Origin of the sequence: Roseateles subflavus (genome assembly GCF_030285365.1) — a bacterium.
GTDB classification, from domain to species: Bacteria; Pseudomonadota; Gammaproteobacteria; order Burkholderiales; family Burkholderiaceae_C; genus Roseateles_B; species Roseateles_B subflavus.
In genome coordinates, this window is record NZ_JASVDS010000011.1 from 1 (window position 1) to 57,495 (window position 57,495).

A 57,495-nucleotide genomic window follows, 5' to 3' on the forward strand; every position below is an offset into this window, starting at 1 on the left:
GCGCGGGGCCATCGGCGAGATCTGCATCGGCGGGCAGGGCCTGGCGCTGGACTATCTGAACCAGCCCGAGCTGACGGCGCAGGCCTTCATCGCGCATCCGTTCAAGCCCGGCCAGCGGCTGTACCGCAGCGGCGACCTGGGTCGCTGGCGCGAGGACGGCACGCTGGAGTTCATGGGCCGGCGCGACCAGCAGGTCAAGCTGCGGGGCTTCCGCGTGGAGCCCGGCGAGGTGCAGAGCCGGCTGCAAGAGCACCCGGCGGTGGCGCAGGCCGCCGTCGTGGTGGACCAGGCCGACAAAGGGAACAAGCGCCTGGTGGCGTACTACGTCACGGCGGAGGGCGCGACGCCGGTGTCGGTGCAGGAACTGCGCGACCACTTGGCCGCAGAACTGCCCGATTACATGGTGCCCAGCGCTTTCGTATGGCTGCCACAACTGCCGATCACACTCAACGGCAAGCTGGACCGCAAGGCCTTGCCGCCGCCAGATGACGACGCCTTCCATGCCGAACGCTATGCCGCCCCGGAGGGAGCCATTGAGGCCGAGCTTGCGGCCATCTGGTCAGAGCTCCTGGGACGGCCGCTGGTGGGGCGGCATGACAACTTCTTCGAACTGGGCGGGCATTCGCTCCTGACGCTTCGCATGCTTGAGCGCATGCGCCAGGCCTCGTTGAGCGCCGACGCCTCGACCTTGTTCCAGTCACCGACGCTGGCGCGCTTTGCGGCCGGCACCAAACGAATCAGGGAAATTGTTCTATGACCACTGCCGAGCTTCTGCGCAGCTTGAATGCCCGGGGCGTTGCCCTGTCTTTGAAGGGCGATGAACTGTCGGTCAAGGCGGAAGAGGGAGTCCTCGATGATCAGGCGCTGCTGACGCTGCTGCGCCAGAACAAGGCTGCGCTGATCGCCGCGCTGAAGGGCGGTGCGATCAGCATGCAGGGAGACGGCCAGGTGATGGCACCGCCGGCGGCCATCCCCGAAGGCGCCACGACGATCAGGCCAGAGATGCTGCCCTTGGTGCAGTTGACGCAGGCGCAGATCGATGGATTGATCGGGCAGATTCCTGGCGGCGCCGCCAACATTCAGGACATCTACCCGCTGGCCCCGCTCCAAGAGGGCATGCTCTTCCACCACCTGATGGAGGATCAGGGGGATGTCTACCTGCTGCGCAGTGTGATGCGTTTCAAGCGCCGCGATCAGCTGGATGCGTACTTGTCGGCGTTGCAGCGGGTCATTGATCGCCATGACGTTCTGCGCAGCTCGGTGCATTGGGAGTCATTGCCGGAGCCCATCCAGCTTGTGCAGCGCTCCGCGGCGCTTCCGGTCCTGGAGCTGCCGGCCATGAGCAGCGCGGAGATGGTGAGCCAATCCGACCCGCGTCGACTTCGCCTGGATGTGCGCCAGGCACCCATGCTGCAGGCGCGCATTGCCCGGGAAACCGGCGCCACCACCGACGGGGAACCCTGGCTGCTGGCCTTGCTGGTGCAGCACCTGGCCATCGACCACACCGCCCTGGACACGGTGCAGCAGGAGATCGAGGCCATCATGATGGGCCGCGAAGACCTGCTGGCAACCCCACAGCCTTACCGCAACTACGTGGCCCAGACCAGGCACGCGATGCCCCGCGAGGCGCACGAAGGCTTCTTCCGGCAGATGCTGGCGGGCATTGATGAGCCCACGACGCCCTACGGTCTTGATGACGTGATGGGCAGCGGCCTGGGCATCGAGCAGGCGCAGCAGCAAGTCGACAGGTCCTTGGTCTCCAGCCTGCGGGGATTGGTCCGATCCCGTGGCCAGAGCATGGCCAGTGTGTGCCATCTGGCCTATGCGATGGTGCTGGGCGCGCTCTCAGGTCGAGAGGACGTGGTGTTCGGCACGGTGATGTTCGGGCGCATGCAGGCCGGGCCGGGTGCGGATCGTGCGCTGGGGCTCTACATCAACACCTTGCCTTTGCGGATTCGACTGACCGGAAGGGGCGCTGCCGATGCCCTGCTGCAGGCCCAGGCGGACCTCGCCCGGCTGCTGCAGCACGAGCATGCGCCCCTGTCCCTGGCCAAGCGTTGCAGCGAGCTCCCAGGCGACAAGGTGCTGTTCAGCGCACTCTTGAACTACCGACACAGCCAGGACATCGAGACACTGCCTCAACGGTGGTCACAGGAACTCGGCCTGCAGCTGGTGTACTCGGAGGAGAGCAGCAACTTCCCGTTCAATATGGACGTGGACGACAGCGGCGCCGGTCTCACACTGACCGCGCAGGTGGCCGGGCATGGTCGCGCGCAGGACGTCTGCGCGCTGATGGCCCAAGCGCTGGCAAGTCTGGAGCAGGCGCTGCGCGAAGGCGGGCAGGGCGCGCTGAGTGCGCTGCCGGTGCTGCCGCTGGCGCAGGAGGAGCGGCTGCAGGGCTTCGGCCAGCCGGCCCAGGCGCTGAGCGCCGAGCTGGCCCAGCGCTTTGACGAGCAAGGCAGCCTGCATGGGCTCATCCAGGCGCAGGCCCGGCGCAGCCCGCAGGCGCTGGCCCTGGTGGACGAGCAGGAGCAGCTGAGCTATGCCGAGCTGGACGCCCTGACGCAGCGACTGGCGGCCCACATCGCGCCGCATCTTGCGGGTGCGAAGGAAGCGAAGGACGGCCAGCCCCTGGTGCTGCTGTGCCTGCCCCGCGGGGCGGCGCTGGTGGCCGGCGTGATCGCCGTGCTCAAGGCTGGCGCGGCCTACGTGCCGGCGGACCCGGCCTACCCCAGCGAGCGTCTGGGCGCCATGCTGCGCGACAGCGGGGCCCGGGTGGTGCTCACGCATGGCGAGCTGGAGGCCTCGGCGCAGGCCCGCCTGGCGATGGCCGTGGCGGCGCAGGAACAGCCGCCGGTGGTGCTGGATGTGCATGAGCTGCGCCAACAACAGGCAACGGAGCAGTCCCTGCCGCAGGCGAGCGCATCGTCCCTGGCCTACGTGATCTACACCTCGGGCTCCACCGGGACGCCCAAGGGCGTGATGGTCGAGCACCGCCAGGCCCTGAGCCAGCTCGGCGCGGTGGTGCAGCGCACGGGGCTGAGCGCGCAGGACCGCGTGCTGCAGTTCGCCTCGGTGGCCTTTGACGTGTCGGTGGAGGAGATCTTCGCGACGCTGGGCGTGGGGGCCACGCTGGTGCTGCGCAGCGACGCCTGGCTGCAAGGGGCGCCGGCCTTCTGGCAGCGCTGCCAGGCCCACGGGATCACGGTGGCGGACCTGCCGCTGCAGTTCTGGGAGCAGCTCATCCAGCAGGACGAGCCGATCGCAGCCAGCCTGCGGCTGATCATCATCGGCGGCGAGGCGCTGAACCAGCGGGCGCTGGCGCGCTGGTGGCAGCGCGAAGGGCACCGCCCCACGCTGCTCAACGCCTACGGTCCGACCGAGACCACGGTGAACGCCACCATCCACGAGCCCGGCGCGGGCCAGGAGGAGTGGCGGGCCATCGGCCAGGCCATGGCCAACACGCGGCTGTACGTGCTGGACGCCCACCGGCGTCTGGTGCCACCGGGCGTGGTGGGAGAGCTCTACATCGGCGGCGCCGGAGTGGCGCGAGGCTATCTGGGCCGTCCGGATCTGACGCAGGAGCGATTCCTGGCCGATCCCTTCGTGCAGGGTGGATCGGGGCGGATGTACCGCACCGGCGACCTGGTGCGCTGGCGCGAGGACGGGGTGCTGGAGTATGTGGGTCGCAACGACGCACAGGTGAAGCTGCGCGGCTACCGCATCGAGCTGGGTGAGATCGAGGCGAAGCTGCTGGCGCAGCCTGGGGTGCGCGAGGCGGTGGTGCTGGCCCGCGAGGATGAGCCGGGACACAAGCGTCTGGTGGCGTATGTGGTGGCAGGCGAATCGGAGGACGTCTCGACCGAGGATTCGGAGGACGGCATGGCGGCCGAAGCACAGTGGACGCAGAGTCTGCGTCAAGCCCTCGAGCAAGCGCTGCCCGCCTACATGGTCCCCAGCGCCTTCGTGCTGCTTCCCTCGCTGCCGCTGACCCCCAATGGCAAGCTGGACCGCAAGGCCTTGCCGGCCCCGGACCTGCAGGCACTGGCGGCCCGAGGCTACGAAGCCCCGCAAGGCGAGCTGGAAGAGCAGCTGGCCGCGCTGTGGGCCGAAGTGCTGCAACTGCCGCGCGTGGGCCGGCACGACAACTTCTTCGAGCTCGGCGGTCACTCGCTGCTGGCGGTGACGCTGATCGAGCGCATGCGCCAGGCCGGTCTGGCCAGCGACGTGCGAGCGCTGTTCAGCACGCCGAGCCTGGCGCAGTTGGCCCTGGGGATGCAAGGCAGCTCCGAACAGACTCGTGAAGTCGAGGTCCCACCTAACGCCATCCCCGAAGGCGCGACAGAGCTCACGCCGCAGATGCTGCCCCTGGTGTCCTTGAGCCAGGCACAGCTGGACGCCATCGTGGCCCGCGTGCCGGGCGGCGCCGCCAATGTGCAGGACATCTACCCCCTGGCACCGCTGCAGGAAGGCATGCTCTTCCACCACCTGATGGCGGCCCAGGGCGATGTGTACCTGCAGGACGTGCTCTTCAGCTTCCAGGAGCGTGACAAGCTGGACCGCTTCGTGCAGGCCCTGGGCCAGGTCGTGCAACGCCACGACGTGCTGCGCACCGCGCTGCACTGGGAAGGCCTGGACGAGCCCGTGCAGGTCGTCTGGCGAGAAGCACCTTTGCTCGTGCAGGAAGATGCTCTCGATCCTGACAGCGTCCAGGACGCCGCGACACAACTGCGCGAACGCTGGGATCCACAGCACACCCGGATCGAGCTGACCCAGGCGCCGCTGATGCGGGCCCACGTGCTGCACGATGCCGCCCAGCAGCGCTGGCTGCTGCTGCTGTTGATGCACCACCTGGCGACCGACCACCAGGCGCTGGAGGTCATGCAGCAGGAGATCGCTCTGTTGCTGAGCGGCCGGGGTCAGGACTTGCCTCCCGCGCAGCCCTTCCGCAACTACGTGGCGCAGGCACGCCTGGGGCTCAGCCCCGCGCAGCACGAGGCCTACTTCCGCGAGCAGCTGGGCGACGTGGATGAACCGACGCTGCCTTACGGCCTGTCGGATGTGCAGGGCGACGGCAGCCAGGTCGGTGAAGCGCACTTGGCACTGCCAGATTCGCTGAGCCGCGGGCTGCGCGCCCAGGCCCGTCGCCTGGGCGTGAGCGTGGCCAGCCTGTGCCACCTGGCCTATGCCCAGTTGCTGGGCCGGGTCAGCGGGCGTGAGGACGTGGTGTTCGGCACCGTGCTGTTCGGCCGCATGCAGGCCGGGGCCGGGGCGGACCGCGCGCTGGGTCTGTACATCAACACCTTGCCCTTGCGCGTCAAGCTGCAGGGCCCGGTGCTGGGCGCGGTCAAGCAGGTCCAGCAAGACCTGGCCGGCCTGCTGCGCCACGAGCATGCCCCGCTGGCGCTGGCTCAGCGTTGCAGCGGGCTGGAGAGCGGCGTGCCGGTTTTCGCCGCCTTGTTCAATTACCGCCACAGCCCGAAGGACACCACGCCTGACGCAGACGCCACGCTGACCGACTTCACCGCCGGGATCCAGAGCGAGGTCGGCGCTGAACGGAGCAACTATCCCTACACGCTCAGTGTGGATGACGACGGTGAGGCGCTCTTCGTGACCGCCCAGGTGCATGAGAGCATCTCTGCCGAGCAGACCTGCCGCTACATGGCACGACTGCTCCAGGCGCTCTCGGAAGCCCTGGAGGCGGACACCTCGCGGTCGCTGCTGTCGCTGGACATGCTGGAAGACGCGGAGAGGGAGGCCCTGATCCATGGCCGCCACGAACCCGTGCGCTACGAGCAGCGTCTGACGGTGCATGCCCTGTTCGAGGCCCAAGTCCATCGGACGCCAAAGGCCCTCGCGATGATCGACGGCGAGCGCAGCGTCAGCTACGCCGAGCTCAATGCCAGCGCCAATCGCCTGGCCTGGCAGCTCCAGCAGGCGGGTGTGCGCCCCGGTCATCCGATCGCCTTGCTGATGAAGCGCTCCATCGAGCTCGTGACCTCGCAGCTGGCGGTCCTGAAATGCGGCGCCTTCTTCGTGCCCTTGGACGAGCAGGCGCCACCGCAGCGCTGGGCCGAGCTCGTCGAGGACAGCGGCGCCGCCCTGCTGCTGGTACTGCCCGGCCATGAAGAGCGGCCCTTGCCCGATGTGGAACGGCTGATCGTTGACCTGCGGCATCCGGACCTCACACAGGCGGGCACGCCTGCCGAAGTCCCTGCACAGCTGAAGGACCTGGCCTATCTGATGTACACGTCCGGATCGACCGGCCGCCCCAAGGGCGTGCGGATTCCGCATCGAGCCATCGGCCGCATCGCGATCCAGAACGGCTATGCCGACTTCGGGCCCACGGACCGCGTCGCGTTCATCTCCAACCCGGCCTTCGATGCCAGCACGATGGAAGTCTGGGCGGCGCTGCTCAACGGCGGCACGCTGGTGACGATGGACACCGACACGGTGCTGGACCCGCCCCGCATGGCCGAGGCTCTCGATCACCTGGGCATCACTGTCATCTTCCTGACCACCGCGGTGTTCAACCAGCTGGCGGCGTCCATTCCTCAGGCGCTGTCTCGACTGCGTCACCTGATGACCGGCGGGGAACGTTGCGATCCGCAAGCCTTTGCCCGGGTCCTGGCAAAGCAGGGGCCCGTCCGCCTGATCCACTGCTATGGTCCGACCGAGACCACCACCTTCGCGCTGACGTCCCACATCACCTCGGTGAGCGAGGGGTCCTTGACGCTGCCCCTGGGGCGCCCGATCTGCAACACCCGGGTCTATCTGCTGGACGAATGGCGCAGGCTGGTGCCTTTCGGCGCCATCGGCGAAATCTACATTGGCGGCGAAGGTGTCGCACAGGGCTATCTGAATCGGCCGGAACTGACGCACGAGCGCTTTGTGGAAGATCCGTTCGTGCCGGGCGCCACGCTGTACCGCAGCGGCGATCTGGCCTATCAACGCCCTGATGGCCAGTTCGTCTTCGTGGGACGCCGCGACTTCCAGGTCAAGATGCGGGGGTTCCGCATCGAGCTCGGGGAAATCGAGGCCCAGCTGCTGCTGCGGCCGGGCGTGCGCGAGTCGCTGGTGCTGGTTCAACACGGCCAGACGCCCCAGCAACGATTGGTCGCCTACGTGGCCGGTGACCAGGAACAGCTCAACCCGGACGCCTTGCGCGCCCAGCTGGCCTCGACGCTGCCCGGCTACATGGTGCCTGCGGCCATCGTGGTGCTGGAGCGCATGCCGCTGAATCGCAACGGCAAGATCGACCGGGCCGCACTGCCGGCGCCGGATGGCGAGGGGCACGGCTCGGCGGCGGGCCAGGAGATCAGCGGTGACCTGGAGCAGACGATTGCCAGCGTCTGGCGTGAGGTGCTCGGCTTCGAACGCATCCAGCGCAACGATGACTTTTTCCAGCTGGGCGGCCATTCCCTGCTGCTGGCGTTGACGGTGAACCGATTCGAAGCCTGCGGCATCGACATCAGCGTGGCCGAGCTCTTCGGGCATCCGGTGCTGAGCGATCTGGCCGCCTACCTGCGCGAGCGCCCGGCGCCCATCGGCGACGCGGTCACGGTCATCCGGCCCATGGGCAGCAAGCCGCCGATCTTCCTGGTGCACGAGTACCTCGGCCTGGACATCTACTTCCACCGCCTGGGCCCCAAGATCGACACCGAGGTGCCGGTGTTCGGGCTTCCGGGATGCAAGCAGGGCACGAGCAGCGCGAACACGATGGCCGGGCTGGCCCACCGGCTCGTCAAGCTGATCCGCGCCGTGCAGCCGGAGGGACCGTACCGGCTGGCCGGCTGGTCGTTCGGCGGGATCCTCGCCTATGAAGTCGCCATGCAGCTGAAGGACGCAGGCGCGGAAGTCGGCTTCATCGGCTTGCTGGACAGCTTCGCCCCCGCCGTCTTGCGCCTGCTGCGGGCGCATGTCCGCCTGCGCCACGACCTGTCACTGCAGCGCAACCTGATGCTGCTCTGCGAAGAGCGCCCCGAACCGACGCTGAACTGGCTCCAGAACATCGTCAAGATGAAGCTCAAGGGCCGGGCCATCCGCAAGCTGACCCAGCGGGCGGACCAGCTGAGCTTCGACGCCTTGCTGGCCGAGTGCCGGAAGGCGCGCATCTTGCCGGACTATCTCGACCCGTTCGACGAAGCCGCCATGCGCGACTTCATTGCGCGCCTCCAGGCGCATGAGGACGCACTGGACGGCTACACGCCGCGTTCGGCCGACCTGCCCGTGCACCTGTTCTCCGCCGAGGACAAGAGCACCGTGTTCGACGAACTGGTGCCGATTGAAGTGCTGGAGCAGAACTCGGATCCGCGCGCAGGGTGGCTGCACTACATCCCCGAGGCGCTGCTGCGCGTCGTGCCGGTGCCGGGCGACCACGGAAGCATGATGAGCGACTACGTGGCCGAGCTGGGAACCGCGATCTCCAAAGCACTCGATGAATCCCTGCAAGGAAAGGCAATATGAGCAAGCCACACACCCACGAAGGCCCCGGCCAGCGACATGCGACGCAAGGACCGGGCCACGAGCCCCTTCTATTCTGGTTCGACGGCGAGCCCGCCGACCTGGCAGCCCCTCCAGACTGGATCGAAGGGCCGGGCGACGCGGCGCCCTTGCGGTGCGTCGCCCTGGACTGGCGCGAGGCCGGCCGTCCTCGCACGACGGAAGGCGCGGCGGCCTGGCTCGCACAGAGCATCCGGTCCTGGCAGGGCGAGGGCCCCTACTGGTTGGCGACGGACTCAGGCAGCGCCGAGCTGATGCATGCCGTCGCCCTGCAGTTGCTCGGCCAGGACCAGGACATCGCCTTCCTCGGTCTGCTCGGGACCCTGCCGGCGCCGGTGGCGACGGCGCCGTCCTCCCGCTCACGGGACCTGCCTGCATGGTCCATCGATCCGGACAACGGCGTGGTGCAACGACTGGCGTTGATGGCGACGGGCGCCAAGGTGATGTCCTCGACCGTGGTTCGCGAGCCCGACGGTACCCGCGAAAGCCTGCAAGCCTTGTGGTCGGACGTGCTGGACCTGGCGGACAGCCAGGCGCCACAACGGGCGCCGGAGCTGGACTATCAACCCTTGATCAAGCTGCAGTCAGGGGCAGCGGGGCATGTCCCGCTGTTCTGTGTTCCGGGTGCCGGCGACAGTGTCATGGGCCTGCGGGACTTTGCGGCGGCCCTGGGGAGGGAATGGCCTGTCTATGGTCTTCAGCCACGCGGAACCGACGGCGTGCTGCTGCCCCACACCACGGTCGAGGCCGCAGCCCGTGCGGCGGTGCGGGCCATGGAATCCGTGACGGGCGGGGGGCCGGTGCACCTGGCCGGGCATTCCTTCGGCGGTTGGATCGCCTTCGAGATCGCGCTGCAATGGCAGGCCTTGGGGCGCGAGGTGCTGTCCTTGGCGCTGCTGGACAGCGAAGCACCGGACGCTGCGGGCGTACTGGACAAGGAACACAGCCATCTGGACATCTGCGAGCAACTGGCGGGCAGCCTGGAACTTGCCTTGGGGCGCCCCCTGGGCCTCTTCCGCCACCAGCTGGCGCCCCTGTCTCCGGCTCAGCGCCTGGCTGCGCTGCACGCAGCGATGACGCGCCACGGCCTGCTGCCGACTCGCACGCGCCCTGATGTGATGGAAGGCCCCCTGCAGGCCTTTGGCGCAGCGTTGCGTGCCAGCTACCGGCCGAACGGCCAGTGGATCCGGCCCGTCTGCCTGGTGCAGGCCGACGATCCGCGTCGCTCCGCTGAGCGCAATGCGCAAGACCAGCAGCGGGACGCTGAAGGGTGGCGACTTTGGGCGCCGCAGCTCCAGCACTGGAAGGGGCCTGGCAATCACATGAGCATGCTCAAGCCGCCGCATGTGCAGGACTGCGTCGATTGGTGGCTGGCCCAGCAACAGGGCGTCAACAGGCCGGCAACGCCGACCTCGCCTCAACAGAAAACGAAGGACATGGGAGTCAATTGATGAAAGCATTTTCCCGACTGGCCGCACTGGGCCGACCGTTCTGGATGCTGTGGACCGGCCAGACGGTCTCGATGGTGGGGACGCAGATGGTCCAGTTCGCCATGAGCGTCTGGATCTACGAGCGCACCAACTCCACGCTGAGCTTCGCCGGCGCCATCGTGGCCAGCCTGCTGCCGGCCGTACTGGTCTCGCCGATCGCCGTCAGCGTCGTGGATCGGGTGAAGCGGCGCAACGTCATGATCGCCGCGGACTCGGTAGCGGCCCTGATGACCTTGATGCTGCTGATCCTGCTCTGGACGGACCGTCTTGAAGTGGCCCATCTGTACGCGTTCACCGCGGTGGCGTCGATGGTCAGCGCCTTCCAGGGGCCTGCCTTCGAGGCGTCGGTGGCGAACATCGTCAACAAGGGCTTGCTGACGCGGGCCGCCGGCGCGTTCGGCGTGAGTGCGACCACCTTGGGCGTCATCGCCCCCTCCATGGCGGGCATGCTGATGGCGCTCATCGGCCTGCCCGGCATCGTCACCATCGACCTGATCACGTTCGTGATCGGCACCTTGTTCGTCTGGTATGCCTTCAGCATCGCCAAGTCCAACAGCGAAGCACTGAAACCGGGCACGCTCAAGGAGGCGCTGCTCGACTCGCGGAAGAACTTCGTGTCGGCCTTGGGGTTCTTCAAGCGGGACGCCATCATGCTGGCGCTGCTGCTCTATTCCATGATGCAGGCCGGCCTGATCGCCGTGTCCGTCAGCCTGGTCGTGCCTCTGATCCTGGAGCGGCACGATGAGCAGACGCTGGGCATCGTGTTGAGCTTCGAGTCCCTGGGCGCGCTGTTCGGCAGCATGGCCATGGTGTGGTTCGACATGCCGGAGCGTCGCATGCGCATCGTCCTGGCCTGCGACGCGATCGTGGCCCTGTGCGTGCTGCTGGTCGGGATGGTGGAGGGCGTCCCCGCCTTGTGCGCGACCGAGTTCCTGGCTGGTCTCAGTGCGGCCATCGCTTCGAGCTGCGTCTTCGCGCTCTGGATGACGCGTGTCCCCGATTCACAGCAAGGGGGCATCCTGGTGCTGACGAGTACCAGCACCATGCTGGCGACGGCCTCCACCGTCGTCTTTGGTGGTCTGCTGGTGGAAGAGGTCTTCAAGCCGGCCTTCAAGCATGGGCACTGGGTGGCCGAGATGATGGGCCGCGCCGTGGGAAGCGGTGAAGGCCAGGCGGTCGCCGCCATGTTCGTGCTTTGCGGGCTGCTGGGGCTGATGGCCTCCATCGGAGGCATTGCCCTGCGCCCGCTGCGCGAGCTGCGTTGAAGCCGGCGCGGCTGCACGCCCCTGTAAGCGCTTGAACGAGCAATCGAATTGACGAACGAAACTTTATTGGGAGCATCCTTGATGAACACACCTCAACTCACACGATCCATGCTGCTGCAGCCCGAGCTGGCCTTCACCTCGCTGCGCGCGCAGCCCCGCTTTGCCTTCCCGCTGCTGCTGCTGGTCGGCTTGACGCTGGCATCCATCGGCGCCTACTTCAGCCAGGTGGATCCGGCCTGGCTGCAGACGCAGCTGCTGGCACCTGTGGGCGACAAGGCCCAGGATGGCGTGCCGGTCCTCTCCCTCCAGGCACTGGCCATCACCTCCGTGGTCGGCGCCTTGATCGCCCTGGTGGGTGGAAGGCTGCTGGAGGGCGGGTACTACTTTCTCGCAGGCCGCGCGACCCGCATCGACTTCCCCTTCCATCAGTGGCTGGCACTGGCTTGCTGGGCCAGCCTGCCGCTGCTGCTGCTGCCCATGCTGTCGGTGGGCATGCTGGTGGTCTATCCGAGCGGACAGATCCTGCAGGAGCAGCTCAACGCCCTCGCGCTCAACGAGCTGTTCTTCCATGCCTCGCCGGACAGCCCTTGGTATGTGCTCCTGAACTCGCTGAGCGTCCTGCATCCCTGGAGTTGGTGGTTGAGTGCCGTGGGCGTGAAGACCTGGAGCGGGCGTGGCTGGGCATTCAGCCTGGCATTTGCGCTGATCCCGTGGTTGCTGGTGTACGGCGTGTGGGCTTTGGTGGTGGGACTCTGAGATGCGTCGTCAACTGCTATTGGGCGGCGCGCTAGCGCTGCTGGTGGTCCTGCCCTTGTCCATCAAGGCGCTGCGGGTGTCAGAACAAAAGGCCGTCGAGGTCGTGACGGTGGAGAAACGTGCGATCACGCCCTCCATCCTGGCCTCCGGCATCCTCGCCTTCGGAAGCCAGGTCACCCTGGTGTCGGAGGTCCTTGCCCGGGTGGACGAGGTGCTGGTGACCGAAGGCAGCAGCGTCAGGCGCGGCCAAGTGCTGCTCCGCCTGGAAAGCGAGTCGCTGCACGCCGAGATTGCCCAGCTCACGGCTGCCAGGCGCCAGGCGGAGCTGGCGGTCGACCGCCAGCGCATTCGCCTCGAGGCCGCCGTGAGCAAGCTCAAGCGCAATGAAGAGCTGCACAGGCACGGCATGGTGGACTCCCTGCGCTTTGATGATCTGGCCTCGGAAGTGCATCTGGCCGAGGTCGAGCTTCGCAACAGCCAGGAGGCGGTCCGGCAGTCCTCGGCCTTGCTGGCGCAGGCGCAGCTGCGCCTGACCAAGACCGAGGTGCGGGCGCCGATAGACGGGATCGTGACCGCCGTTTCCATCAAGCGCGGCGAGACGGCCGTGCCCAGCGCGATGAGCATCGCGGGCGGCAGCCTGATGGTCGTCGCCGACACCCGGCAGCTGTATGCGGAGATCCAGGTCGACGAGTCGGACATCGCACGCGTGACGGCCGACCATGCGGCGACCATCGTCCCGGTGGCCTTCCCGGACCGGCTGCTGAAGGGCAGGGTGGAGTCCATCGCCCTGACACCCCGGCAGACGCCGGGTCAAAGCCGCACCTATCCCGTGCGGATCCGGCTGGATCCGGTGCTCGATCTCAAGTTCCATCCGGGCATGAGCGCGCGCGCCGACATCGCCACCGCGGCCACCGCGCAGCGGCTGTCGGTGCCGCTGCAGGCCATCCAGTACGAGGGCCCGTCCGGCGCCAGCAAGGCCAACGTCTTCGTCGTTGAGAACAGCACCGTGCGCAAGCGCGCGATCGAGGCCGGGATCTCCGATGACAGCTACCAGGAAGTGGTCAAGGGCCTCAACGCAGACGACGTGGTGGTGGTCGGCCCCGCCAAGACACTTCGATTCCTTCGGGAAGGCGAGCGGGTCCAGACCCGGCCTGGCGCCCTGAAGACGGCGGCCCTGGGCCAACCGCCTGCCGCGGAGGCGAGCCGATGATCGAGCTGCATGACATCCACAAGTCCTACCACCTGGACGGACAGGAATGCCCGGTGCTGCATGGCATCTCGCTGCAGGTGGCGGCCGGCGAGTTCGTGGCGCTGACCGGCAGCTCCGGGTCAGGCAAGTCCACGCTGATGAACATCCTGGGCTGCCTGGACACCCCAAGCAGCGGCCAGTACCTGCTGGATGGACGCGATGTGTCCTCCCTCAGCGAAGCCGCGCTGGCCAGGGAGCGCAATCTGCGGATCGGCTTCGTCTTCCAGAGCTTCTACCTGCTGCCCCGGATGCCCGCCTGGGTGACGGTGGCTCAGCCCTTGATCTACCGCGGCTGGTCTCCGGCCATGCGCCGGGAAGCGGCCCTGCTCGCGCTCAAGCGCGTGGGGCTGGAGCACCGCGCGGAACACCGCCCCAACGAGCTCTCAGGCGGACAAAGACAGCGCGTGGCGATCGCCCGGGCCCTGGTCGGCGAGCCCAAGCTGCTTCTCGCCGACGAGCCGACCGGCAACCTGGACAGCCGCACTGCGCAGGAAATCATGACCTTGTTCCATGAACTGCATGCCCACGGGCTGACCGTGCTGCTGGTCACCCATGAACCCGGCATTGCCTCGCAGTGCCGCCGCATCGTGCGCCTGCATGATGGTCTGGTCGCCGAAGACGCCGTGACCACACCCGTACGGATGAGGGAGCCCGCCTTCTCATGAACCCGACCCTTTCTTCGACGCACGCGTCCACTCCATTGATCGAGGCACCCGGCACCGATCCGCATGGCCCAGGCCCGCACGCTCTCTGGGGCGCGCGCTTCTACCTGCTGCAGGAATGCCTGCGCTCGGCGCTGGCCAGCATACGGGCGCATGGCATGCGGAGCTTTCTGACCATGCTGGGCATCATCATCGGCGTGGCATCGGTCGTCACCGTGATCTCGCTGGTGCAGGGCCTGTCGAAATCCATCAGCCAGCAGTTCCAGGGCCTCGGCGGCAATGTGCTCACCCTGCGGGCCGACACCCCGATCGAGGATGCGCTGCGCGGCAAGGTGAATCGGCTCAAGCTGAGCGATCTGGAACAGCTTCGCCATCGGATCGACGGCATCCAGGACATCACGCCGACCGTCGTGGCGGGCGGCCGCACCGGCGCCGATATTCGCAACGGATCGCATGTGGCCTACGGCACCATGTACGGCACGACGGCGCTGTACCAGGACGTGCAGGCGCTGTATCCGCTGCACGGCAGGTTCCTGACCGAGAGCGACAACCTGACACGTCGCCGGGTGGTGGTGCTGGGCGAGAAGCTGCGCCGGGATCTGAAATTGCCGCCCAACCCGGTGGGCATGCACATCCAGATCGCGGGCGAGTGGTTCAAGGTCGTGGGGGTGATGGAGCCCCGCGGCGAGATGTTTGGCATCAGCCAGGATGCCTATCTGCTGATGCCATTTCAGACGGCATTGGCTGTGAACGGCGTGGTGGAGGAGCCCGACCTGTCCATCAGCTTCACCGTCAGCGACCCGGACCAGGCCGCGGCCATACAGGCAAGGGTCGTGGAGCTGATGCGGCTGGCGCACGGGCTGAAGCCGGGCCAAGCCAACGACTTCGCTCTGGAGTCGGCCGATTCGCTGCGCAAGTCCTTCAGCGAGATCAGCACCACCATCACCATCGTGGTGGGTGCCGTGGTCGGGATCTCGCTGATCGTCGGGGGCGTCGGCATCATGAACATCATGCTGGTGTCCGTGACGGAGCGCACCCGCGAAATCGGCATCGCCAAGGCCCTGGGCGCGCCTCGGGCCTTCATCCTGCTTCAGTTCCTGATCGAGGCCATGCTGCTGGCCGTGATCGGTGGGCTCATCGGGCTATTGATCGGCACGGGACTGGCGCATGTGATCGCCGCGCTGATTCCGAATTTCCCGCCACCGACGGTGCCCTGGTGGGCTTCGCTGGGGGCCTGCGGCTTTTCGGGGCTGATCGGCGTGGTGTTCGGCATCCTGCCCGCCAGCAATGCTGCCAATCTGACGCCCATTGACGCACTTCGCCACGAGTGACGCGCTCGTGCGGCACCGCCGCCTCTGGGCAGGGCGAGGGCAAGAGGGCGGTGTCAGGGGCCAGCCAGGGCCGGGGCTGGCGCCCCGCCTGGCGCGGGTCCATCGGAAGCCTCCCGCGCGAACCACTGCTGCAGATGGGCCAGCAGGGCAGGCGAGAGCGGCAGCGGGTCGATGTCCCTCAGGTCAAACAGCGCCGGCGGCCCTTCGCACGCCGACAGGTGGTGAATCATGTCGGGCACCACGTGATGCTCCGTCGGGACGTCCACCAGGTCGGCGAGCTTCCCTGCGCTGTCGGGCGTGCATTGGAGGTCCTTCTCACCCGACAGCAGCAGCATGGGGCAGGGGACATCGCGGTAGAGGCGGTTGACGTCCAGCTCGATCAGCTCGCGCAACCAGCGTGCACTCACGCGAGCGCTGCCGAGGCGGACCGTGCCCCCTTCCAGCGTCCGGACCCGTTCCAGCATCTTGCGCAGACTCTGGCCATACGGCCCTGTCAAGCGGTTCATCAGCCGCAGGATGAGGCCCAACAGGCCAGGCACATCGGGCAACTCACGTTCGATCTGGTCGGCCTGATGAATCAGCATGCCCTCCGCGCCCTCGACGAAGGGGCAGAGCTGGACAAGCGCTCGAGGACGGTGCGCGACTCTGGCCGCCAACTGGGCCGCCATGGCCGTTCCTTCGCTGTGTCCGATCATGTACATGCGCTGTGGATCACAGAAGGGTGCCGTCACCAGCGACTCCCAACAGGCTTGGGCGTCGTCGACCAGGTCGTGATACCCGGTCTCAAGAAATTTGCCGCCACTCGCACCGGCACCGCGCTTGTCATAGCGGTAGCTGGCCACGCCGAACTCGGCGAGAGCCCTGGCCAACTTGGCGTAGATGGAGGGGCCGCGACCGCGGACGTTGCCATCCCGGTCCACCTGGCCACTGCCTTGCAGAATCAGCGCCAGCGGAAAACGGCCCTCGGCGGGGAGGCAAAGGCTGCCTTGGATGACAAGGCCAGGGCGCTGCACATTCCAGGCTTTCTCAGTGATAGACATGAACTGCTGACTGATTGAGTAGATGGCACAGTCTAGCGACCCTTCATGACGGAGAGGCATCGAGCGCGGATAGCCCCACACTGCGCAGCCCGACTGAGCTGCCGCGTCCCAGCCGTTCCAACACAAAGGTAGTGAAGTCCGACAACTTGGAGAATGACGGACATGAAGAAGTGCGGATTCACCGAGGAGCAGATTTGCTTCCTCAGGCAGGCCCAATCTTCGACGGGTTCTGCCCAGGACGGATTGCGGCGGCCAACAGACACGCATGAATGGCCAGACCGCAGCCAGTTTTCGATAGTGTGGCCAGAGCGTAGCCACAGCGCCATTTCGAAGTTCGACTGGCCGTGATCCCGGTCACTTTCCTGGTCATTCACGCATTCGGCAGCCACTGGCCACGCTCCCGGAAGCTTTCCTGGTCATACACGCATTCGGCAGCCACCAATGTCGTTTGCGAGCTCCCTGAAGCTCGGTAGATCGCTCGGAAGGCGATTTAGCATGGCTGGCTTATCGGCCTGGCCAGGCCAAAAGCTCTCGTCGACGCCGGCGGATTGATTCGACAATGTGCATTCCCCTGGGATAAGGGTTCGAATCCACTTTGACCCGATGAACACTGAGCAAAAGCGGGGTCAGGTGTTGCCAAGGCCACTGCAAAAACTGCAGTCAGGAGGGCCCAAGATCCCCGTTCTTGGACTTTGCGAAACATGTCCAGCTGGGCCGGATTTGCCTCCTGTTCTGCCAGCCAGGTCACCAGCGGTTTAGGGTCGGTGTTTGCCACCATCGCAAGCACCAAAATTTGCGCGAGCGTGGGCTTTCTTTTGCCCGATTTCCATTCGCTAATGCGGCTGTGCGGGATACCAAGGTCCGCGAGAGCGTGTTTTTGATCTCTCGTCAAGCCCGCCAAAAGTTGGGTAAGCATCTAAGTCCTCCTTGTACCAAGACGGTACGAGAATTCGCGCCGTACCTAAATGGGACGCGGCGCGATGATAAACGGACAGATCCAGGATGCACTGACGGGGGAGGGGCCACTGACGCACAGGGCCTACACGTCCGCCGTCTGTCAGCGCTACCTGGCCGGCCAGGCTGACCCGCTCAGGGTCCAGATCCGGAAGCAGGGCGTCACCTCCTGCGGGTGCGTCGCCAAGATGCACGAGACCTTCACGAGCTCGGGAGAGTTTTACCAGGTCGAAACCGAAGTGTTCGGCCTGGTCTGGGTCGAGTCGCGCAATGTCCGTCTGTGCTCTGGCCTGGGCTGCACCTGCGAGGGCGCTCAATGACTTTGGAGCTTGTCACTCCGTCACGCCTGGCGCATTTGTTGCCGGGGAAGGGGATCGCCGGGGGAGGCGCGCAGCGCACCCCCGGGGAAACCCTGCCCCGGGGTCGGGACGGTCTAGTAACACGTCCCGAAATTCTCACCGGTGAGAAAAAACCGGCCTTCTGCTCGGTGGATGCATGGCCTTTGGACCGGGAAACACCCTTTTTCGTGGACTGGCTGACTATCAGCCAGGAGCACCCGGAAAAGGGCCTGCCTGTGGTCGACAGTGGTTGTGTCATGGCCTGCGACGACGCGGGCGAGTTGGTCTGGAAAACGGTACGGGCGGTTCAGCATCAGGGCTCGTTCGAAACCTCCATCTCCGTGAAGTGCGATGGGGTTCGGGTCACGCTGTCAGGCAACCTTTCCCGCTTCGGTCGGGCTGAGAACCTGTTCGGGTTTGGCTTCTCGGATTGCATCCGCCGTGCTAACGACGTGTTGTCTCACTACGGTTTGCCTCCCTTCACTGCTGGCCGGCGTATCGAGTACGCCGCGAAGCAGGGCAAGGACGTCCGCTACGCGTGGACGGGTGCTCGTGTCAGTCGAATTGACCTGACGGCGAATTTTGAGGCCGGTTCCGCCGATGACGCTCACGCAGTCATGCAGTACTTGGGAACCCAGCACGCAGGACGGCAGGAAGGTCGCGTTCTGGGTCAGGGCGAGACGGTTGCTTGGGGTGGTGGCCGTCGCCAGTACTGGAAGGCCTATCTAAAGCATTTGGAACTGCGGCGCCATGAATGCGCGGATGAACGCGTAGCCGCTCACTGTGAGGCTGTGGGCCTCGTTCGATTTGAAGGCACGGTCCGCTCGAATGCCCTAACGGACATGGGTGCCGCTTACCTGGGCGACTACGAAAGGGGGTTTGCCATGCAACAGCTGGTCCACCTGTTCAACGAGAAAAGCGCCGTCCTCACCAGGGCGGAGAAGGCCACCGATGACCTGGACGAACTGCCTCGGCATCTGCGCGCTACTGCCCGGGACTACCTCGCGGGAATGGACACGCGCAAGACGCTCAGCCAGGCCACCTGGTATCGGCACCGCAACGAACTTTTGAAGTACGGCCTGGACCTTGCTGTTCGCAATGTCAGGCCGTTCGCACCTCGGGTCCGCGTCGTTGAGCTGCGCCGCGCTGAAAGACCCTCTTGGTACCAGCTCGCAGCATGAAGGATTTTCAAATGGACTACAGCAAGCGCACCGTGAAGGTTGTGGGCATCAAGCTCGCCGCGTGGGAGATGGAAGGCAAGAAGGGCGTGACCTCTGAGATTTACCGAGAGGTCGCTCTGGACGATCGACGCAATAACGGCACGGATCGCATCATCAAGGGCCTGTGCACTGCGGCCATTCGTGTTCCCGAGGAAGTGCTGCGCAAGGTTGCCCATCTTCCCGTGCCCTTTACCGCAGAGCTGACCGAGGAAGAGGTCAGCAATGGCAAGACCGTGCAGAACGTGGTGGTGGATCTGCGCCCCGTGGATCTCGTAAAGCCTGCTCAGCCGGCTAAGGCTGCTCCCTAATGCTGGCCGCTAGCTCCCTCCTGGCTGCCTCGCTGGCGCTGCTGGCCGTTGGCCTGCACCTGTGCCGGAGGTGGCTGCCGTGACCGTCGATCAAGCCTGGTCGCTCGTGCTCGCCTGTCTTGGTGTTGCCGCGAGCTTCTTCGTTCTCGGCTACCTGCTCGGCTGGGTGTCTGACGCCGGCAAGGAAGCCTTTGCGAGGCGCTGGGCTGTCACTGGCATTCGCCGGGACCGAGTCGTTCGAGCGCGGCTGCGTGCGCTTCGGAGGTCGCGCCCGTGATGCTTGATCTAGACGCTATCGCGCGGGTCTTCTGGGTGCTGCTGCTGTGCTGGCTTCTGCGTCTGGTCTTCCGCTATTTCAGGGGCCTCTGATGCAGTGCGCCGTCAACACGGGGTCAGGTCTTGACCTGCAGCCGATGCAGCCTGGCGGGGCGTGCGCTGGTGTCGTTCTCGTCGAGGCCTCAGACGTCCCACCTAACCCGTTCTATCTGACCAATGAACAAGGCGTGCTCGTGTCTACCGCGGTTGGCACGGTCTGGCTCATCGGCTGGGGTATCCGTCGCGTGATCCAGGCGCTCAACGTCGACGGCTCCGATTGATTCCTGTCCTGGCTCCCGACGCCGATACGGGCCAGGCTTCATGTCTTCGGCAGGAGTGTTTGAAATGAAGAAGCAAATCTCGCGCGGCCTGGTTGCCGCTTCCGCTCTGGTCGCTGCCGGCGCTGCACGTGCTGACGGCTTCACGCCCGATACCTCGGTGATCGTCGCGGCCGGCGTGTCGGTGGCTGCTGTCGGTACCGCCGTCTTCGCCGTCATGGTCGGCATCAAGGTGATCAAGTGGGTGCGCCGCGCCCTGTGATCCCGGCTTAGGGACGCGCTTTCTAGAGGCCCTGCGGGGCCTCTATTTCCATCAGGGGGTGACTGTGGGGGTCTACGTGGTGATTGCTTTTCTGGGGGCGCTATGGCTCATCTTGCGCGATTGATTCTGTTGTTCTGGTGCGTGCTGCTCTCGCCGTCCGCCTGGTCATATGGCCAGGTGGGACCGACCGCCATTCAGGTCTACAAATGCGCCGACAAGTACACGGGCTCAAGTCCCGCCGATGCTTGCAATGCGTGGATTGCAGCGCAGCCTGCCAAGACCATGGAGGGCAGCGTTAACGTTACTTGGACTCGCAAGCTGTCCGGCTGTACCGCTAGCCTCTGCACTGTTGTCGTGGTGGGCATGTTCTGGGATAGCTACTTCCAGCGCGACTGGCAGTACTCGTACTCTGAGCCTCAGCTCACGGTGACCAGCTCGGGTGGGCAGGGTTGTCCGCCCAATTCCCGCCAGGTGCCGGGCTCGTCATCTAAGTGCGAGTGCAACAACGGCACCAGCCCCCAGGCCGGGCAGTGCGTTCCCTACGCGTGTCCAGCTGCTGGCAACTACACGGCGACGACACAGCCTGACCAGGCCGTGACCAATGCGGGGGACGGTATCTGTCAGGGTGGATGCGGCTACACGCCGTCGAGCTGGAAGGCTGGGCAGGATGGCACCATCTGGGCGGCTTGGCCGTTCAAGAGCACCGGCAAGGCCTGTGCTGGTCTGGCTGGTACTGATGGGGTCAAGACCGGCGAAGAGAACACAGGCAAGCCGGCGCCGGTACCTTGCGGGCAGAACCAGTGCCCCGGCATGGCCGGCATCAACGGTGTCATGACCCAGATGTGTGTGGCCTGCAAGGGCACCAGCGCGGCCCCGACGACTGAGGCCGCAAGCGCCCCGGCTGGAGCTGCAAGCGGCAGTACCACGGTCGGGGATCAGACCAAGACCACGCAGACCGAGTGCGACGGCACCACGTGCACGACCACGACGGTTACGCGGGACTCTGGCGGCTCCGTCACTGGCAGTACCTCTAAGCAGGAGCCGCAAGAGAACTTCTGCCAGGCCAACCCGAACTCGCCCATGTGCAAGAAGTCGTCGTTCGGTGGCTCCTGTGCCGCTACGGCTTGCGATGGCGATGCGGTGCAGTGCGCGCTGACCCAAGAGGTCATCAAGCGCAATTGCCTGTTGTTCGATGACGCCGGGGTCACGAAGCCTTTGCAGGCGGCCGGCGATGCTGCCGTTGGTGCTGGCCTGAAGCCTTCGGATCACCCCGGCGCGGAGGGCAACGTCACCAAGGTGGATGCCTCGGCCGCTGGACGGATTTCTCAGGAGGACGCGCTGCCAGGTTCATGCCCTGGTGATCAGGCCTTCTCGGTGGCCTCCTACAACCTCGTCATTCCATTTTCTCGAGTATGCGAGCCCGCTGCGATTCTGGGTAAAGCCATGGTTGCACTGTCAATGCTCGTCGCTGCTCTGATTATCTTCAAGGGGTAAACATGCCTGCTTTTGCCATCTCTGCGATTCTGGGCGGCCTGGTGCAAATTGCCGGCACCCTCGTCGGTCGAATTCTTCTCAGCCTCGGAATTGGCTACACCATGTATAGCGGGCTGGATACCTCGCTGAATTGGGTTCGCGATCAGGCCATTGCCAATTTCCAAGGTTTGCCCGCCATGGCAATTCAGGTTGCCGGCCTGGCTAAAGTCGGTACCTGTATCAGCATCATTACCAGCGCCTTGTCGGCCCGCATGGCGCTTAATGGCATGGTCAACGGCGCCATTAAGAAAATGGCGGTGAAGTAATGCCAATCACCTTAGTAACTGGCCTGCCTGGCCATGGCAAGACGCTGTACACGCTCGCCAGGTGGAAAGAGGAGGCCGAGAAGGCCCAGCCTGTGCCGCGCCGTGTCTACTACCACGGCATCAAGGGTCTCAAGGTGCCTGGCTGGCAGGAGTGGGACGTTGAGGACTGGCAGAACCTGCCAGGCGGTGCGCTGATGATCGTGGACGAAGCGCAGTTTGCATTCCCCGTGACGGGGAGGGGGCAGACGCCTGAATGGGTCCAGAAGCTGGCGACGCACCGGCACCTCGGCCTGGACTTCGTGTTGATCACGCAGGATCCGATGCTGCTTGATTCGTTCGCTCGCCGCCTGGTCGATCGACACTTTCACGTGGTTCGCAAATTCGGCACCCATTGGGCAACGATTCACGAGTTTGTGAATGGTGTTCGGGATAACGTCGCCAAGAATCGAAAGGATTCGATTCGCCATGAATGGCGGTATCCGAAGAAGGTGTTTGATTGGTATGAGTCTGCCGAGGTTCACACCGTCAAAGCCAGGTTGCCGGCAAAGCTCTGGCTTGGCCTGGCTGCTTTCGTTATTGCCATTGCTTTGATTTACGTGGTTGTCCAGCGCCTAAATCCGAAGAATGCGATTGGCACAAAAGCTGCGCAGTCTGACCAGGTCGAACCAGGTGCACCAGGCGCGCAAGGTGCCCGCGCAGCTGGTGAACGTGGGTCGGGTCGTGATCGTGAGCCTCTGACGCCTGAGCAGTACGCCGAGGCCTACCGGGCCCGGGTCGCTGGTCTGCCGCACACAGCGCCGATCTATGACGACGCCACGAAGCCGGTGAACGTTCCTTATCCGGCCGCGTGCCTGGCTTCGAAGGCCAGGTGCCAGTGCTACACGCAGCAGGCCACCAAGATCGACACGCCGGACCAGCTGTGCCGCGCCATTGCTGATGGGGGCTTCTTCATCGGGTGGAATCAGCCGGTGGCCCAGGCGGTTCCTGTGGAGCGCCAGGCGCAGCCCGCAGCCCCTCAGGGGCCGTCTTTCACGTCGCTCAACCTGCGGCCGCAGGTTGTCCCGTCTGAGCCGGTGTCGAACTCAGGGGTAGAGGCTTCGCCGCCTCGGCCAGTGGTCAAGCCAGGTCGGACGCCCGCTGTGCCTCCAGGGTTCGGCTGAAGCCTGGTCAAGCCTTCATGCCATCAAGACCGCAGAGCGGCCCGCAGCTAGGTTCGTTCGCTGGTGGGCGGCCGTAGGTCGCCCGGAGGTCCTTGCCGGCGCGCTCGTGCCGTGCGAGCTCTTTGAAGGAAGCCCACAGGATTCGATTGGTCGCAACGGCCAGTTGAGTCCTGTTTGCCATCTCGACGTCCCACATGTTGTGGCCCCAGCGCGACAGCCACCAGAGGGCTAGACGTGCTGGTCTAGGCGAATCTGAGGCCCACCAGGTCCAAATCGTGCGCTCCGAGACACCCAGCGCCCGAGCTATCGCGCGTGTGTCGGAGGTCTTGAGACCAATGTCGTTTGCGAGCTCCCTGAAGCTCGGCAGATCGCTCGGAAGGCGATTTAGCATGGCTGGCTTATCGGCCTCGCCAGGCCAAAAAAAAGACCGCCGAAGCGGTCGTTGAGCCAGGCCAAAAGCACCAGGTGCTTGCGTCGGCGATTTCGACAATGTGCATTATGTAAACCAAAGTGCATGAGGCGTTGAGCCCTCGCTGACCGACAGGAATCCCGCAGCCCCAAGTGCCTGCTGGCAGTCAACGATCGTGAGCGGGCTGAACCCATCTTTCCGCCTTGGCATCCGTGTCTCGGGGACACCGGGCGGCTCACGAAGCTCATCGCACACCATCCCCGGGCGGCTGCGCCGTCAGCTGAGCCCAGAGTCGCTCACTCACGTCGTGGGCACCGCCCAAGCCGATGCGGACCGCATTGGCCAGCAAGATGGCTTTCGCCAACTCCTCGTCCTCTGGCGGCAAGCACATCTGGTAGCGACGATTCGATGAGGTCGTCACTGTGCGCAGGCCGGGATCGACGGCAGCAACGGCCGAGGTGTTCCGCACGACACCGCCCTCCCGCAGCATCACCAGGTGAACGCTGCCAGAGCGCGTCTCCAGCGCGCGCCAGGCATAGACGTCCACACAGGGCGGTTCAGCGACCTCCGGCGCGGCGACTGGATGGGCATGCAGAAGCTTTGGGTTCATCGTTGATACCAGTCTTCAGACCCGCGCCAAGCCAGGTACCTGCACGCGAGCGCGAGACGCACAGATCACGCCACGGTCCGCCGTCTCAACAGCCCAAGGACCGTGGGGATCAGCGAGACCACAATGATCAACAGGATGGTCCGGCTCAAGTTCTGCCTCACCCAGGGGTGGTCTCCGATCACCCAGCCCAGCGACATCAGGCTGAGCACCCACAACGCACCACCAAGCACGTTGTAGGTCAGAAATCTTTGCGACGACATGGTGGCAAAGCCCGCTGCAAAGGGCGCAAAGCCGCGAAGCACAGGGACGAACCGGGCGATCACGATGGTCTTGCTGCCATGCCGGGCAAAGTGGGCATTGGCCATCGCATGCCCGCTGCAAATCCAGGGCCAGCGCCGGACCAGCCGTGTGCCGCAGTAGCGGCCCACGCTGTAGTTGAGAAGATCACCCGCAACGGCCGCAGCCACCAGCACCACGGCCGTCAGCGTGAACGGAAGATGACCTGCCGCGCAGAAGATGCCGACGACAAAGAGCATGGAATCACCCGGCAGGAACGGGAAGATGAGCGTCCCCGTTTCGGCGAAGATGATCAACGCCAGGAGCGCGATGGCCCATGTGCCATAGGCGGCACACCACCCGTGGAGATGGCTGTCGAAGTGGGACAGCAAATCGACAAAGTAGCTCACGACATCCATCGGGACCTCACCAGGCCGTGCTGAGCTCGGCAAAGGCCAGGGTGTTCCGGCGCAGATTGCCCAGGAAGGAGTCGGGCGGTCCTCGCAGCAGATCGACCCCGATGGTGATCCTCATCGCGTCCGTGTAGGCATAGTTGAGGCGAGAACGCAGGAACCAGTCGTTCCGAGGGCGCGACCAGACCAGCAGCAGATCGGCATCGGCCCTCGACTCAGCAAAGGGCGTCGCATAGCGAACGCTGAACCCATGCTGATGGCGATCCAGTTCGTTGCTCAGCAGCTCCTGGAAGGATTGCAGCATCTGAGACGCCGGCGACACAGCGCCCTGCCCTGCCCGCATACGGCGACCATAGATCTGGAATGTCACTGCTTCCCGATCCCCCAGCCCCAGCTCCGCCCCAAGCACTCCCATGGCATAGGGCCTGCGTTCCGCCGTCAGCATGGCGCCTGGCGCTGTCGAGCGGTCCGGGTAGTCCACCACCGCAAGCTCTCCTCGGAAAACCCAGGCCCCCACGCTTGTGGCGGCATCCACCCCGAGCATGCGCATCGCACTCGGACGCAGTCCGAGCACCATGCCTGCCGGTCCGGCGTTGCGCAGGCTGATCGTGGGCAGCACGTCGTGCCCCCGGATGGCCGAGACCGACCAGTCGAGCCCCTCCCCTGACACCTCGTAGCGCAGCGCCTGGGTTGCGCTCACGGACGGCCGCTCACGCTGGATCGTGACACCAGGCACATTCGGCAAGGGCACGTGGCTCGACTTGAATCGATCCAGCAGGTGCCACGCCAGCCTCCCCGGCCCCGCGACACAGCTGCCATGAAGCCCGACAACGCCATCGCGCTGATCGGTCTCCCTGGCCACGAGCCGGGTCAGATCATGGGGCGACAGCAGATCGGTCGGGGTGAAGACGTCCGTCTTGCCCCATGAAACGAAGCGCTTGCCCACACTGGGCTGACACGGCAGCTGACGCCACTGCGCATAGGCCTCCTTGAGCCCCCAGGCCGAGCCCTCCTGTCGCGCGGCGCCATTCATGGCCCATCCCTCGATGCGCAGATGTGCACCGCCCGGGACCTTGGCCTCCAGTTCCAGTCTGGCCCGTCCAATGCCGACACCGGATTGCTGATCCAGCTGTCGGTTTGAAGACCACACGGAAGCGCCGAGCTCCCCTGACCAGCTGAGCGGCTCGGCAAGGGCGCCGCCACACAACGACGTCGCGACCAGTGCCCAGGTCATCGGCCGGACGAGACCGGTGATGCGAGCGCGAGCCGACCACTGGCCAGAAGGACGTGCGAAGGAACTCCCCTTGGGCATGGTGAGGGGCCTCACTGCGCAGACAGACTGTTCGGCGAGAACTTGTCGTCGGCGACTGTCCCTCCGACGCGGAAGTCGGTGAAGGTGATGGTGGTGCTGTGTCCCGTCTGCAGATTGGCGCCCACCGCCCGCATGGGCTGCCACTTGCCGTTGGCAGCGTCGACCAGTTTGGTGTCGCTGAACGTGAACCGTTTGTAGGGCTGGCCTCCGAGATCGAAGGTCTCGACATAGCTCGTAGAAAAGTTGTCCTTGCGGATCCAGGTCACCCGCTTGCTGTACGCGCTCTCGCTCTTGATGGCGTCGGAGGCCGGCAGCGACTCCACGACATAGTGTGGAACACCGTCGCGCATCTGATCCGCCTGCAAGGAGTGCTTCCAGTCCTGCACCCGATGCCCCATCACGTCGCCATAGCTGAAGTCGGTGCCGATGAAGCTGTCACGCTTGTTGGAGGCCACCAGGCGCCGCACCTTCTTCATGGCAGGCAGGTAGACCCACATGTCATCGTCCTTGCCCGAACGCTCGATGAGCAGCGTCGAGGTGCCCTTGATGTCCGCCGGGGCGTCGAAGCGAACCAGCCGCATGGTGTCGACCTGGTTCGGCTGCAGCTTGGTCGCCATCGCCGCTTGCCGCGTCCGCCGCGCTCCCTCCTTGTTCTCCAATACAAACTCGGCCATGGCCTCCGAGGTGCTGAAGCGCGTAACGGCGGTGTTCCTTTCCATCACCTGCGTCGCGTCCACCGTGGCCGACCACGCCACACGTGAGTAGGTCAGAAAGCCTGCCGAGGCCACGACGACGAGCAGGACTGCGGCCAGGTCGCTGGAGCGACGCTTGAAGATGAAGGAAGGACGGGCCATGAGAACGACACTCGGAATGATCAGGAGGGCAGAGAAGACGCTGACGAGCATCGCCAGCACGATGAAGGACGACAGCCAGGTATGCACCTTGTAGTCGTAGGAGCACAGCAGCACGGCATAGCCCCCCGCCACCGCCGTGGCGACAAACAGGCAGGCCTTGCCGGCGGTCAGCAGCGCCTTGCGAACGCTGTCCTCCAAGGTGAGCCCCGAGGCGACGTACTCGCGCATGCGGTAGAGCAAGTAGATGGCGTAGTCAGCGCCGATGCCGACGGCCATGGCAGAGATCAGCGAATTGGGGATGTTCAGCGGAACGCCGAAGAAGCCCATGGCGCCGAACAGGAGCGACAGCACCACCAGCAGCGGCGCCAGCACAAGTGCGCCCGCGAGGACCGAACGAAACGCGATGACGGCCACCGCGAAAATGACACCCAGGATCTGGGCGATGTTGAGCAGCTTGCTGCGGACCATCACCTCGGTCACTGCAAGCGTCTGGGCGACCTCCCCGCCGAACGACACCGCCACATGGGTCGGGAACAGCTGGCGGGTTTGCTTCTGCAGGTCCTTCACGAGCGCGTCGATTTCAGCATTGCTGTTCGTGCGCAGCATGATGGAGATCTTGGCGCGTCGATAGCCGTAATCCACGTGCGCGTTGAAGTCCTCCGGATCACCGGACATCGAATAGAGGAAGAGGTACTGCGCGATGAGGTCGCGGTCGGCCGGCATCTCGGCATCGCGCTTCTCGCCATTCGCCGCCTGGTGCATGCGAATGAGGAAGTCGTCGATCGACAGCGTCTTGCCGACGATCGGCTGCCCATTGGCGAACTGCTGCAGGCGGTGAATGGCAGTCAGCACCTCAGGCTGCTTGATTCCATCGGACGCCTGGGTGTCGACCATCACGTACAGCACATTGGTGCCACCGGTCTGCGCATTCAGCAGGGTGTCATCGCGCTGGAGCGGCAGCGACTCCGCGAAGAAGCTCTTGCTGGCGTTGTCCACATGCACCCGCTGCCCCCCCACGAGTGCGATGCCGACGATGACCATCAGTGACAGCAAGGCGAGACCGCGCTGCTTGTGGTTCAGTGCCAGCGACGCGAATCGACCGGCCAAACGATCCCAGAAGCGGACCTTGGTTTCCGTATCGATCTGCGCCAGGGACGGGGGCTTCAGGCTGGCACGCACCGCCGGCGTGAAGGTGAATTCCAGGATGACGGCCGTCAGGATGCCGATGCCGGTGAACACACCGAAGGCCCGGACCGTTTCCACCTCGAAGACCACCAACGAGAAGAAGCCCAGCGCGGCCACCCCGCCGGCAATCACCAGCACAGGACCCACGGCACTGAGGGACTGCACGGTCGCGCGCCGGTTCGCCTGCGCTGGCTCCATGCCGTGGACCTTGACGAGATCGATGTAGTGCTCGTAGTAGCGCTTGAGCAGCTGCACCGCATGCCCAGCCGCCACCGCCAGGATGAGAATGGGCGTGGGGGAATTGAAGATGTCCAGCGGAATCTTCATCAGGCCCATCACACCGACACCCCAGACCACCGACAGCAGTGCCGTCACCAACGGCAGGATCAAGCCCTGGCGTGTGCGAAACGCCTCGTAGTGAAGGAGGCCGATCACCAGCACGGCGATCGGGAACAGCCAGTTGATGCGATCGGCAAATACCTCCGCCTGATGGAGGAACACCGGGTTGCCACTGAGGGAGATGTCGAAGTCCTTGGCGCTCTCTTCGCCAAGAATCTTGCGCAGGTCGGCCAGCATGGCACCGAAGCCGTTGGGGTTCTCCTTGAGCTCCACCATGATGGTGGCGGTGCGCCAATCCTTGGAGACCACCGTTTCCCGGTAGATCGGGTTCTGCTCGATCCTCTGCTTCAGGGCCGCCACGGCTTCGGCGGTCGCCGGCAGCTGGCCTGCCGTCAGCAAGGGGCGAGCCTCGAAGCCATCGGCGGTGCCGGAGATGCCCTTGGCTTGGCGGGAGGCCAGGCTGAGCAAGGTGTTCTTCGAGACGCTGCTGGAGGCATAGAGCTTGTCCGTCATCCGCTGAACCGCTGCAAGCACCGGCGCCTGCAGCGCATCGCCCTGCTTCGGGGTGACGCCGATGACAACCAGATACTTGGAACCAAACACCTGCTCGATGGTGTTCGTGGCCTTGATGAAGGGATGGCTCTGCGGCACGACAGACGCCGGGTTGATGATGACCTGCTGCTTGGCGGCAAACAGCCCGAAGAACACCGTCAACAGCAGGATGACCGCAATGACGGCCTTGCGCCATTCAACGATCCACTCGACATACTTTTCAAGCTTGAGGCTGCTGGAGACGCCCCCGACCCCATGCGGGGTGTCCACAATGACTTGAGTCGCTTGGTTCATGGTGTGTCTCTTTGCTTGTTATGCCGCCGGACGCCCAGCGGAGATCTCGCGCGCCAGCAGGTCGGCCAGTTGCTGCTTCTTGACCTTGGCAGAGGCGGTGTAGGGAAACTCACGGACCTGGACGAAGTGGCGCGGCCGCCAGCCCTGGTACGCGCCGGCTAGCCGACGCTCCAAGGCCTCGATGCACGCGGCCGGGTCGGCCCCTTCCGCCAGGATCAAGGCGATGGCGGGCGCTTCATCCGCCAGCTTCACGAGGGCGACGTCCCGGACACCCGGGATGCGACACAGGTGTTCGACCTCCGAGGCACTGACCACCACTCCACCGGTCTGGGCCGGACGCAGGCTCTCGACCATCCTGTCGACCACCTGCAGACGGCCGTCGCCATTCCACAAGGCCCGGTCGCCACTGCACAGCCAGCCGCCGGGCTCCTCCGCCCGTTGAGCGATCCAATGTCCACGCACCTTGAGTTCCCCACTGCCCAGCGGGCAGTCCGCCTCGGTGCTGACATCACACTCGACACCAAACACCGGGCGCCCATGCAGCAAGGGGCGCGCAGGCTGGTGGACTTCGATGGTGGCCAGTGGCGATGTCTCCGTCATGCCCCAGGCATGGCGGACTTCCACCCCCAGTCCATGGCTGATGAAGTCAGCCACCGCGCTCGGCAGACGGGTGCCGCCGACGATCGTCTTGCGCAAGGTCGTGAACTTCAGCCCCTGGGCTTGCATATAGGCCGCCAAGGCCAACCAGTGCGCTGACACCGCACCCAGGATGGTCGCGCCCTGCCCTTCAATCCACTGGTACCACTGCGCGGGGTCCCGGCTGGGGGGCACCAAGAGCAGGTCCGCACCCACCAGTGGGCAGACGAAGGGGGCACCCCAGGCGCTGGCGTGGAAGGTCTGCATCAGCGGCATGACCCGGTCTGCACGGCTCACACCGAGCGCATCGGGCAGTGCGCAAGCCCAGGCATGCAACACCGTCGAGCGATGGGTGTACAGGGCCGACTTGGGCACCCCGGTCGTGCCAGAGGTGTAGCAGACGAACGAGGGCCAGGTCTCCTCGACCCGCTGTGCGCCGAGCAGCGCTCCCGAAGCCGGCGTCACCATCGGCCAGCGAGGCGCGTCGCAGGGCAGCACGCGAGCCAGGTCCTGGGTGGCTGCGTCATAGAGCACGGCCTTGAACCGGTTCGATTGCACGATGGCTGCCAGGTGGGCCGCCTCGTGCAGCGGATTCAGCAAATGCGTCACCAGACCCAGTCGCAGCGCGCCGTAGAGCCAGGCCAGTTGCTCCGCTGAGCTGAACCCCAGGTTGACGATGGCATCGCCCGCTGCGAGGCCGTGACTACGAAGCTCGTACGAGATCCGGTCCGCCTGCTGAGCAAGATCGGCGTAGCTGGTCTCACGCACCGTCCCGGTGGCGTCAAGACTGGTCACCCGCTTGTCGGCATGAACACGTGCGGCGTGCTCCAGGAGGGCGTGCACTTGAAGTGCTTGGAACTCCACCTTGGCAGAGACCGCCGCAGAAAGGGCATGTGAGGTAGTCATGGCGGCATGCTAGGGAGACCCGACGCCGCCCTCAATGGAAGCGATGTACTACGCGCCCCACGCGGTCCGGACCATCCCTAGGGTCAGGTGTTCAAGCGAACTTGAGATAGGCGCTCGTGAGGTCTTCCGCCGGGTCCTCGAAGATCGCGTCGGCGTCACCGAACTCGATCATTCGACCGACACCGTCGACCTTCCACATCACCCCCAGCTTGCTGGCCAGACGGCGCGCCTGGGCAAGGCTATGGGTGACCATGAGGACGGTGTGTGTGGTGGAGAGCTTCTGGATCAGTTCCTCGATGCGCTGCGTGGCGATGGGATCCAGCGCGCTGCAGGGTTCGTCCATCAGCATGACCGTCGGATTCAGCACCAGGGCGCGCGCCAGACACAAGCGTTGCTGCTGGCCGCCGGACAAGGCCATGGCGCTGTCTTGCAGGCGTCCCCGGACCTCCTCCCACAAGCCCACTTCCTCCAGCGCCCGCTTGATTCTGTCGTCGCGCTCCTCCCGGTCCTTCACCCCATGCTGCTTCAGTGCGAACTCCAGGTTCCGCCAGATGGAGAACGGGAAGGGATTCGGCCGTTGGAACAGCATGCCCACCTGCCGGCGCAAGTGCACGACATCGCGCTCGATCCATGTGTCCCGAAGCCAGCTGATGCCCACGGAACCATCGACACAGCAGCCGGGCACCATGTCCGTCAACCGGTTGATGCAACTCAGCACTGTCGACTTCCCGCAGCCGGAGGGCCCGATGAGCGCCGTGATGGCATTGCGCGGCGCATCGAAGCTCACGTCTTCGACAACCGCCTGTCTACCGTAGCGAACCGAGATGTTCCGGACTTCCAGGGCCCCTGCTGAAGCGGCGCGCCGCCTGCCGGTGGCTTCATGCAAGTAGGTCACGGACGCTCGCTCCAATGAGCTTTGTGCAGGTGTGTTCGTCATGTAGTTTTCCCTGTTTGGCATCCCGCGCCACAACCCGACAGGCGCGATTGCAGCCAGTGCATCGACAGCTGCGTCACCGCAGAGATCAGCATCAGCAACGCCACCAGCACCAGGGCCGCCCCGTAGGCGTTTCGCATGCCGCCAGGCACGTTCGTCGCGAGTTCGTAGACATGGACTGAGACACTGCGGCCCGAATCGAACAGCGCTTGAGGCATGCGATCGGAGTAGCCGCTGGTGAACAGCAACACCGCCGTCTCGGCGACGGCGCGTGTCAGCGCAAGAAGGACGGCCCCCGTGAGCGCGGGCAAGGCCACAGGAATCGAGATGCGGTGCAGGACCGTCAAGCGGTCCAGCCCCAGGGCAGCCCCCGCCATGCGGTAGGTCGGCCCCAGGGATTCGAGCGCCAGCGCAAAGCCTCTGGCCAGCGTGGGCAGGATCATGCAAGCCAGCGCAGCCCCGCCTGCCATCAACGAGTAGCCCCAACCCAGTTGCCTGCAAAAGAGCGTGAGTCCGAACAGGCCAAACACGATGGACGGCACGCCGGCCAGGACATCGAGACTGCCGCGAACGAACAGGCTGGCCAGGCCGTTCTGGGGCAGCACCTCGACTTGCAGGATCGCCAGCGCCCAAGCCACGGGTATGGCGAAGAGCATGCTGATGCCGACAATCCACAGGGTCGACACCAGCATGGGGGCGATGCCGCCGGCGCGGCCGGCATCAGCCGGCGCACGGGTGAGGAACTCCCACGACACCGACGGCAGACCTTGAACCACCACGGACACCAGCGGCCATGCCAACACCGCCAGCCCGAGCAGGCAAAGGAGCCAGCGTGCCGCCGTCCAGAAAAGCACGGAGCCCCGCTGGCGTCGAGGCAGCGCCGCGCTCATGGGCGCCTCCGTGCCATCAGCGGCAGCGCATCACGCAGCAGGACCAGCACACCAACCAGAAGCAGGATCAGCAGACCGGCCACGAACAGCGCACTTCGATGCGCCCCCATGGCGTAGGGCATCTCCAGGGCGATGTTGGCCGTCAGCGTTCGAACGGGGTCCGTCACGCTGGAAGGAACCTGAGGGATGTTGCCGCACACCATGAGCACCACCATGGTCTCCCCGATGGCCCGCGCGGCGCCAAGGATCAGGGCTGCCAGCAGGCCCGACCGGGCGGCAGGCGTGACCAGGTGGACGACTGCATGGGTTCTGGACACGCCGAGCGATTCCGCCGCCTGAAGCATCGAGTGTGAGGTGGCCTGGAACGCTTCCATCATCATGAGGGTGACGGTCGGCAGGATCATCACGGCAACGACCAACATGCCTGCCAGAAGGCTCGCCCCCGGCGGCCGCCACTGCCCGACCATGGGCACGATGGACCCCACCCCCCAGAGCCCGAAGACCACCGTGGGGATGGAAGCACTGCCCTCCACCAGCTTGCCAACCAGCAGCCGGCCGCGAGCGCCAAGAAAGAAGGTGTGCTGAACCGCCAGAGCCCAGCCGACGGGGGCCGCGAACAGCACGGCGCCGACCGTCAGCAGCAGGCTGGCCAGCACCATCGTGCCCATGCCGTAGCTGCCGTCCCGCGGCCACCATTCGGTGTCGAGCAGGAACGTTCCCATGCCCACCTGCTGAATCAGCGGCGCGGCCTCCGCAGCGAGAAAGGCGGCGATGAGCAGCACAATGACCGAGCCCAGGCCCGCCAGCCCGATCAACACCGTCCAGGCCGCGCGTGTGCGGATGCGCACGCCCGGCACGGCATGGGTCGCAGCAGGGGAAAGCATCGGGGCCCCGCCTGTTCAGCGGCTGGTGGGCACGAAGAACTGACCCGTGATGATGGCCCGCGCCTTGTCGCTGCTGGCTGCAGCCAGGAGGTCCTTCAGCTCGGCCGCATGTTCGGGCTTGAACACCAGGTTGAGCTCGCGGGTGATGGGGTAGCTGCCTTGAGCCACGGCCTGCGTGCTTGGAACATGCCCGTCCAGGCTGATCAGGCGAATGCTGGCACCATGCGCTGCCTCGTACTCGGCGGTGCCGATCGACACGTAGCCGATGCCCGCAGGGGTGACCGAGACCGTCTGGATGCCTTGCTGGTTGTCGCCGATGACCACCTGTGCCTTGATGTCCTTGTACTTGACACCGAAGTAGTGGCTGAAGATCTCCAAGGTCGATCGGCCCTCGGCCTTGCTGACCACCGAGATGGGCTGGTCCTGCCCGCCGACTTGCTTCCAGTTCGTGATGGACCCGGTGTAGATGCCAACCACCTGTTCCTTGGACAGCGCACTGACCGGATTGGACTTGTGGACGATCAGCGCGAGGCCGTCCTTGGCGATCAGCAGCTTGCCCAGATCCGACTCGTCCGGCTTCAACTCGCGGGACACCATCCCGAGCCGGGCGGTCCCCTGGCGGACATCCGTGACCCCGCGCGAACTGCCGCCCGACTGGACGTCGATGCGCGCCCCCGGATGATCGGCCTCGTAGACCTTGGCCAGCTCGCTCATCAAGGGAGCGATGGTGCTGGACCCGACCACGGTCAGCTTCAGCGCTTCCGCGCCCTTTGCCTGCTCGGAACGACCACAAGCCGCCAGTGTGACGACGGCGGCGGCCACGGCCGCACGAATGGCTTGGCGCCTCGGATGTCCAGTACCCATGGATGACTCTTCTCCCTTGAAGGCCGCAGATGCTAGGGAAGAGTCGCCTGCCAGTGAATGGAATCTATGTACTATTTCACGAATCAAGGGGGTGCCAAACAATCCTGCGCAACAACTCAGGCTGCGGACTTCACACGTCCACTGCCTTTCCCAACTCATGAATGGAGATTGCGCAATGAACGATATCGCCGACGTCGAAGGCGTCCAAAGCCCCGTGGACCTGCGTGGGGGCAGCCGCCGCGAAGAGTTGAGCGGTGCGCACGGCACGGGCTATTTCAATCTGCTCTCCTACATCACGTCCAACGCCATCTCCGGCGAGATCATGGCCGTCGAGAACTACTCGGAGATGGTGCCGCTGATGGCCGACACCGAGTCGAAGATCGAGACGGTGAAGCAGGCCCATGAAGAGTCCAAGCACATCCTGATGCTGGCGAGCCTGGGCAAGCGCCATGACTACCACGTGATGCGCGAGATCGTTGAACCCCAGTGGTACAACATCCGCCGCCACTTCAGCACCGCGGTGGCCAACAAGGACCTCGCCGCCTGCCTGGTGATCCAGGACCTGATGACGGAAACGATGGCCATCGTGCTGTACAAGACGCTCGTCCGCCAAGGCGACCCTGACACCTCTGCCCTCGCCGCGAAGATCCTGGAAGACGAGCTGGAGCACCTGGACATCGGCATGCAGCGCATCAAAGGCATGCTGGCGCGCGATTCGGAGGGCGTCCACGAAAGCCTGAAGTGGGCCCACCACCGCGTGATGCCCGAGCTCTTCAGCATGGTCAGCACCAGCTGCCATTTCCTGTGCGACCGCCTGAACATCGACTGTGGCGCGCTGTCCCTCGGCGAGCTCAAGACCGACATTGACGCCATCCGGGTCGAAGCCCTGGACGCCTACATCGAGACGTTGGACAAGGCCGGCTTCGACCCGCGCATCACGGCGGATCTCATCGAGTCCATGCAAGCCTACGGCGGCACCCCGGCCGGCGCTCCGGCAGCAACCGCCACCCACTGACTGTTGACGCAGCCACATGCGCACCCCTGAGCGATCGGGGGTGTGCATGGACTTTGGAGCAAGCCCATGGGTGACTGGTTCATTGAGTTCCTGAAATTTCTGATCATGGATGGGACCCTTCTGGTGGGGCTCTTCCTGCTCATCACCTGGGCCGTGGTGCTGCTTCAGCAGCGACTTCCCTTCCAGCAGACGCAAAGCCGTCTCGTGGGCTCGTCGGGCTGGGGGGCTTCGTTTGCGGCGAGCGTGGGGGGCGTGATCACGCCGTTCTGCTCATGCTCGACCATCCCCGTTCTCAACGGGATGCTGCGGGCGGGTGTCGGATTCGCTCCGAGCTTCGCCTTCCTGGTCTCGTCCCCGGTGGTGAACGAGGGGGTTCTGATCTTGCTGTTCTCCACGGGACGCTTTGTCGCAGGGGTGACCTTCCTCGTGGTGGGGCTCATCCTGACCACGACCGCGGGCGTGGTCGCTCAGAAGCTGGGACTGGATCGTCACATCGTGAACAAGCCGAGCACCTTGGCGGCGGGCACCTTCGTGGGCAGTGCCACGCCGTCGTGGCCCGGCTGGAAGGCCGCAGGCAAGTTCGCCTGGCTTTCGGCGGTCCAGGAGCTGCGTGGCGTCGGCACCTACCTCGCCGTCGGTCTTCTCGTCGGCGGCGTGATCTATGGCGCCGTCCCCAAGGAGATGCTTGGCTCGGCGGTCGGCACGGTGCCGGACTGGGCGCTCTACCTGATCTGCTCGCTGATCGGCCTGCCGCTCTATGTCTCGCCGATCGCTGCCATTCCCATCGGCTTTGCACTCATCGAGAAGGGCTTCCCCGTTGGCCCTCTCGTCACGTTCCTCGTGGCGGCCATCGGCACAAGTCCCCCGGAGATCGTCCTGCTCATGCGGATGTTCCGGCTTCCCCTGGTGCTTGCGCACACCGTCACCGTTGTCCTTTGCGCCCTGCTGCTCGGCATTGCCGTTGCCCTTGCTCTTTGATTGACCGTCACACCAACCAGGAGACCCCCATGTTCGGACTGTTCAGCTCCAAGAAGACCGAAGAATCCATGCAACTCGTGCAGCAGGCGCTGGACCCCCATGTGGTGGCCATCGTTTCCGCCAGCTGCTGCATGTCAGGAGTGGGCGCGCTCGACGAGCAGCTGAAGTCGGTAGCGGCACAAGCCCTGAAGGAAGCCCATCTCGACTGGCCGGTGCTCTTCGTCACCGTCACCGAGGCACAAGGCGCCCTGGGCAAGCTGTCCGGCAAGCTCAGCGATGCCGCGGCAGCCACCGCGGCCCAGGTCAGCGAGCTCTTCGTCTCGTCCGGACTCGGCGCATTTCCCGTCCTGATCGTGAATCAACGCGTCGTGTCCTATGGCGGCGTCCCCGATCTCGCCCTCGTTCTCAAGAATCTGCCCACGGCTCCGAAGGCGGTCGCGCATGAAGACGCTGCTTGATCGTCCCCGCCATGGCGGGCATGTCTTTCTCACGGGTGGGACCGGCTATCTGGGTGCCTTGCTGGCCGCCGAAATGCTGCGCCTCGGCTGGGCCACACGCATCGTCATCCCCACCCGGCGCGCCGGTGATCCGGGTCTCTCGCCCGAGCTGGCGGCTGAACTCTCGGCGGCGGGTCTGGACCTTGAGGCCGCCCGATCCCTCATCACGCTCGTCCCCTGGGGAGGCGCGGAGACCTGCACCCGGCAAGAGCTGCAGCAGTTGATGACGTCCTTCGGCATTGACACGGTCGTTCATAGCGCAGGCTGCCTGGACTACTTCAACGAGGGTGCCCTGGAGATGGTCAACGTGAACTTCACGCGGACCCTGGCTCAAGCGGCGTCGGCGGCGGGCGTTTCGTTCTTCGCGTTCGTCTCCACCGCCTATGCCGCCGGCTACTCGGGTGCGACGGTGCCCGAATCCCTGCTGCGCGAGCCCGATCGCGACCCGACGGCCTACACCTCGACGAAGCGCCAGGCCGAGCACATCGTCGCCCAGTCCGGCATTCCCTTCCTCATCCTGCGTCCGTCCATCGTCATCGGCAACGCCTGTGATGGCCGCTACAGCGGCAAACGCTACGGGCTCTACCAGCAATGGATGGGCGTCGAGCGTCTGCTGACGGATCGTTATCACGAGACGCTGCATACCGTCGCGACGGACCAGCCGTTGAACTTGCTGCACCAGGATGCGTTCCAGCGGGCGGCAGGAGCGGCTTTGAGCTGGATGCCTGACAACGCCGTCATGAACGTCGTCACTGACAGCGCGCTGGCACCGTCCATGAAGGACTTGTGGATCCAGCTGTGCGAGGTCACGCGCCCCAAGCAGATCGTGTTCTATCCCAGCATGGATGACGTCGACCTCAAGGCCATCAACCTTCGCCAGCGGGCCTACCTGAGCTTCGCCCAGACCAACCTGGAAATCGGGGCCTATGGGTGGTCCTTCGACCGGGGCTGGCTGCAAGTGCTGCGCGCCGAGCGCGGCCTGTCGTTCACGGAGACGACGGCAGCCACCATCCGCACATGCCAGGACCGCTTCGTCGAGAACTCGGCGCTCTTCCGTCAGTACCGGACCCGGTTCTCGCCACATCTGAGCGCCGACATCGCCGTGCTCGAGCCTTCCGACTTCATTCCAACCAACGCAGCCGCTTGATCGTGAGAGAACAACCTTGGCAGCAGAGTCTGCAATCCACCTGCCAGCAGATGGCAGCCTCGCTCGGCAACGAGCGCCACGACGCTGGGAATCACTGCGTCTGGTGGGGCGCCAGCCACCCCGAGATCCTGCAGGCATGCAGGCCCGCCCTGCCCGGCGCCGTCGTTGTCGCTGATGCGGATGCACGCGCGCTTCGTCGCGCGATGGCGGCGGCAGGCCAGCAGGCGACGGCCTTGCGTCTGGTGGACCTCCACGATCTGCGCCTGGATACCGCGGGGGTGGAAAGTGCACTGTGCGGCCTCGCCCTCAAGAGCATCGATGCCTATCAGGCGATGCGTGACCGGCTCGCGCAACAGGCGGCGGCCGCTCCGGCCGTCGGCGATGCATCGGCCAGCGTGGTGGTGATGGACATGCTGCTGAACCGCGTTCCTGCAGACGGCATGGATGAACTCTTGGCGGAGGCGTTCAGAGTTCTGCCCAGACATGGGCAGTTGATGGCGGTCGTGCTGCTCGCTGACGAGCCCGTCGCTGGCATGCACAACGTTCGATTCGGCACCGATGGCATCAAGGCATTCCTTCCCTCAGAAGGTGCCGTGCTGGGGGCCTTTGAGCGTGCCGGGTTCCACGGCCTTCAATGGGCCTTCTGCGCTGATGAGAACCCCGTCATCATTGACCGCATCGAAGGTGCCGACGTGCGACTGGTCCTCGTGAAGGCCACGAAGGGCAAGCAGGGGCCTTGCTATGAGCTGGGGCAGGCGGTCGTCTACAAGGGGCCCTGGAGCCAAGTGGCCGACGATGACGGGCATGTCTATCCCCGCGGTGCCCGCGTGGCCGTTTGCGCCAAGACGTATGACCTGCTCATGAAGCCGCCCTACGCAGGGCAGTTCGTGGGATTGCGCAGCGTCAATGAACCCGCGCTCGCCAGCGCCGAACTCTTCGATTGCCATACCCCGGCGTTGCGCCCTCCGGCCGTCACGAAGGGCCTCGCTGAGTTTGCCGGTGCGACGGCCCCCTCCTCCGCCTGCGCCCCCGGCAGCGGCTGCTGCTGACGCTGCGCAGGGAGACCACCATGGGCAAGAGCCTTGATCTGCAGCGACGCGTTTTCCTCAAGAGCTCCGGTGCCGCGGGTGCTGTCGCCGGCTTGGCAGGGACCTTCGCCGCCCCGGGTGAAGCGGCCGCCGCGACTCCCGTGCATTGCCCGGCGGGTGATGCGACGCCCCCCGCACTCTCATTGGGCCGGCTGGGCACGCTCCGCGTCGGCGAGCCCCGCAGCTTCCACTACCCGGACGCACGATCACCGTGCCTGTTGATCCGCATGGGTATGCCGACCGAGGGCGGCGTGGGTCCGAACCAGGACGTCGTGGCGTTCAGCCAGCTGTGCACCCACATGGGCTGCCCGGTCAGCTATGAATCTGGCCTGCGCTTGCTGCAGTGCCCGTGCCACTACACGACCTTCGACCCGGAACGCGGAGGGGCGATGGTCTGCGGGCAAGCCAGCACCGACCTGCCGCGCATTGACCTCCGCCACGACAGCAAGACCGACATCATCACTGCCACCGGCGTCAACGGTCGCATCTTCGGCCGCCTGTGAACCTACGCATGAAGCACTTGACCACGACGCTCCCACCTGTCGGTGCCCAGCGCACGCAGATGACCTGCCACTTCTGCATCGTCGGTTGCGGCTACCACGTCTACAAATGGGATGAAGGCCGGAAGGGGGGCCCGGCGCCTCAGGAAAATGCACTCGGCCTGGACTTCCGCCAAGGACTGCCGGCCCTGAGCGCCTCCATCTCCGACACGATGGCGCAAGTCATCGTGGACCCTCGAGGCAAGCGATCCCACGTCCTGATCGTTCCCGACCGCGGATGCGTCGTGAATGCCGGTCTGTCTTCGCACCGCGGGGCAAAGATGGGGCAGTACACCTACAGCCCCGAGGGCCTCACGCGCGACCGGCTGAAGCACCCTCGCCTGCAACGCCACGGACGCTGGATGGACCTCGACTGGGAGCAGGCGCTCGAGCTGTATGCGCGATTCACCCAGCGCGTTCTCGACGAAGTCGGCCCGGATGGCTTGTTCTTCGACTGTTTCGATCACGGCGGCGCCGGGGGCGGCTTCGAGAACACATGGGGGACAGGCAAGCTGATGTTCTCGGCGCTTCGGACCCCCATGGTCCGCATCCACAACCGGCCGGCCTACAACTCCGAATGCCACGCGACGCGCGACATGGGCATCGCAGAGCTGAACAACAGCTACGAAGACGCCCAGTTGGCGGACTGCCTGTTCGCGATCGGCTGCAATCCTTACGAAACGCAGACGAACTATTTCCTCAATCACTGGATCCCGAATCTGAACGGCAGCACCGCAGGCAAGCGCGCCGCGCGCTTCCCGGGCGAATCCTGTCCGCCGACCCGGGTCATCATCGTCGACCCTCGCCGGACAAAGACGGTGGCCGTTGCCGAGCAGGTGGCGGGCAAGGATCGTGTCCTCCACCTGGATATCAGGCCGGGCACGGACACCGCCCTTTTCAACACCCTTCTCACCTACGTGGTGGACCAGGGCTGGCATGACACGGCCTTCATTGCGAGAGCCACCAAGGGCTTCGACCAGGCCATGGTCGCGGCTCGCATGCCCCTGGCGGAGGGGGCCCGCATCACGGGCATTCCCGAAGCGAAGCTGGTCCAGGCCGCCGAATGGGCCTATCGCCCCAAGGCCGGCCTGGCCCGCCCCCGTACCTTCCATGCCTACGAGAAGGGCATCATCTGGGGCAACGACAACTACAGGATCCAGAGTGCGCTGGTCAACCTGGCGCTGGCCACCCACAACGTGGGACGGCGTGGCACGGGGGTATGCCGGATGGGCGGCCATCAGGAGGGCTACACCCGCCCGCCCTACCCCGGTGATCGGCAGATCTACGTTGACCAGGAGCTGCTCCACGGAAAGGGCTTGATCTACACGGTCTGGGGAACCAATCCCTTCCAGTCCACCCTGAACGCACAAGCGCATCGCGCAGCGTTGGTCCGTCGTTCACGCATCGTCTCCGAGGCCCTTGATGCAGCGCGAGGGGCCTCGATCAAGGAGCTGGCCGACATCGCCTTTGATGCGTGCAGGACGCGAGGCGGCTTGTTCCTGGTCAGCATCAACCTGTATGCCGACCCGCTCTCGGAGGCTGCACACCTCATGTTGCCCGCCGCACAGCCTGGAGAGATGAATCTCACCAGCATGAATGGCGAGCGCCGGCTCCGCTTGACCGAGCGCTTCATGGATCCCCCGGGCGAGGCACTTCCGGACTGCCTGATCGCCGCGCGGATCGCCCGGACGCTGCAGGCGCTCTACCGCGAGTCGGGTCGGCACGAACTGGCCGCCCGGTTTGCCGGCTTCGACTGGGTGACGGAAGAGGATGCCTTCAATGATGGGTTCCGTCGCGCCGGCACACCGGGAGCCCCTCCCATCGACTCGCAGGGTGGCGAGACGGGCCATCTCGCGACATATCACCGCTTGCGGCTCGCCGGCAACAACGGCGTCCAGCTGCCGATCCAGCGCGCCGAAGGCGACAAGCTCATCGGCACGGAGATGCTCTACGAGGACGAACGGTTCAGCACCGCCGACGGCAGGGCGACGTTCCTGACGGCTGCATGGAACGGATGGCCTGACATGGTCACGGCTCAGCAGTCCAAGCATCGCTTCTGGATCAACAACGGCCGAACCAACGAGGTGTGGCAGACCGGCTATCACGATCAGCATCAGCCGTCCTGGGATGAGCGCATGCCAGCGGCCCTGCTGGAGATGAGTCCTGCGGATGCAAGCTCGCTGGGCCTCCAGGGAGGCGACATCGCCGAAGTGTTCAATGACCACGGCAGCACGTTTGCGCTCGTGCGCCTCGAGCCGACTGCCAAACCCGGTCAGACCTTCATGACCTTTGGCCAGAAGCGCGGTACGGCGGGGGATGTCGTCACGCCCTGGGTCGACCGACATGTCGTCCCCTACTACAAGGGCACGTGGGCCAGCATCCGGCGCGCGGCAGGCATCCGGGCATGGCGGGAACTGAGCTCACCCAAGTCCCGCATCGCCTGAACCGGCGCCAACAACTGAAAACATTGACATTAGGGGGGGCACACCCCGGTGCCGGCCCAGTTCCGCCGTTGTCTCGTATAGTTTCTACCTAGATTTTGCAGTGGCCCTGTATCAAGGCCGCACATCCATAAGAGGCAGGTACGAGGCGGATCATGGGAGACGAGCAGGACAAGGCGTGGGCTGCGCTGGCGCAGCAACTGGTCAGCACCGAGCTGGCCCCGCTGGACATCGACTGCTTCGCCGCAGGCCTCTCGAACAAGAGTCAGGACGCCGTACGGATCGAGGAGATCCTGTTCTTGAGTGGCGAGATTCACGAGGAGCCGAAGACGCTCCAGAGCCACTGTGCGTCCCTGATCGCCATCTGGAGCGCCATGCAGACGCCGACGCTGATCGATCTGGGCCATTGCGGATGCGTTGGCCGAAAAATGCTTCTCATGGAGCCCCGCCACGGACGGCGGTTCGCCATTCATGCCAGCCCCATCGACCACGATCGCCTGCTCTTCGTCGTCTTCAGTGCCACGAAGCCGTGGGCCGACGCTGAATTCGTGAAGCGCCTGGCCAAGGAATTCGTGGCCACCGCCCAATCGATCTGGGACGACCTTCCCGCTGCGAAGCCCCCGGCCGCATCGGTGGATGCTGCGACCCAGGACCTGGACTGGTACCAGTTCACCTCACGCGAGCTGGAGATTCTCAAGCTCGTGGCTGACGGCTTGAGCAACAAGCAGATTGCCAAGCAGCTGGGCTCCAGTCCCAACACGGTCCGCAACCAGATTCACGCGGTCTTTCGCAAGACGGGTGTTTCGAATCGCACCGAATTGGCAATGAAGACCCTCACGACAAGCGCGGAGGCCCCGAGTCGCAGCTCAGATCGCGTGCCGGCGGTGAAAGCGGGCTGAGCCCGTGCCTCGCTGGCATTCGCGCAATTGCTGAGCGTCCCGGATCGCCGGATGTCGTTCAGACCAGCGCAGGTGTCGTGCCTCAACGCGGCAGCCCGGTGCAGGCCGGTTTCCGGGGACGGTCACTCGAGCGGAGGGACCGCTGCGCCCCGCTTCACCGACCAGCCTGCGGGTGAGCCCGCGCCCGCGCACGAGCTCGGCGCCGCGATGTTCGAGCGGCTCGGCGGATGGCGGGTCCGCCGCCACCGGCCGCGTGCTCACGCGAGGGAGCCAGGCTCCGCACCGTGGAGCGCCAGCGCGCTGGCGGCACTGCCGGGCTGACCGGGGCCGCGACGATGCGACAACCGGTCCGCCTGGCACCCGCCGCTTCAGCCCCCTGCCGGCTGCAGATCGGTCACGACAAGGCCCGTCGGGCCCCGCTCGACCCTGAAGCGGACCTTGTCACCCACCTTCACCTGCTCGAGCATCGCCGGATCCCGGACCTGGAACACCATGGTCATGCCCGGCATCTGCAGGTGCTTGATCTCGCCGTGGCGCAGGGTGAGCTTGCGCTGGTCCTTGTCGATCTTGCGGATCTCGCCCTCCGTCAGCTCCACGGCGGGCACCGGCGACGAGGCCCCGGCGCCCGGCGTCTGAGCGGGCATCTTCGCTTGGCCCTGGGCCGCGCCCGCGAGGGCACCAAGGGTGAGCGCGGCCAGGGATGCCGCGGTCTTGAATGTTTGCATGCGTTCCTCCTTCAACGGTAGCTTTGATAGACGCGGGCACTGCCATCGGGGGCGATCAGCAGCACGTCGTACGGGTCCTTGCGTGGGTACTCGGGGCCGTCCATCCCCGGCGATCCCAGCGGCATGGCCGGCACGGCAAGGCCAATGGCCTTCGGCCGTTCGCGCAACAGGCGCAGGATCTCCCGCGCGGGCACATGGCCTTCGATGGCATAGCCGCCGACCCACGCCGTGTGGCAGGAGCCGTAGCGCAGATCGATGCCCAGGCGCTGGCGGGCCTCGGTGTTGCCGCTGTCGTGGACGGCCGCCACCCGGAAGCCCTGGGTCTCCAGGTGGCGGATCCAGTCCTTGCAGCAGCCGCAGGCCGGGCCCTTCCAGATCTGGATCTGCGGACCTGGGGCGGCCGGCGTGGCCGGCGCACTGCGGGCGATGCGTGGAAGGCCCAGCGTGGCGGCCAGCGCCCATGCGGCACCACCGGACAGGATCTGCCGCCGGGACCGTCCGGCGCGGGGCTCAATGCGAGTGATCGGCATGGTCATCCTTTGCGGCCTTCGCCGGCTTGCCGGCTACATGGAAGGCGCCTTTCATCCCGGCATCGAAGTGGCCCGGTTGCAGGCAGGCGAACTCGATCCTGCCGGCCCGGGTGAACTGCCACACCAGTTCGCCGGTCTGGCCAGGCGCCACACTGACCAGGTTCTCGTCGGCGTGCACCATGCCCGGGTGCTGCTTCATCTGCATCTCGTGGGCCTTGAGGTCCTGGGCCGAGCCGATCACCAGCTCGTGCGGCAGCCGGCCGGAATTCGTCACGACGAGGCGGACGGTCTCGCCCTGCTTCACGTCGATGCTCGACGGCGTGAAGCGCATGGCGTCGCTCATGTCGACCTGCACGCGGCGGGTGGCCTGGGCCGCGACACCGGGCTTGCCGACGTCGGCCGCGTGATTGCCGCTGGCGTGCGCGGCGCTGGCGAGCGTCGCCAACACCAGCGCGGGGAGGAAGGGAAGGGATCTGGATTTCATGGGGCGTTCCTTCGGGGGTCCGAGTGGAAGTCGCGGCGCCCGCGGGCGGGAGCGTCGTCTCACGACGCATGCAGGCGCGGCGCGTGGCATCAGTCAGGCGTCTCAGGCGACGGGTGCCGGCTTCCCGCAGGAAGCCCTGGCGGCCGGCGCAGGCGTGCGCCAAGGCCGGACCCGTCAGCGCGTGGCGCTTCGAGGCGGCCGTTCCAGCCCGCTCACCATGACGCGATCGCGGATGACAGGCACGGTCGGGACCTCCAGCCGGCCGGGCGGCACGAGCGGGATGCTCACCAGGCCGCCCATGATCGCCAGAGCCCCGCAGCAGGAGGCGCCAGCACTGCAGTGGCAGGCCTGCGAGCCATGATCCTGGGCGGCGGAGTCACCCAGGGGGCAGCGCGCGCTGATGCCGGCCGCGCCGTGGCAGTCCGCCTCGGCGGTGGCAGCCGCGGCCTGAGCGGCCCGCTCCAGCTGAGCCGCGATGGCGCTGCCGACAGGGATCGCCGGCACGCAGGGCATGGCCTGCGCGGCGTAGCCCTGGAGGGGCAGCGCCATGGCCAGGCACCAGGCCCACACGATCCGCAGGAACTTGCTCATGGTCGGGAGTGTAGAGGAGGACGCCCGACTCGCCGGGCCGCCCGCCTGCCTCGAAGGAGGACCGCCAACCGGAGCCAAGGCTTCACGGCGGCTCGCTTACATCAGCCCAGCCGGCGGAAGGCCAGATGCGTGATCAAGGGCTCCCCCTGGACCTGCTGCACCTGCCGCGCCAGCACCTCGACCTTGCCGGACTTCGCCAGGGCGCAGATGTCCTCGGCGACGTCGTCATAGACCCAGGGCAGCTCCAGGGCGGTGCCGCAACGGGGCAGCTCGACTCGCTCGCCGATCATCGATGCCAGAAAGAGTTGCTGGGAAATGGTGCCCATGCCGATGACCTCCACACGCGTCCTCACGTGACGCCATGGTGAGGCGGCGGTGCGGCGCCGGCAAGCGGCGACTCGCGCTCTGCTGATGCAGGGCAAAGGAAGTGCGCAAGGGCCGGGTCGCGGGCGCGCTTCGCCCGCCCGGGGGCCGGCGACCGCATGACGTTCAGGCCGCCGGCAGCACCAGCGTGGCCTGCAGCCCGCCCAGCGCGCTGCTGCCCAGCGCCAACGAGCCGCCGTACAGCGCGGCCAGCTCCTGCACGATGGCCAGGCCCAGGCCGCTGCCCGGCGTGGATTCATCGAGTCGTGCGCCGCGCCGCAGCGCCTCGGCCTGACGGTCCGCGGGGATGCCCGGCCCGTCGTCATCCACCGTCACCCGCAGCTGCCGCCCCGCCCGGACCGCGTGAACGACGACCCGCTGCCGAGCAGCCTTGCAGGCGTTGTCCAGGAGGTTGCCCAGCATCTCCTGCAGATCCTGGGCCTCGCCGGCGAAGACGAGGTCAGCGTCGGCCTCAACCGTCATGGAGACGCCGCGGGCGGCATGCACGCGCTGCATGACCCGGACCAGCCCCTCCACCCCGGAGCGCAGCGGCGCCTGCAGCCCCACGATGCCGACCGCCGCCGCCGCACGGGACCGCGCCAGATGCCAGTCGATGTGCCGCCGCGCCAGCTGCACCTGCTCGCTCACCAGCGGCGCCAGAGTCTGCACGGCCTGGTTTGCGGACGGCGACGAGGCCTGCGCCGCCGCAGCGCCCTGGGCCATGACCGTGAGCGGCGTCTTGAGCGCATGAGCCAGGTTGCCGGCCTGGGCCCGCGCGCGCTCCAGCATCGCGGCCTGGCGGTCCAGCACGCCGTTGAGGTCGTCGACCAGGGGCTGGACCTCCTCCGGCCAGCGGCCGTCGAGGTGTCGGGTCCGACCGTCGCGCAGCGCGGCCAGCGCCTCGCGCAGCCGTCCCAGAGGCGCCAGCCCGACAGCGACCTGCAGGAGCGCGCCGGTCACGAGCAGCAGAAGCAGGCCCAGCAAGGCCGCGCCGAGTGCCCGGTTGAAGCGCTCGGCCGCCTGCACGAGCGGGGCCGTCTCGGCCGCCACCATCACGCGCCAGGGCACCGGCGCGCTGTCCAGGCGCAGGCGTCTCTCGATGAGCAACAGCGGCACCTCGCCCGGCCCGCTCACCTCATGCACATGCAGTTCGCCATCGCCCGGCAGGTCCTGCGGCGCCGTCAGCTGCTCATCCCACAAGGAGCGGGAGCGCAGCAGGCCCGCCTGCCCGCCGAGGCCGCCGGCATCGACCTGCCAGTAGAGCCCGGACCGCGGACGCGTCCAGCGCGGATCCGACAGCGAGCCAGCGTCGAGCACCGGGCGGCCCTGCGCGTCCACCTCCAGATGCGCCAGGATCTGGTCCAGCTCGGCACTCTGGCGCTCGATGAACTGCTGCCGCACGTGGTCACGGAAGATCGCCGAGAGCATGACGCCCGCCGCCACCAGCGTCAGCCCCGCCGTCACGAGCGTGAGCAGCAGCAGCCGCTGCTTCAGCGAGCGCAGCGATGTCAGCACGGGAGCGACGGGGCGGCTCATGGCGCGGCGACCAGGCGATAGCCCAGGCCGCGGACGGTCTCGATCAGGTCCGCGCCCAGCTTGCGGCGCAGGCGCGCCACGAAGACCTCGACGGTGTTGGAGTCGCGGTCGAAGTCCTGGGCGTACAGGTGCTCGATCAACGCCGTGCGGGACACCACCTCGCCGGCCCGGTGCATCAGGTAGGCCAGCAGGCGGTACTCATGGGCGGTGAGGCTCACCGTCACGCCGCCCTGCGTGACGGTGCCGCTGCGCGTGTCCAGCGTGAGCGCCCCATGCTGCAGCAGCGGCGAGGCCAGCCCGTGGGCGCGGCGCACGAGCGCGCGCAGACGCGCCAGCAGCTCCTCGGTATGGAAGGGTTTGGCCAGGTAGTCGTCCGCCCCGGCGTCAATGCCGGCGACCTTGTCGTGCCAGCTGTCGCGCGCCGTGAGGATGAGCACCGGCATGACCTGCCCCCCGCTGCGCCAGCGCTGCAGCACGGTGAGCCCGTCCATCACCGGCAGCCCCAGGTCCAGCACGACGGCGTCGTAGGGCTCCGTGACGCCCAGGTGCAGCGCGGTCTGCCCATCGGCAGCCTGGTCCACCGCATAGCCGGCCTGGTCCAGCACCCGCGCCAGCTGGGTGCGCAGCAGGGGGTCATCCTCGACGAGCAGCACTCTCATGGCTGCTGCCCCGGGGTGGAGGCCGGCAGCCGACCCGCCGGGCCCGTGCGGGCGCGGCTGCGCAGGACCTCCGCCGTCTTGGCGTCCACATCCAGACGCAGCAGGCGCCCGCCGGTCTGCAGCAACTTGAGCTCATAGATCCAGCGTCCGTCCTCGCGTTCGAGTTCCACGGCCAGGACCTCGCCCGGATAGCGCGGCTGGACGCGGGCCAGCACCTGCTGCAGAGACAGGATCTCGCCGGCCTGCAGCGCCGCCCGAGCGCGGTCGTGATCCCGACCGTGGTCCCGATGCTCGTCCGCCCGCGCCAGCGGCACGGCGCCCGCCAGCAAGGCGGTCGACAGGGCCAGGGCAGCCACGGCGCCATGGGGGGAGGTGAACACAGGCGAGTTCATGAGGTGAGTATCCCGCGCCGAGTCTGAACGCCAGATGAACGGCAGGTTCAGGCGCGGTTCAAGGGCGCTTCTCGATCATGAGCCCATTCCTTCACGAGGTGCCTCCCATGCGATCGTTGCTCCCCGCCCTGCCCCTGCGCCTTCGGCTGGCTCCCCTCTTCCTGGCGGCCACCCTGTGGACCCCGGCGCAAGCCACCACGCCCGCTGACTTGCAGCGCGGCTACGAGGCCAGGGCCGACGCGCCCGGGCAGGCCGAACGGGGCCAGGCCTTCTTCACCCGGTCGCACGGCGGCGAGTGGTCCTGCGCGTCCTGCCATGGCGAGAGGCCCACCGGCGCGGGACGCCATGCGGTCACCGGCAAGGCCCTGGATCCCTTGGCCCCCGCCTTCAACCCCCGCGCCTTCACAGACGAGCGCCGCGTCGAGAAGTGGCTCCGCCGGAACTGCCAGGACGTGGCACGGCGCGAGTGCACCCCCGCCGAGAAGGCCGACGTCCTGGCCTGGCTGCAAACGCTGCGCTGAACCCAGGAGCCCCCATGCCCCCCTCGATCATGCCCTTCCCCATCCGCCTGCGCCGACTGGTCTGTGCCCTCCTCGCCAGCGTGGCGAGCGTGGCAGGACCTGCCCGGGCCGACGAACAGGGCCCTCGGCAACGCCTGCCGCTGCCCGCCGTCTATGTGCGTGAATGCGCTGCCTGCCATCTGGCCTACCCCCCTGGCCTGCTGCCGGCGGCGTCCTGGCAACGCCTCATGGGCGGCCTCGACCGGCACTTCGGCACGGACGCCACGCTCGATGCGCAAGACCTGACCCTCATCAGCCGCTGGCTGCAGGACCACGCGGACACGCGCCGCGGCGCGCTCCCTCCGGAGGACCGCATCACCCGCAGCCCCTGGTTCGAGCGCAAGCACCGCCACATCGAGGCAGCCACCTGGCGCCTGCCGAGCGTCCGCACCGCCGCGAACTGCGCCGCCTGCCATGCAGGCGCCGCGCAGGGGCGCTACGACGAACACGACCTGCGCATGCCGGCCGGGCTGAGCCCGCGTCAGCGTGCGGCCTGGGACGACTGACATCCACGACATGGAGCAAGCCATGAACCACTCTGCCAGCCCTTCGACCCCCCATTCACCGCAGACGGCCCATTCGCCCCGCGCGGCCGGCCGCCGCGGGCGTCTGATGATCGATGCCCCGACCCGCGCCTTCCACTGGCTTTTCGCGCTGAGCTTTGCCGGAGCCTGGCTCACGGCCGAGTCCGAGCGCTGGCGCGATGTGCACGTGACCCTGGGCTATGCCTTCGGCGGCCTGCTGCTGTTCCGCGTCGTCTACGGGCTGTTCGGGCCGCGTCAGGCCCGCCTGTCGATGCTGTGGCACCGGGTGTCCGGGCTCGGCGACTGGCTGCGCGGCGCACTCGCCGGGCGCACCGATCTCTCCCGGCTCACCACGCTCGGCATGGGGCTGGCCATGCTGCTGCTGATCGTCTTGGCCGCGCCGCTGGTGCTCTCGGGCTACGCCGGACACATCGACTGGCTGGGCCAGGAAGACGCGCTCGAGGAGGTCCACGAGTTCTTCGCGAACACCGCCCTCGCCCTCGTGATGGCGCACCTCGCGCTGATGGCGCTGCTCTCGGTGATGCGACGTCGCAACCTGGCCCAGCCGATGGTGACGGGACGCGCCGAGGGGCCGGGCCCGGACCTCGTCAAGGCCAACCGGGCCTGGCTCGCGGCCGCGCTCGTGACGGCCTGGATCGGTTTCATGGCGTGGCAGACCCAGCCGGGCCCCACCCCCTCGCCGTCGACCGGCATCGGCTGGCAGAGCGACGGCCTGCGGGAAGGCAGCCGGCATGGCGGGCCTCATGGCGGCCCTGCCCATGGCCGCCCGCATCGCGCTCACGACGATGACGACTGAGCCGGCACAGCCCGCGGTGCAGGCGCGTGGCGCGACACCCGCCACGCGCACCAGGCCCAGGCGCCCAGGGCCAGCGCAGCACACAGGGCCAGCGATGCGCCGGGCAGCGGCACGAGCTTGAAGAGCGTCGCCACGGGGGGCACCGTCAGCACCAGCGCCAGCAAGGCCAGCGTGCCGCCCGCGATCCAACGAAAGGCGACGTTGCGCGGGCGCGCGGCGCCAGGCCCCGATGTCCACGACAGATTCGCCTGGATCAGGGCCAGATTGCCCAGCACCAGCACCACGAAGGCGCCGGTCCGACCCACCTCGGGCGCGTCGGGCGTCGCGCTCCACGCGGGCACCAGCAGGTAGGCGGCCAGCACGGCCAGCAGCAGGCCGACACCCTGGGCCAGCCCCAGCCGGACGAGCGCCCCGTCGAACAGGCGCGCATCCGGCCGGCGCGGCGGCTGCCGCATGGCGTCGGGCTCCAGCGCTTCGGCCTCGAAGACGATGGAACAGGCCGGATCGATGACCAGCTGCAGAAACAGGACATGCGCCGGCATCAGCACCAGCGGCCAGCCCGTCAGCAGCGGCAGCAGCGCGAGCCCGATGATGGGCAGGTGCACCGCGAGCACGAAGGTGATCGCCTTGCGCAGATTGGCGAACACGCGGCGGCCATAGCGGATGGTCGTGACGAGCGCACCGAAGTCGTCGTCGAGCAGCACGAGGTCCGCCGCCTCGCGGGCCACGTCGGTGCCCCGCCCGCCCATGGCGATCCCGATGTGCGCGGCCTTCAGCGCCGGGGCGTCGTTGACGCCGTCGCCGGTCATGGCCACCACCTCGCCCCGCGCCTTGAAGGCCTGCACCAGGCGCAGCTTCTGCTCCGGCCGGACCCGGCAGAACACCTGCGTGTGGCTCAGCCGCTGAGCCAGGGCCGCATCGTCCAGGGCGTCCAGCTCCGGGCCCGTCAGGATGCCCCCCGCCAGGTCGAGGCCGGCCTGGCGGGCGATGGCCAGCGCCGTGGCGGGATGGTCGCCCGTGATCATGGCCACACGGATGCCGGCGCCCAGGCACTCCGCGATGGCGGCGGGCACGTCCGCACGGACCGGGTCCTCCAGCGCGAGGAGGCCGACGAACTCGAAGTCGAAGTCGTGTTGCAGCGGCGGCAGCGGCTCGGACGCGAACACCGCGCGCGCCACACCCAGGACGCGCAGACCGTCCGCGGCCAGCGCGCCGACCTGCGCCTGGATCACGTCGCGACGGTCGACGGGCAGATGGCACAGGTCGATGACCGCCTCCGGCGCGCCCTTGGCCGCCACCAGCAGCGCACGGCTGTCCGGTGAGCGCCAGACCCGGGACATCGCCAGCAGCTCGCGCGACAGGGGATAGTCGGACACCAGCGTCCAGTCCGCATGCAGGTGCTCCGAGCCTTGCAGCCAGTGCTGGCCGGCCGCGCCGATGGCCGATTCCATTGGGTCAAACGCCCGCCGGTGGCTGGACAGCACGGCGTATTCCAGCACGGGATGGAAGGCATGCGCCATGGCCTTGGGGTCCTCGCCGGCCAGCGTGAAGCCGCACCCGTCCGCCCAGAGCTGGCGCACCGCCATCTGGTTGCGCGTCAGCGTGCCCGTCTTGTCCACGCACAGCAGCGTGGTCGCGCCGAGCAGTTCGACCGCCGGGATGCGCCGCGTCAGCACCCGCTCGCGGGACAGCCGCCAGGCCCCGAGGCCCAGGAAGAGGGTCAGCACCACCGGCAGCTCCTCCGGCAGGATGGCCATGGCCAGCGTCAGGCCGGCCAGCAGCCCGGTAAGCCAGTCGCCGCGGCTGAGGGCCCAGCCGACGGCCAGGACCAGCGCCAGCGCCGCGCCCATCAGCGCGACCCGGCGCACCACCTGCGCCGTCTCCCGCTGGATGGGCGTCTCGTCCATGGCGATGCCGCCCAGCGAAGCGCCGATGCGGCCGAGCGCGCTGCGCGGGCCCGTCGCCACCACCCGACCCCGCCCGGTGCCCTGCGTCACCAGGGAACCCGAGAAGCACCGGCTGGAGGCGTCCTCCGCCACCTCCCCCCTCCCTGGATCGCAGGCCTCCTTGAGCACAGGCAGCGATTCGCCCGTCAGCAGCGATTCGTCCACGGTCAGGTAGCTGGCCTCCTCCAGCACGAGGTCCGCCGGCACGCGGTCGCCTTCGGCCAGGAGCACGCAGTCCCCCACGACCAGCGTCTTGCCCGGCACGCGGACCGCCAGGCCATCGCGCAGGACGAGCGCACGCGGGCTCGAGAGGTCCCGCAGCGCGTCCAGTGCCGCCTGGCTGCGCCGCTTCTGCACGAAGGTCATCATGATGACCATGAGCACGAAGCCCAGCAGCATCGACGCCTCCTGGCGGTCGCCGAGCGCCAGGTAGATGCCTCCGCAGGCCACGAGCAGCAGGAACATGGGTTCCGCCACGACATCAAGGAGCAGGCGCAGCGCCCCTTCGCGGCCGGCAGCCGGCAGCTCGTTGGGGCCGTCGCGCACAAGACGCGCCGCGGCCTCCTGGGCGCTCAGCCCGGCATGCGGCGGCGTCATGAGGGGCAATCCTGGGAAGGGAGCGTCATCCGGGGCATGGCGGCGAGTCGTACGACGGGCGGTGCACCGCGTCGTGCAGGAGGCGTGGCTGGCGGCGAGGCAGCGGGAATGGCAGGCCTGCCGCAAGCGTACCGCAGCCTCACGGCACTTCGTCTTGATGCCGTCGCTTGACGGATTCATTCAGCAACGCCCATCAACGTCCGGCATCCGCACGCCCGCAATCAAGTTAATGCGAATCATCCGCATTTGTGGCATGATGAGACCCTCTGATGGGAGCAAGACCGCTGTCCTGAACGGCCGCGCCGCTCGGGCGCCAGGTCCCGGGGCGTCAGCCGCCCGTTTCCTGTCTCCCGCTACCTCCATTCAATCGCACAAGCCAGCTTGCCGCGCCAGCCCGTGCCGCCTTTTCAGAAGGACCCGCACATGCTGCTGCGCAAGACTCCGGTCGCGCTGGCGCTCGCCGCCATTTTCTCGTCCACGGCCCTTGCCGACCCGGGACCTGCGCCCTCCGCGCCCGCCTCCGCCGACACCCAGCCGCTGGGCGAACTCACCATCAGCGCGACGCGGACGGCACGCAGCACGGACGCCGTGCCCAACACCGTCACCGTCCACGACCGCAAGCGCCTCCAGCAGCGCGACGCCCGGGACCTCAAGGACCTGCTCGAGCAGGACGTCGACATCGCCGTCCGGGCCAGCACCCCGCGCTTCACGGCCGCCGGGGCATCGACAGGCCGCGCTGGCAACGAGGGCATCAACATCCGCGGGCTCGAAGGCAACCAGGTGCTGATGAGCCTGGACGGCATCCGCCTGCCCCAGAGCTTCAGCTTCGGCGCCTTCGCCAGTGGTCGCGTCGACTACCTCGACACCGAGTTGCTGGCGGGTGCAGAGGTGCTGCGCGGCCCGGCCTCCACGCAGTTCGGCAGCGACGGCCTGGGCGGCGCACTCCTGCTGCGCACGCTGAGCGCGGAGGACCTCCTCTCGGGCAGTCGGCGTCAGGCGGGCTTCGTCTCGGCCAGTGCGGCCACCGCCGATCGGTCGACCAAGCTCAGCGCGGGCGGCGCGACCGCCTTCGGCCCCTGGACGGTCCTGCTGGCCGGCGTCGCGCGCGAAGGTCACGGCCTCAAGACGCGGGGCAGCGACGAGTCCCCCAATGCCTCTCGCACGGCCGTCAACCCGAGCGACGTGAAGTCCCGCAGCGTGCTGGGAAAGCTGGGGTTCCAGCTCAGCGCCCGCCATGCGCTGCTGGCCACCCTGGAGACCCGGCGCCGCAGCACCGACACGAACGTGCTCAGCGCTGTCGTCCCCATCATCGACGCCAGGACGCCCGCCACCGCCGTGATCGGCCTGCAGGCGCAGGACCGGCTGGACCGCCAGCGGCTGTCCTTCGAGCACCGCTACGAGGACCTGGAGGCGCCCTGGGTGCAGGTGGTCCGCACCCAGGTCTACACGCAGGACAGCAAGACCCGGCAGTTCTCCGCCGAGGACCGCTACCAGGCCGCCGACCGCACCCGAGACGGCCTCTACCGCGAGCAGCTCGTGGGCCTGAGCACCCAGGCGCAGACGCAGCTGCCCGGTCAGCGTCTGAGCTATGGCCTGGAGTTGAGCCGCAACCGAATCACCGCGCTGCGCGACGGCACGGTGCCGCCGGCCGGCGAGACCTTCCCCAACAAGCCCTTCCCGGACACCCGCTACACGCTCGCGGGCGCCTTCGTGCAGGACGAGATCGAGGCGGGCGAGCTCAGCGTCATCCCCGGCCTTCGCCTGGAGCACTACGCGCTGAAGCCGTCCACCGAGGGCTACACCGGCGGTGCCGTGGTGTCGCTGTCCGACCAGGCCGTGACGCCGCGCCTGGGCGTCCTGTGGCGTCTGCAGCCGGCGCTGCAGCCCTATCTTCAATGGTCCCAGGGCTTCCGCGCCCCGACGCCCGACCAGGTGAACAACGGCTTTGCGAATCCGGCCCAGGGCTACCGCAGCATCGGCAATCCGGACCTGCGCCCCGAGCACGCCAACAGCCTGGAGCTGGGCCTGCGCGGCACGCTCGGCCGGGACGTGCGCTGGCAGCTCAGCGCCTACCGCAACCGCTACCGCGACTTCATCAGCCAGGAGATCGTGCAGGGCCAGGGCACGCCGGCGGACCCGCTGGTCTTCCAGTACGTCAACCTGGCGCAGGCCCGCATCCAGGGGCTGGATGCCCGCCTGGCGTGGCAGGCGGCCGAGGGCCTCGCCCTCAGCATCGCGCTGGCCGACACGCGGGGTGACACCACCCGTGCCGGCGTCGAGGCCCCGCTGGACACCGTGCAGCCCGCCCGCTTCACCGCGGCGGCGCGCTGGGAGCGAGGAGCCTGGGACCTGCAAGCGGCGTGGCAGCACGTCGCCGCCAAGAAGGCCTCCCGCACCAGCAACGCGAGCTATTTCCTGCCGCCGGCCCACGACGTCCTCGATCTGGGCGTGAGCTACCGCCTGCGACCGGACCTGCGGCTCGCCGCCTTCGTCAACAACATCGGCCATCGCAAGTACTGGCGCTGGAGCGATGTGCGCGGCATCGCCGCCAACAGCCCCCTCCTCGATGCCTACACGGCACCGGGCCGCCAGTTGCAGGTCTCCCTGCGCGCCGAGATCTGAGCCATGGGCCGCACCCCTCGGACCTCCGCCGTGCGGCGCGCACCACGGTCAGTACCACGGTCGGCCTGGAGGGCGCGCCCGTGAACCGCCCGGGCCTCCTCGCCACCGCCCTGCTGCACGGTCTGGCGCTCTGGGCCTGGCGCGGCCTGGTCGATCCCCACGGCCCGCGGGCGGCGCCACCAGGCCACCCATCCGTGGCGGTCCGCCTGCTGCCGGCCGCCGCATCTCCCCATCGCCAGCACGCGACGATGCCGCCACTGCCCAGGCCGCTGACGCCGCTGCGGATCGAACCGATCGAGGTCGTATCGGATCCGGTGGTGCGTGAGAGAGCCAGCGCCACGAGCGCTCGTCTGCCGCAGGCGGACCACCGCCCGCAGGAGCCGTCCGAGGCGCAGCTGCCCCTGCGGGAGGACCTGGCCCGGTCGGTGCCCGCCCCGTCGCTGTCACCGTCGCCGTCGCCAAGGACAGCCTGGGTCCCGGCCACCCTGCCTCCGGACCACCAGGCCTGCAGGGCGCAGCAAGCCGAGCGCCACTACCCGGCCCTGCTGCGAGACCGCGGCATCGAGGGCCGGGTGGTCGTACGCGTCATGGTCGACGAGGCGGGCCGCGCGGCGGAGGTGCAGGTCCAGTCCGCCAGCGGCTGGCGCCTGCTGGACGAGGCCGCACGGCGGGTCGCGGCGGCCTGCCCTTACCAACCTGCGCGGCAGGGCGAGCAGCGCCTCGCCGTCTGGATCGAGTACCCGATCCGCTTCAGCCTGCACTGACCGAGGCCCTGCCGGAGCCCCGTCGTGATCGTGCGGCCGGCGTCGCCGGGCCGCTTCCTTCCCCACTCACCCACGCCATCTCCCATGAGACTTCCCCGCCTCCACCCCGCCGCCTGGCCCGCGTGGCTCCTGCTGAGCGCTGCCGCCCAGGCGCATTCGCCCTATCTCAAACCCAACACCTTCAGCGCCGAGCCCGAGCGCAAGCACGTCACCGTGGAGGCCTCGTTTGCCGAAGGCGGACTGCGGCCTGACGTGGCGATGAAGTCCGAGTCCTTCCACCTGATCGGTCCCGACGGACGCCGGCAGCCGCTCACGCCCGCCGCCGTGCTGAAGGACGCCAGCTATCTGGAGGTCCCGCTGCTGGCGGAAGGCACCTACCTCGTGTCCTCCGGCGTGCGCAAGGGACGCGTGGCCAAGGCCGTGCTGCGTCAAGGCCAGGTGCACTTCACCGAAGGCCGCGACGAAACGCAGCCCGGGGACCTGCCCATCGAAGTCCAGAGCCTGACGCGCGCCGACGTCTACCTCAGCCGGGGCCGCCCGAGCGCCGTGGACTACAGCACCGAGGGGCTCGAGATCTATCCCGTCACCCCGCCGCAGGACATCTATGCCGGCGAGACCGTCACCGTCCGCGTCCGGGAGAACCGCCAGCCCCTGGCGGGACAGACCCTCACCGTCATCCCGGATGGTCAGCAGTACGCCGCGCACAAGCCGGCCGAGCAGCACTACAGCAGCGATGCCGCCGGCCAGGTGCGCTTCACGCCGGCGTCGGCCGGCCTCTACCTGCTGCAGGTGCGCGTGCGCCAGCCCGCCCCCGGGAATCCGTCCCTCTGGCTGAGCCACACCGCCACGCTCACGCTCGAAGTCCTGCCCCAACCCTGAGCCCATGACCATGAAACATCCCTTGACCCTGACGCTCCTCGGCCTCGCCCTGCTCCCGGCCTGGGCCGCCTCCCATTCGACGGCCCTCTTCATCAGCGAGCAGGACCTCAACGGCGACGGCCAGGTCACGCAGGCAGAACTGAAGCTGGGCCGCGAGGTCGAGTTCACGCGCATCGACTTCAACGCCGACGGCCTGCTGAGCGAAACCGAATACCTCGGCGAGTTCGAAGGCCGCCTGATGCAGCGCGTCGGCAAGATCGTCGATCCGGAGAAGCGGCACGAGGAGTTGCAGCGCCAGATGCGCCAGGCCAAGGTCCGGTTCGGTGTGCTCGACACCGACCGCAGCGGCAGCATCACCCGCGAGGAGTTCCAGGCCGCGGGCCTGCGCATGTTCCAGCTGCACGACCGCAACCACGACGACGTGGTGGACGAGGCCGATGTGCGGTTGGCCGAAGAAGAGCGCAAGGCGGGCAAGGAGAGCTTCGTGGCGCCTTGATCGGCCCCCGGGCGACACCCGGGCGACTCCCGGGGGGCGTGGGCCGGTGAACCGTGCCGCACGCGGCAAGCCTGCGATCACCAGATCGGAAGGATGGGTTGGCGGGCGGACGCCACAGA

49 protein-coding genes and 1 pseudogene are annotated in these 57,495 nt (G+C 67.0%); 30 read left to right on the forward strand and 20 right to left on the reverse strand.

Going from position 1 to position 57,495, the window contains the following annotated elements:
- From QRD43_RS22285 to QRD43_RS22320, 8 genes and pseudogenes are all read left to right on the forward strand, one after another.
- Window positions 1-757 (forward strand): non-ribosomal peptide synthetase (locus tag QRD43_RS22285; RefSeq protein WP_285984722.1); only part of this gene is annotated, 757 nt, incomplete at its 5' end.
- Window positions 754-8,385, forward strand: a pseudogene (locus QRD43_RS22290) (amino acid adenylation domain-containing protein); the annotation flags it as partial. The gene QRD43_RS22285 and the pseudogene QRD43_RS22290, both read left to right, overlap by 4 nt.
- A gap of 77 nt (window positions 8,386-8,462) precedes the next feature.
- Window positions 8,463-9,953 carry a thioesterase domain-containing protein gene (locus QRD43_RS22295; RefSeq protein ID WP_285984724.1) on the forward strand — a complete coding sequence of 497 codons (1,491 nt, stop codon included), beginning with the start codon at window positions 8,463-8,465 and terminating at the stop codon, window positions 9,951-9,953.
- Window positions 9,953-11,257 carry an MFS transporter gene (locus QRD43_RS22300; protein ID WP_285984725.1) on the forward strand — a complete coding sequence of 435 codons (1,305 nt, stop codon included), beginning with the start codon at window positions 9,953-9,955 and terminating at the stop codon, window positions 11,255-11,257. Before QRD43_RS22295 ends, QRD43_RS22300 begins: the two co-directional genes overlap by 1 nt.
- A gap of 81 nt (window positions 11,258-11,338) precedes the next feature.
- Window positions 11,339-12,013, forward strand: a complete 675-nt coding sequence (locus QRD43_RS22305; protein ID WP_285984726.1) for a YIP1 family protein — start codon at window positions 11,339-11,341, stop codon at window positions 12,011-12,013.
- Between the two features lies 1 nt (window position 12,014).
- Entirely contained in the window at window positions 12,015-13,223 is a 1,209-nt protein-coding gene (locus QRD43_RS22310) for an efflux RND transporter periplasmic adaptor subunit (RefSeq protein ID WP_285984727.1), read from the forward strand.
- Window positions 13,220-13,927, forward strand: coding sequence for an ABC transporter ATP-binding protein (locus QRD43_RS22315; RefSeq protein WP_285984728.1), 708 nt, complete (start codon window positions 13,220-13,222; stop codon window positions 13,925-13,927). Before QRD43_RS22310 ends, QRD43_RS22315 begins: the two co-directional genes overlap by 4 nt.
- A complete protein-coding gene (locus QRD43_RS22320; protein WP_285984729.1) occupies window positions 13,924-15,255 on the forward strand; it encodes an ABC transporter permease in 1,332 nt (443 codons plus the stop codon). Before QRD43_RS22315 ends, QRD43_RS22320 begins: the two co-directional genes overlap by 4 nt.
- A 53-nt stretch (window positions 15,256-15,308) precedes the next feature.
- Here the strand turns inward: QRD43_RS22320 and QRD43_RS22325 are convergent, their stop codons facing one another.
- Both QRD43_RS22325 and QRD43_RS22330 read right to left on the reverse strand, forming a co-directional pair.
- Complete coding sequence (locus QRD43_RS22325; protein ID WP_285984730.1) at window positions 15,309-16,295, reverse strand: alpha/beta hydrolase; 987 nt, start codon at window positions 16,293-16,295, stop codon at window positions 15,309-15,311.
- A 490-nt stretch (window positions 16,296-16,785) separates the two neighbouring features.
- A complete protein-coding gene (locus QRD43_RS22330) occupies window positions 16,786-17,211 on the reverse strand; it encodes a helix-turn-helix domain-containing protein (RefSeq protein WP_285984731.1) in 426 nt (141 codons plus the stop codon).
- A 49-nt stretch (window positions 17,212-17,260) separates the two neighbouring features.
- On the opposite strand from QRD43_RS22330, the gene QRD43_RS22335 reads away from it, so the two are divergent.
- From QRD43_RS22335 to QRD43_RS22365, 7 genes are all read left to right on the forward strand, one after another.
- The gene (locus QRD43_RS22335) at window positions 17,261-17,569 is read left to right on the forward strand and encodes a hypothetical protein (protein ID WP_285984732.1); all 309 of its coding nucleotides are present in this window, start codon (window positions 17,261-17,263) and stop codon (window positions 17,567-17,569) included.
- Entirely contained in the window at window positions 17,566-18,768 is a 1,203-nt protein-coding gene (locus tag QRD43_RS22340; protein ID WP_285984733.1) for a phage/plasmid replication domain-containing protein, read from the forward strand. The genes QRD43_RS22335 and QRD43_RS22340 overlap by 4 nt, the downstream gene beginning before the upstream one ends.
- An 11-nt stretch (window positions 18,769-18,779) precedes the next feature.
- Window positions 18,780-19,115, forward strand: a complete 336-nt coding sequence (locus QRD43_RS22345; protein WP_285984734.1) for a hypothetical protein — start codon at window positions 18,780-18,782, stop codon at window positions 19,113-19,115.
- A 660-nt stretch (window positions 19,116-19,775) separates the two neighbouring features.
- Window positions 19,776-19,970, forward strand: a complete 195-nt coding sequence (locus QRD43_RS22350) for a major capsid protein (protein ID WP_285984735.1) — start codon at window positions 19,776-19,778, stop codon at window positions 19,968-19,970.
- 120 nt (window positions 19,971-20,090) lie between these two features.
- Window positions 20,091-21,464 (forward strand): virulence factor TspB C-terminal domain-related protein, encoded by a 1,374-nt coding sequence (locus tag QRD43_RS22355; protein WP_285984736.1) that lies wholly within the window; start codon window positions 20,091-20,093, stop codon window positions 21,462-21,464.
- Between the two features lie 2 nt (window positions 21,465-21,466).
- Complete coding sequence (locus QRD43_RS22360) at window positions 21,467-21,769, forward strand: DUF2523 domain-containing protein (RefSeq protein WP_285984737.1); 303 nt, start codon at window positions 21,467-21,469, stop codon at window positions 21,767-21,769.
- Window positions 21,769-22,929 (forward strand): zonular occludens toxin domain-containing protein, encoded by a 1,161-nt coding sequence (locus QRD43_RS22365; protein ID WP_285984738.1) that lies wholly within the window; start codon window positions 21,769-21,771, stop codon window positions 22,927-22,929. The genes QRD43_RS22360 and QRD43_RS22365 overlap by 1 nt, the downstream gene beginning before the upstream one ends.
- A gap of 653 nt (window positions 22,930-23,582) precedes the next feature.
- Here QRD43_RS22365 and QRD43_RS22370 read toward each other — a convergent pair.
- The 9 genes from QRD43_RS22370 to QRD43_RS22410 all read right to left on the reverse strand — a co-directional run bounded on the left by QRD43_RS22370 (window position 23,583) and on the right by QRD43_RS22410 (window position 34,287).
- On the reverse strand, window positions 23,583-23,948 hold the full coding sequence (locus QRD43_RS22370; RefSeq protein WP_285984739.1) for a hypothetical protein: 366 nt from the start codon (window positions 23,946-23,948) through the stop codon (window positions 23,583-23,585).
- Window positions 23,949-24,013: 65 nt separating this feature from the next.
- Window positions 24,014-24,634 carry a VTT domain-containing protein gene (locus QRD43_RS22375; protein ID WP_285984740.1) on the reverse strand — a complete coding sequence of 207 codons (621 nt, stop codon included), beginning with the start codon at window positions 24,632-24,634 and terminating at the stop codon, window positions 24,014-24,016.
- A 16-nt stretch (window positions 24,635-24,650) separates the two neighbouring features.
- Window positions 24,651-25,871, reverse strand: coding sequence for a hypothetical protein (locus tag QRD43_RS22380; protein WP_285984741.1), 1,221 nt, complete (start codon window positions 25,869-25,871; stop codon window positions 24,651-24,653).
- Between the two features lie 89 nt (window positions 25,872-25,960).
- Window positions 25,961-29,173 carry an outer membrane lipoprotein-sorting protein gene (locus QRD43_RS22385; protein ID WP_285984742.1) on the reverse strand — a complete coding sequence of 1,071 codons (3,213 nt, stop codon included), beginning with the start codon at window positions 29,171-29,173 and terminating at the stop codon, window positions 25,961-25,963.
- A gap of 18 nt (window positions 29,174-29,191) precedes the next feature.
- Entirely contained in the window at window positions 29,192-30,715 is a 1,524-nt protein-coding gene (locus QRD43_RS22390; protein WP_285984743.1) for an AMP-binding protein, read from the reverse strand.
- A gap of 91 nt (window positions 30,716-30,806) precedes the next feature.
- A complete protein-coding gene (locus tag QRD43_RS22395) occupies window positions 30,807-31,610 on the reverse strand; it encodes a phosphate ABC transporter ATP-binding protein (RefSeq protein ID WP_285984744.1) in 804 nt (267 codons plus the stop codon).
- Between the two features lie 38 nt (window positions 31,611-31,648).
- A complete protein-coding gene (pstA, locus tag QRD43_RS22400) occupies window positions 31,649-32,539 on the reverse strand; it encodes a phosphate ABC transporter permease PstA (protein WP_285984745.1) in 891 nt (296 codons plus the stop codon).
- Window positions 32,536-33,423, reverse strand: coding sequence for a PstC family ABC transporter permease (locus QRD43_RS22405; RefSeq protein WP_285984746.1), 888 nt, complete (start codon window positions 33,421-33,423; stop codon window positions 32,536-32,538). The genes pstA and QRD43_RS22405 overlap by 4 nt, the downstream gene beginning before the upstream one ends.
- Before the next feature lie 15 nt (window positions 33,424-33,438).
- Window positions 33,439-34,287: a phosphate ABC transporter substrate-binding protein gene (locus QRD43_RS22410; protein WP_285984747.1), complete on the reverse strand. Its 849-nt coding sequence runs from the start codon at window positions 34,285-34,287 to the stop codon at window positions 33,439-33,441.
- Window positions 34,288-34,462: 175 nt separating this feature from the next.
- Between QRD43_RS22410 and QRD43_RS22415 the strand changes: the two genes are divergently transcribed.
- The 8 genes from QRD43_RS22415 (at window position 34,463) to QRD43_RS22450 (ending at window position 42,891) form a co-directional block, all read left to right on the forward strand.
- The gene (locus tag QRD43_RS22415) at window positions 34,463-35,302 is read left to right on the forward strand and encodes a long-chain fatty aldehyde decarbonylase (RefSeq protein WP_285984748.1); all 840 of its coding nucleotides are present in this window, start codon (window positions 34,463-34,465) and stop codon (window positions 35,300-35,302) included.
- A gap of 66 nt (window positions 35,303-35,368) precedes the next feature.
- On the forward strand, window positions 35,369-36,280 hold the full coding sequence (locus QRD43_RS22420; protein ID WP_285984749.1) for a permease: 912 nt from the start codon (window positions 35,369-35,371) through the stop codon (window positions 36,278-36,280).
- Window positions 36,281-36,309: 29 nt separating this feature from the next.
- Complete coding sequence (locus tag QRD43_RS22425) at window positions 36,310-36,738, forward strand: hypothetical protein (protein ID WP_285984750.1); 429 nt, start codon at window positions 36,310-36,312, stop codon at window positions 36,736-36,738.
- A complete protein-coding gene (locus tag QRD43_RS22430) occupies window positions 36,722-37,924 on the forward strand; it encodes an SDR family oxidoreductase (RefSeq protein ID WP_285984751.1) in 1,203 nt (400 codons plus the stop codon). Before QRD43_RS22425 ends, QRD43_RS22430 begins: the two co-directional genes overlap by 17 nt.
- Before the next feature lie 50 nt (window positions 37,925-37,974).
- Complete coding sequence (locus QRD43_RS22435) at window positions 37,975-38,973, forward strand: DUF8838 domain-containing protein (protein ID WP_285984752.1); 999 nt, start codon at window positions 37,975-37,977, stop codon at window positions 38,971-38,973.
- Between the two features lie 20 nt (window positions 38,974-38,993).
- Window positions 38,994-39,515: an arsenate reductase (azurin) small subunit gene (locus QRD43_RS22440; protein WP_285984753.1), complete on the forward strand. Its 522-nt coding sequence runs from the start codon at window positions 38,994-38,996 to the stop codon at window positions 39,513-39,515.
- An 8-nt stretch (window positions 39,516-39,523) separates the two neighbouring features.
- Window positions 39,524-41,995: an arsenate reductase (azurin) large subunit gene (locus tag QRD43_RS22445; protein WP_285984754.1), complete on the forward strand. Its 2,472-nt coding sequence runs from the start codon at window positions 39,524-39,526 to the stop codon at window positions 41,993-41,995.
- 152 nt (window positions 41,996-42,147) lie between these two features.
- Window positions 42,148-42,891 (forward strand): helix-turn-helix transcriptional regulator, encoded by a 744-nt coding sequence (locus tag QRD43_RS22450; protein ID WP_285984755.1) that lies wholly within the window; start codon window positions 42,148-42,150, stop codon window positions 42,889-42,891.
- Between the two features lie 368 nt (window positions 42,892-43,259).
- Here the strand turns inward: QRD43_RS22450 and QRD43_RS22455 are convergent, their stop codons facing one another.
- The 8 genes from QRD43_RS22455 to QRD43_RS22490 all read right to left on the reverse strand — a co-directional run bounded on the left by QRD43_RS22455 (window position 43,260) and on the right by QRD43_RS22490 (window position 48,171).
- A complete protein-coding gene (locus tag QRD43_RS22455) occupies window positions 43,260-43,616 on the reverse strand; it encodes a copper-binding protein (protein ID WP_285984756.1) in 357 nt (118 codons plus the stop codon).
- Window positions 43,617-43,627: 11 nt separating this feature from the next.
- Window positions 43,628-44,146 (reverse strand): DUF411 domain-containing protein, encoded by a 519-nt coding sequence (locus QRD43_RS22460; RefSeq protein WP_285984757.1) that lies wholly within the window; start codon window positions 44,144-44,146, stop codon window positions 43,628-43,630.
- Complete coding sequence (locus QRD43_RS22465; RefSeq protein WP_285984758.1) at window positions 44,127-44,630, reverse strand: cupredoxin domain-containing protein; 504 nt, start codon at window positions 44,628-44,630, stop codon at window positions 44,127-44,129. Before QRD43_RS22465 ends, QRD43_RS22460 begins: the two co-directional genes overlap by 20 nt.
- Window positions 44,631-44,804: 174 nt before the next feature.
- Window positions 44,805-45,221, reverse strand: coding sequence for a hypothetical protein (locus tag QRD43_RS22470; RefSeq protein WP_285984759.1), 417 nt, complete (start codon window positions 45,219-45,221; stop codon window positions 44,805-44,807).
- A gap of 101 nt (window positions 45,222-45,322) precedes the next feature.
- Entirely contained in the window at window positions 45,323-45,547 is a 225-nt protein-coding gene (locus QRD43_RS22475) for a hypothetical protein (RefSeq protein ID WP_285984760.1), read from the reverse strand.
- Window positions 45,548-45,710: 163 nt separating this feature from the next.
- Window positions 45,711-47,120: a sensor histidine kinase gene (locus tag QRD43_RS22480; protein ID WP_285984761.1), complete on the reverse strand. Its 1,410-nt coding sequence runs from the start codon at window positions 47,118-47,120 to the stop codon at window positions 45,711-45,713.
- Window positions 47,117-47,779 (reverse strand): response regulator, encoded by a 663-nt coding sequence (locus QRD43_RS22485; RefSeq protein WP_285984762.1) that lies wholly within the window; start codon window positions 47,777-47,779, stop codon window positions 47,117-47,119. Before QRD43_RS22485 ends, QRD43_RS22480 begins: the two co-directional genes overlap by 4 nt.
- Window positions 47,776-48,171, reverse strand: a complete 396-nt coding sequence (locus tag QRD43_RS22490) for a PepSY domain-containing protein (RefSeq protein ID WP_285984763.1) — start codon at window positions 48,169-48,171, stop codon at window positions 47,776-47,778. The genes QRD43_RS22485 and QRD43_RS22490 overlap by 4 nt, the downstream gene beginning before the upstream one ends.
- A gap of 107 nt (window positions 48,172-48,278) precedes the next feature.
- Between QRD43_RS22490 and QRD43_RS22495 the strand changes: the two genes are divergently transcribed.
- The 3 genes from QRD43_RS22495 to QRD43_RS22505 are packed head-to-tail and all read left to right on the forward strand — an operon-like array spanning window position 48,279 to window position 50,072.
- Window positions 48,279-48,692 (forward strand): DUF1924 domain-containing protein, encoded by a 414-nt coding sequence (locus tag QRD43_RS22495; RefSeq protein ID WP_285984764.1) that lies wholly within the window; start codon window positions 48,279-48,281, stop codon window positions 48,690-48,692.
- A 14-nt stretch (window positions 48,693-48,706) separates the two neighbouring features.
- On the forward strand, window positions 48,707-49,237 hold the full coding sequence (locus QRD43_RS22500) for a diheme cytochrome c (protein WP_285984765.1): 531 nt from the start codon (window positions 48,707-48,709) through the stop codon (window positions 49,235-49,237).
- A gap of 22 nt (window positions 49,238-49,259) precedes the next feature.
- Window positions 49,260-50,072 carry a cytochrome b/b6 domain-containing protein gene (locus tag QRD43_RS22505; RefSeq protein ID WP_285984766.1) on the forward strand — a complete coding sequence of 271 codons (813 nt, stop codon included), beginning with the start codon at window positions 49,260-49,262 and terminating at the stop codon, window positions 50,070-50,072.
- Here the strand turns inward: QRD43_RS22505 and QRD43_RS22510 are convergent.
- Complete coding sequence (locus QRD43_RS22510; protein WP_285984767.1) at window positions 50,054-52,615, reverse strand: cation-translocating P-type ATPase; 2,562 nt, start codon at window positions 52,613-52,615, stop codon at window positions 50,054-50,056. The genes QRD43_RS22505 and QRD43_RS22510 overlap by 19 nt on opposite strands.
- Before the next feature lie 423 nt (window positions 52,616-53,038).
- Between QRD43_RS22510 and QRD43_RS22515 the strand changes: the two genes are divergently transcribed.
- The 4 genes from QRD43_RS22515 to QRD43_RS22530 all read left to right on the forward strand — a co-directional run bounded on the left by QRD43_RS22515 (window position 53,039) and on the right by QRD43_RS22530 (window position 57,376).
- Window positions 53,039-55,237 carry a TonB-dependent hemoglobin/transferrin/lactoferrin family receptor gene (locus QRD43_RS22515; protein WP_285984768.1) on the forward strand — a complete coding sequence of 733 codons (2,199 nt, stop codon included), beginning with the start codon at window positions 53,039-53,041 and terminating at the stop codon, window positions 55,235-55,237.
- An 80-nt stretch (window positions 55,238-55,317) separates the two neighbouring features.
- Window positions 55,318-56,001, forward strand: coding sequence for an energy transducer TonB (locus QRD43_RS22520; protein WP_285984769.1), 684 nt, complete (start codon window positions 55,318-55,320; stop codon window positions 55,999-56,001).
- Between the two features lie 84 nt (window positions 56,002-56,085).
- Window positions 56,086-56,880 (forward strand): DUF4198 domain-containing protein, encoded by a 795-nt coding sequence (locus tag QRD43_RS22525; RefSeq protein ID WP_285984770.1) that lies wholly within the window; start codon window positions 56,086-56,088, stop codon window positions 56,878-56,880.
- A gap of 10 nt (window positions 56,881-56,890) precedes the next feature.
- Window positions 56,891-57,376: an EF-hand domain-containing protein gene (locus QRD43_RS22530; protein ID WP_285984771.1), complete on the forward strand. Its 486-nt coding sequence runs from the start codon at window positions 56,891-56,893 to the stop codon at window positions 57,374-57,376.
- Window positions 57,377-57,495 lie beyond the last annotated feature (119 nt).

Bases quoted from the DNA above. Each gene is read 5' to 3' on its own strand.
- QRD43_RS22295 (WP_285984724.1), top strand. From the start codon at position 8,463: ATGAGCAAGCCACACACCCACGAAGGCCCCGGCCAGCGACATGCGACG.
- QRD43_RS22300 (WP_285984725.1), top strand. From the start codon at position 9,953: ATGAAAGCATTTTCCCGACTGGCCGCACTGGGCCGACCGTTCTGGATG.
- QRD43_RS22305 (WP_285984726.1), top strand. From the start codon at position 11,339: ATGAACACACCTCAACTCACACGATCCATGCTGCTGCAGCCCGAGCTG.
- QRD43_RS22310 (WP_285984727.1), top strand. From the start codon at position 12,015: ATGCGTCGTCAACTGCTATTGGGCGGCGCGCTAGCGCTGCTGGTGGTC.
- QRD43_RS22315 (WP_285984728.1), top strand. From the start codon at position 13,220: ATGATCGAGCTGCATGACATCCACAAGTCCTACCACCTGGACGGACAG.
- QRD43_RS22320 (WP_285984729.1), top strand. From the start codon at position 13,924: ATGAACCCGACCCTTTCTTCGACGCACGCGTCCACTCCATTGATCGAG.
- QRD43_RS22325 (WP_285984730.1), bottom strand. From the start codon at position 16,295: ATGTCTATCACTGAGAAAGCCTGGAATGTGCAGCGCCCTGGCCTTGTC.
- QRD43_RS22330 (WP_285984731.1), bottom strand. From the start codon at position 17,211: ATGCTTACCCAACTTTTGGCGGGCTTGACGAGAGATCAAAAACACGCT.
- QRD43_RS22335 (WP_285984732.1), top strand. From the start codon at position 17,261: ATGGGACGCGGCGCGATGATAAACGGACAGATCCAGGATGCACTGACG.
- QRD43_RS22340 (WP_285984733.1), top strand. From the start codon at position 17,566: ATGACTTTGGAGCTTGTCACTCCGTCACGCCTGGCGCATTTGTTGCCG.
- QRD43_RS22345 (WP_285984734.1), top strand. From the start codon at position 18,780: ATGGACTACAGCAAGCGCACCGTGAAGGTTGTGGGCATCAAGCTCGCC.
- QRD43_RS22350 (WP_285984735.1), top strand. From the start codon at position 19,776: ATGAAGAAGCAAATCTCGCGCGGCCTGGTTGCCGCTTCCGCTCTGGTC.
- QRD43_RS22360 (WP_285984737.1), top strand. From the start codon at position 21,467: ATGCCTGCTTTTGCCATCTCTGCGATTCTGGGCGGCCTGGTGCAAATT.
- QRD43_RS22365 (WP_285984738.1), top strand. From the start codon at position 21,769: ATGCCAATCACCTTAGTAACTGGCCTGCCTGGCCATGGCAAGACGCTG.
- QRD43_RS22370 (WP_285984739.1), bottom strand. From the start codon at position 23,948: ATGAACCCAAAGCTTCTGCATGCCCATCCAGTCGCCGCGCCGGAGGTC.
- QRD43_RS22380 (WP_285984741.1), bottom strand. From the start codon at position 25,871: ATGACCTGGGCACTGGTCGCGACGTCGTTGTGTGGCGGCGCCCTTGCC.
- QRD43_RS22385 (WP_285984742.1), bottom strand. From the start codon at position 29,173: ATGAACCAAGCGACTCAAGTCATTGTGGACACCCCGCATGGGGTCGGG.
- QRD43_RS22390 (WP_285984743.1), bottom strand. From the start codon at position 30,715: ATGACTACCTCACATGCCCTTTCTGCGGCGGTCTCTGCCAAGGTGGAG.
- pstA (WP_285984745.1), bottom strand. From the start codon at position 32,539: ATGAGCGCGGCGCTGCCTCGACGCCAGCGGGGCTCCGTGCTTTTCTGG.
- QRD43_RS22405 (WP_285984746.1), bottom strand. From the start codon at position 33,423: ATGCTTTCCCCTGCTGCGACCCATGCCGTGCCGGGCGTGCGCATCCGC.
- QRD43_RS22410 (WP_285984747.1), bottom strand. From the start codon at position 34,287: ATGGGTACTGGACATCCGAGGCGCCAAGCCATTCGTGCGGCCGTGGCC.
- QRD43_RS22415 (WP_285984748.1), top strand. From the start codon at position 34,463: ATGAACGATATCGCCGACGTCGAAGGCGTCCAAAGCCCCGTGGACCTG.
- QRD43_RS22420 (WP_285984749.1), top strand. From the start codon at position 35,369: ATGGGTGACTGGTTCATTGAGTTCCTGAAATTTCTGATCATGGATGGG.
- QRD43_RS22425 (WP_285984750.1), top strand. From the start codon at position 36,310: ATGTTCGGACTGTTCAGCTCCAAGAAGACCGAAGAATCCATGCAACTC.
- QRD43_RS22430 (WP_285984751.1), top strand. From the start codon at position 36,722: ATGAAGACGCTGCTTGATCGTCCCCGCCATGGCGGGCATGTCTTTCTC.
- QRD43_RS22435 (WP_285984752.1), top strand. From the start codon at position 37,975: ATGGCAGCCTCGCTCGGCAACGAGCGCCACGACGCTGGGAATCACTGC.
- QRD43_RS22440 (WP_285984753.1), top strand. From the start codon at position 38,994: ATGGGCAAGAGCCTTGATCTGCAGCGACGCGTTTTCCTCAAGAGCTCC.
- QRD43_RS22445 (WP_285984754.1), top strand. From the start codon at position 39,524: ATGAAGCACTTGACCACGACGCTCCCACCTGTCGGTGCCCAGCGCACG.
- QRD43_RS22450 (WP_285984755.1), top strand. From the start codon at position 42,148: ATGGGAGACGAGCAGGACAAGGCGTGGGCTGCGCTGGCGCAGCAACTG.
- QRD43_RS22455 (WP_285984756.1), bottom strand. From the start codon at position 43,616: ATGCAAACATTCAAGACCGCGGCATCCCTGGCCGCGCTCACCCTTGGT.
- QRD43_RS22460 (WP_285984757.1), bottom strand. From the start codon at position 44,146: ATGCCGATCACTCGCATTGAGCCCCGCGCCGGACGGTCCCGGCGGCAG.
- QRD43_RS22465 (WP_285984758.1), bottom strand. From the start codon at position 44,630: ATGAAATCCAGATCCCTTCCCTTCCTCCCCGCGCTGGTGTTGGCGACG.
- QRD43_RS22470 (WP_285984759.1), bottom strand. From the start codon at position 45,221: ATGAGCAAGTTCCTGCGGATCGTGTGGGCCTGGTGCCTGGCCATGGCG.
- QRD43_RS22475 (WP_285984760.1), bottom strand. From the start codon at position 45,547: ATGGGCACCATTTCCCAGCAACTCTTTCTGGCATCGATGATCGGCGAG.
- QRD43_RS22480 (WP_285984761.1), bottom strand. From the start codon at position 47,120: ATGAGCCGCCCCGTCGCTCCCGTGCTGACATCGCTGCGCTCGCTGAAG.
- QRD43_RS22485 (WP_285984762.1), bottom strand. From the start codon at position 47,779: ATGAGAGTGCTGCTCGTCGAGGATGACCCCCTGCTGCGCACCCAGCTG.
- QRD43_RS22490 (WP_285984763.1), bottom strand. From the start codon at position 48,171: ATGAACTCGCCTGTGTTCACCTCCCCCCATGGCGCCGTGGCTGCCCTG.
- QRD43_RS22495 (WP_285984764.1), top strand. From the start codon at position 48,279: ATGCGATCGTTGCTCCCCGCCCTGCCCCTGCGCCTTCGGCTGGCTCCC.
- QRD43_RS22500 (WP_285984765.1), top strand. From the start codon at position 48,707: ATGCCCCCCTCGATCATGCCCTTCCCCATCCGCCTGCGCCGACTGGTC.
- QRD43_RS22505 (WP_285984766.1), top strand. From the start codon at position 49,260: ATGAACCACTCTGCCAGCCCTTCGACCCCCCATTCACCGCAGACGGCC.
- QRD43_RS22510 (WP_285984767.1), bottom strand. From the start codon at position 52,615: ATGACGCCGCCGCATGCCGGGCTGAGCGCCCAGGAGGCCGCGGCGCGT.
- QRD43_RS22515 (WP_285984768.1), top strand. From the start codon at position 53,039: ATGCTGCTGCGCAAGACTCCGGTCGCGCTGGCGCTCGCCGCCATTTTC.
- QRD43_RS22525 (WP_285984770.1), top strand. From the start codon at position 56,086: ATGAGACTTCCCCGCCTCCACCCCGCCGCCTGGCCCGCGTGGCTCCTG.
- QRD43_RS22530 (WP_285984771.1), top strand. From the start codon at position 56,891: ATGAAACATCCCTTGACCCTGACGCTCCTCGGCCTCGCCCTGCTCCCG.